This window comes from Limnobacter sp. UBA3528 (genome assembly GCF_002377005.1).
GTDB lineage: Bacteria > Pseudomonadota > Gammaproteobacteria > Burkholderiales > Burkholderiaceae_B > Limnobacter.
In genome coordinates, this window is the sequence record NZ_DFOZ01000031.1 from 1 (window position 1) to 57,671 (window position 57,671).

Consider the following 57,671-nt stretch of genomic DNA (forward strand, 5'->3'; position numbering starts at 1 on the left):
CACCTGATCCAGATCCGACACCTGCGCCTATACCAACACCGGTTGCATTGGAAGATTCGGGGTTATCCTCTGTCAGTGAGATTGTAAACGGTACTACTGCTGATGGTTCTACGGTTGCAATCAGCCAAGACGGTAATAGCTTGGTGTTTAGCCTAATTAGTACTGGCATGCTTTACCAGTTCCAAGTTCGTGGGCAAGCTATTGAAGAGACTGCTCCCGGGCAGCCTTCTTCTAGTTCGATTCAGGCATCTTCAAACCACGGGGATAAGTTGTACACCGTGACTGCCATGAAAGACTCAAGCGGAAACGTTACGGCATCTTCAACTGAGGTACAGCCAACATCTACTCCTGCGGCAGCGGCTGGTGGCGGTGGTGGCGGTGCGATAGGCCTTTATGGTTTGTTCGGTATGGCACTGTTGATGTTTGGCTTCCGTCGCAAAGTTAAGTGATTGAAAGTTACAAAAAGAAAAGCTGTCCTTTGGGCGGCTTTTCTACTGCTCCTCATTGGTGATAAGAAGGTTAATAACGGGATTTATAGTTTTTGTAAGATTGATGGCGGGCCGACCCTATGAACGATCTAGTAGAAGGTTTGTTTTAAGTAAGTTGATGCATTTATCACCTTTATTTGATTCGTCGTTGTCCCATCGATGTTCCCAAAAGAAATCATTCCCGCAAAAAATTATGGGCCCAGTATTCATGCGGGTTCTGGGGTATCGAAGAAATTGATTTTGCGGGAAATTTTTAGTATTAAGCTATTGATTTTAAGGCGTTTAGCCTCGGCCTGTTAATCCGCAGGTCCCTGGTTCGAGTCCAGGTCGGGGAGCCAAATACAAGAAGGCCCACAGCACTGTGGGCCTTTTTCGTTTCGCATCTGTTTCAATTCAATTGGTCGCCTCATGGGTTAGTCCTTTTGAAGGGACTCCATGAATTCAGCTTTGTAATATTCTCCAAATTTATCTGCCACGGTTCAAATCTTCGATATTGGCCATGGCAACGCTGTTGACTTCACTCGACACTGGAGAACAATAAGATGAAGCAAAGTACCAAAGCGACTCACTGTGCTTGCACGCCGATTCCGAAATGGCTGAAGTTTGTCACCTGCCTTTTTCTGACATGGGGATTAACAGCACCTGTTAAAGCCAGCGATGTACCGCCTGTAGGTGCCGGCCTGAAGCAGGTGCTCACCAGCCTGCCGATTGCCGGTATCAAGGACGAATTGCAGAGCATGGTGGGCACCTTGAAAAAAACCGGTTGCGGCCCCGGTTTCAAGGGCTGCTACATGACGCAATCGGGGCCTCTGCAGCTCTACTTCTTCACCAACGGCGAAATCGAGCAGACCCTGTTGCTGGTGGTCGACAAAAAAGTGGCCATGCCCCATTTGCTGGGCGAGAAAGTGCAAAAGGTGATGGGCGAGACCTCGTTGAATGCGCCCATCCTTTCCATATCCACGACCGACTTTGAACTCGACAACATACGCATGCCACCGGCGCTGCAGAAGATCGTGCGTGACAAGTATTTCAACATCAACACCCTGTCTTTTTCCAGCGGTGTTCAGATGGCCGCTCGGGTCAATCTGGGTGGGCGCATCAAGATGCAAATGGAATCTTTGGGCGTGGATGCCAGCAATATGATGATGCGGGCAGCTGTGGTCATGCCCATTCCTGCGGATCTTGCGAGCGCGGCAGGCGGTGGTGCTGCAGCGGTCGCACAAGCCAAGTCGCTGCGGGAAGCCGGGGCTGACGCAGTGAAGCCAGAATCATTTATCGAATTCCAGTTTCCGCCGAATGCGAACCTCCAGTTGATCATGCCGAAGGTACAGCTGGCGGACGCGGTTTTCTTCCTCAATAACGAACTGGTGTTTGGCTACAAGGGCAATGCGCGGTTCGAGGGGGCCGAGGACAAGAACATCATCCTGAATTTCCAGACGCCGCTGGGCCCGGAAGGCGCCATGGATCTGGCGGACTTCTCGTTTCGCATGGCGACGCCAGCCAGCCTTACCATGGAAGATCAGGTTCGAGTCATGGTGGCCATGGCTTCGCCCGACCCACGTTTGGCGAAATATGGTGGCGGCTTTATCCGCAATATTCAATCGTTCAAGGCCCCTTTGCTGGCAATGACCAAGCCGCTGTCTATGTTTCAGTTGAACAACCCGACACCGCCACCGCAATACCGATTTGGCGACAGCAGCAAGCCGTTCCCCACCGACAACAAATACTTCAATGTGGTTCTGCTCGGCCCGCTGGCCGAGGGTGGGCCGCTGCTGAAGGTGGCTGGTGACGTGACTATTTTTGGTCAGAAAATGGGCTGGTTGTATGCGTCGGCAGGCAAAGCGGGGTTGATCGGCGACGCTGGTGAGCAGGTCACCCTCAAGCTTGGCCCCTTGGGCAAGGTTCCGTTCAAGTTGCAGGCCACCACAGCCATCAATGAAAATACGCAGAACATCACCTTGGCGGGCAATGTTGCCGGCCAAAAGATTTCCATCGGGATGGATGCCAATTCCATGACGGTGGCAGTCAATGCCACTTGCGTCAATCCGTTCGAAATCAAAACGAAAGTGGAGATCAAGCCCAGCACCAACCTGGCTGACGTGTTCGAAGGGCAGGGCGGTGTCAATGTGGACCCCGGCAAAATCAGCGGTTGTATCGGCAAGGAGCTGGAGGCGGCTTACAACAAGATCGCAAGTGAGTACAAGCATTTGAGCGGCTACACCGCGAGCGCTGCCCAAGCGGAGCTGAACAAGATCAGCAATGCAGCAAATCAGGCCTATGAACAGACCAAAAAAGAGGCGCAGAGGGCCGCCCAAGCGTCGATTGATGGAGCTACCAAATTGTGGTCGGGTGGCACCAATGCAGTTGTCAGCGCAGTCGGCGGCTCTGTAGGCAAGCCGGCGGATACGTCGCACGTACATTACGATCGCAGCGTCTTTAACTGGGATTATTACTATGACAAACACCCTGAACTGGTCGCAAAGAAAGTTGACCTGGTGGCGCATTGGGGTCAGACCGGCTATCCAGCCAAGTGGCGGGGCTCGCTCGAGTTCGACATGGCGTTTTACGCGAAACATCCAGACGTCGTGAAGATGTGGGGCACCAATCCCGATGCCAAGGCTTTGGTTTTAGATTGGGTAACCTTTGGCATCGAACGTGGTCGCCAGGGCAGCGCGGACTTCGATGTCACCTCCTATCTCGCACGCTATCCGGATTTGCAGCGGGCGTTTGGCGCGAACAATTACGAGGCGGCATTCATCCACTGGCTGGACCACGGCAAGGCGGAGGGGCGCGACGGCAGTCCCGGTGCGTTTTCCCAGACACCCCCTGCGGGAAGCGTGCGGGTCGGCGGCGGCGGCGGCAGCGCCTGGTCGGACGATGTCGTGTGCAAGGGGCAGCACGTCACCGGCTGGCGTGTGTACAGCGGCAAGAAGGTGGACTTGTTGCAGTTCAAATACCCTGGCGGATGGGGGGAGGCACATGGCGCCAACAGGGCTTTCAAGGAAGAGGTGCTGCTGGCACCAGACGAATACGTGGTGCGCGTGAGCTACCGCGGCAGCGACGAGGTGGAAGGCGTCATCTTCTACACGAACACCGGCCGGACCCACGGCAACTATGGTTCCAGCAAGATGAACGGCGAGTACAAGGTGACTCCCGGCCAGAAGCTCGGGTGCATGTCGGGTCGCTCGGGCGACCGCACCGACCAGCTGATCTTCCGGTCGACGGATTATGCGACAAATCCGTCCCAAGTCTCTGTGGCAGTGCCTAAGAAGCCGAAGATAAAGGTGCCAAAGACGCCTAAGTAGCCGCAGTACCCGCCTTTTTGCCAGGTCTGAAAGGTGGTGCCTTGGGAAACTGGAAAACGCCCGAAGGAATTTCCACTTCGGGCGCTTTTTCACTGGTCCACACATGGGCCATCGGGTTGAATTCAAAAGGTGCTTCCAGCTTGTCAGCCGCCACACCCAACAGACCGGTTAACACATCCACCGTGGCATACAAAAAACCGCTGCACCGACTGCACCGCCGGTATTGCTTGGGCTTGCCGGAGCCGCCAGTCATTTCAATCGGGTCGAATTGCCCTTGGGCACATTGTTCTTCGGTCTTGAAGAAAGCGATGTTGGTATAAGGCAGGCCGCTGATGGCCTGGCAATCCCGGCAATGGCAGACCAGCTGTGCGACTGGCGCTTGGGTGAAGCTGACGGACAGTTGGCCGCATTGGCACTGTGCGCGGAAGGTGTTGTTCATTAAGCAATACCTACAATTGAACGATGGGTTGACAGTGCCGCTTCACAGAGTGGAGGATTTTTTGGGGTACTGCATCCGGATATCCTCACTGAAAAACAATTGACCGTCACGCGTTTTAAATCTTCGCGCGCTCGCAAAGTGAAAACTCATGCGTTCAGCCCACTGTGCATCATCAAGCAAACGAAGATCAGCATCGTCATATCCTTGCTCGCCCGGCTTTTTTAGAAAGCGGTCAAACCAGGCCAGCGTGTAGTGGGTGATCATGGGCTTGGCCCAACCACCCTCGCAGGCATTGTTGTCTGTTTTGGGGCACCAAGAGCTTGCCGGTAGGGCGGGGCCTGGTGAATAGTCAAGGTGTGTGCTACCCGCAATTGTGATGTTGTAAACAGGTACACCGGCGGCAACCCAGTCCTTAAAACCTGCCAAGTGTTCTTCTCGCGGCGTATTGCGTACAAATGGTGCGGGTGTGAATCCGTATTCTGAAGTGAACCCAAGTGCGGGCACACGCGGGCTGACCGGTGGCGCGCCTTCTGGATTGATTAGGGTACCCACGGGTAGTGTCCCGGTTACCGTTTGAGTTGAAAGCAGGCTGGTCAATGTTGCACTGGCCGGGGTGTTGCGGGACCCCAAAGCATCCCAAGCCACAATTGCTTTCAGCGGATTGGTTTTGCTGAGCAGGCCTGGCCACGGTTCACTGTCTTCTGCGCCATAGCTTTGTACCCAGGTCACACCAGCCGCGCCATAGGAGTGGCCAGCTGCGCCAATTCGCGTCTCATCCAGTTGCTGGTGAAATGGGTTGAATGCTTGTGTGACTGTGGGGTAGGTGCCTTTGCAACTCAGTTCATGCGGGTAAGGTTTGCTTGGAGAAGACATTAGAAAATCAATGTCGTTGACCAGCCCTTCGAAGAACACCGCCCCATTGATATTGCCACCCTGTTCGCCGGTTGGCGTTGCGAAATCAGACAAGCCCTGACCGCGTGGGTCGTTGGTCAGCACCATGTAGCCAGCCCGCACCAATTCCTGTGCTGCCCACCAGTAGAGTGCTTCGTTGGCTTGGACAGAACCGTTTTTGATGATGACAGCGGGCAATTTGCGATTGCCAGTGTTTCTTGGTTTCCAGACTTGTCCGGAAATGCGTGCACAGCCTTGGTCGTAATACACCACAGGTAACACTTCAGCTTGCTGGGTGTAAAAAATATCGCCGTCGGGGCCGCTCACACCTGGGTAGCGAAAAGGGTCGCCCACGCAAGGGCCAGCGCCACCTGCACACAGGGGCGTCAGTCCGGTGTTACCAAAAGCAGGCGGCAAGTTCCAGCTGGGGTCTTGCGCGCTGCGTTGCAACACGGCTTGAATGTTGGTGGCGCTTTGTTGCAATTCGCGAGACACAAAGGCGGGCATTAATTGCTCAATATTGGCTTCCAAGGTTCTGGCGACATTGCCCAGTTCACATTGTAGAAGTGCTGCTGAGGGGTAGGTGGCTGTGTCGCAACTTAGGTCAAGTTCTAGATTGGCGTTGTTGGCTGAGACCTGGCTTGCCGATATTCCCGTTGAAGAGTTTGCGACAGTGGTTTCTTCGGTGCCGCAGGCGGCAAGAAGAGCCGCAACGGTGAGTGATAGTAAACGGGCAACTAGGGTGGCGCTCACGGGCAGTCTCTGTACAGGTGTGGTTAGGTCTATTACCTCAAGGGGTAACCATTCAGATTCGACGATGGGTACTAAACAATCTTGTCTTGGAATTGTTTGATCGCATAAGTGGCAGCTGGCGACTGTGATCTGCTACTTAAGTGAACGATGGCAATATTGCTGAACAGCGGCGGAAAATCGATGATGTCCAGTTTCATCAAGCTACCTTTGTCCAGCCAAGGTTTGGCGGCAAGTTCTGTAGAGGCCACTATGGTGTTGGTGCTCAAGGCGATTTGATGCAGCAGGTTCACGTCGTCGCATTCCAGTGCAAGTTGCGGCAGGTTGCGGTTGTTTTGCCCCAACAATTGGCCCAGGCCGGCCTTCAGCATGTCTGGCAATTTAACTGACGCAATGCCGTATTGCCAGGCGGTTTCGAACCGATGACACTGGCCCACGAGTGGGTGCTGGCTGCGCGCATACAAATGGCCGTACTTCCGCATCAATGGTTGAATATTTAAATAGGGTGCGGCATTGACTTCGCCGGTGTCGGCCACGAAAAAATCGATTTCCTCTTTCAACAACAAGGTCAACAGGTTGGCCGGGTTGTCGATTTCAACACGCACTGAAACTCGAGGAAATTCGAGGCGAATTTTTTCAATCGCATGTCCAGCCAGTGTGGCTGCGGGAAAGGGCCCCACACCAAACACCAATTCTCCAACCTCGCCTTGTTGATACAAGCCAAGGTCGCGTTTCAGTGCTTTTGCTTCGAGGACCAGAGTGCGCGCACGTTGAATTAGAAACTGACCTGCGGGCGTGGGGCGTATTTCGCCGCCTTTGCGCTCGAAGAGCAGCAAGCCTGTTTGTTTTTCAAGCGATTGAATGCTGCGACTGAATGCAGGCTGACTTAGGTGAACCTTTTGCGCAGCTTTCGCAAAGTGGCGTTCTTCATCGAGTGCCAAGAGATGTTCAAGTTGATGAAGATTGGTCATTTTAATGCATTGATTGCATTGATAGTGCATTTATTATGCATTGGACGAATTGTGTAGACAAGCTTACATTGAATATATTGACCAATTTCCCGGGGCTGAACATGCAAATTTCGGAATTCCAGAACGTGCTTATCTTGATCGCCATTGCAGGTTTTGCATTGATGGAGTTTGTCACGCGCCGATACCAGACCACGGTAAATGCCACCGCCAATGACACCAAGCTGGAGTTGTTCATGTTCATCAGCCTGGTGGCACTCACCCAGCCACTTGTTATTCTGGCGACGCAGAACATGGGCGAAGCATGGTTTTCGCAATGGCAGGGCATATGGGCAGACTGGCCTTGGTGGGCCATGTTTGCCGTGTTGCTGCTGGGGGATGATTTAACGCAATACCTGTGGCACCGGGCTTCGCATTCGCCCTTGCTGTGGCCATTGCACCGCGCTCACCATTCTGCGCAGTACATGAGTGTACGAATGACCTTTCGCAACAACTTTTTTTACTACCTGATGATGCCTGGTCTGTGGATTGCCGGTGCCTTGCTTTTTCTGGGCTTCGGCGGTTGGGTGTACGCCGCTTATTTAACCCTGAAATTGACGATTATTCTTGGCGCGCATTGTTCGTGGCGGTGGGATGAGCCTTTGTACAAAATTCGCGCCTTGCACCCGCTGATGTGGCTTCTAGAGCGCACCATTTCAACACCGGCCACGCACTGGGCGCACCATGCACTCACGAACAAAGACGGAATTGGACACTACACCGGCAACTTCGGCAATATGCTTTTTTTGTGGGACATTATTTTCGGCACGGCCCACATCACCCGCAAGTACCCTGACCACATTGGTTTGATGGATGATCGCATTCACGGGCAGGAACATTGGGCACATCAAATGTTTTATCCGCTTGCCCATTCCAAACGGGCCGATTCTGCTTTGCGGTTCGGCGGCACCATTTACGATGAGAACAAGAATTCAAATTAGGCATTCAGGTAGCTCACCACCATTTCAACCAGTTCCTTTTCCAGCTCCGCGTCGGTGATAAAAGGGTTGGGTTCGCTGATGGCCCGAATCATGGTGAACACAATGGCGTTGGCAATAATGAAGCTGCGAATGTGAAGCCGTTCTGGATTGTTGGCCAGCGGATTTTTCAACAGGTACATGCGCATGAAATCCAACAGGGTGTCTTGCAGCAGGCGCACCACGTTTTGTGTAGGCAGGCGGTACCAGTTGCGCACCAGTTCAATGGCCAGGCCGTCGTCGGCACGCAAAAAGCCCATGCCAAAGTGAACCGACTTTTCGACCATGTCGCGCAGGTCGGTGGTTTTCAAAAGCACCAGCGTGTTCAAGCCTGTTCGCAAATTCCGGGTTACATCCTCCAGAAGTGCTTCAACCAGGTCTTCGCGTGAATCAAAGTACTGATAAAGCGAACCCACGCTAACCCCGGCCAGTTCAGCCACATGGTGGGTGGTGAACTTGTCCATGCCATGTTCTCGAACCGATTGCGCTGTAGCCTCAACCAGGCGCGCCACCAGTTCTTTCGAGCGCTGTTGTTGTGGAATTTTGCGCATGGTGTTCAGAATTTGCCGATGTAGAAGTCCCGTTGAATTTCATTTGCACGCGCGGGGTTGTTGGCATATTGGGTGAAATCGGAAATGCCTGTTTCGCGCAGAACTTCCTCATCCAGCCAACTGACCTTCGATGAAAAACGGTCGCGCTGGTTGATCAACTCAAAGGCCGCATCGGCCATTATCTCGGGTTTGCGAGACACATTCAAACCTTCTTCGCCGCTGAACATGCCCACCGCCGCAGTCGCAATCAAGGTGGCTGGCCACAGTGTTTTTACTGCAATACCTTTGGCTTTCACCTCTTGCTGAAACCCCATGCTGAGCAGTGTCATGGCGTACTTGGTGCTGGTGTAAGGGATGAAAGCACCTAGCCAGCCTTCGTCAAGATTCATGGGTGGGCAAAGGTTCAATACGGTGCCCTTGCTGGCTTGCAAGTGTGGCAAACATTCGCGCATCGTAATCAAGGGGGCACGGGTGTTCAAAGCATGCATCAGGTCGAATTTTTTGGTTTCAGTGATGCCCAGTTGGGTAATACCCAAGAAGCCAGCATTGTTGACCAACAAATCAATGCCCCCAAACTGTTGCACGGTGGCTTGTACTGCTCGCTTGATTTGCTCCTCATCCCGTACATCGGTCGCAACGGGCAGGGCGTTGCCCCCTGCTTCACGTACCTCTTGTGCCACAGAATGAATGGTGCCTGGCAGCTTGGGGTTCGGTTGGTCTGACTTTGCCGCAATGGTAATGTTGGCGCCTTCGCGGGCCAGTCGTAAAATGATTTCCCGACCAATACCACGACTGCCGCCGGTGATGAACACGGTTTTATTCGCCCAGCTTCCCATGGTGTCTCCCTTGTTTTTATTCAATCAAACGTTCAGTTTAATACGACTTATTGTTCGTATTCAATTCGCGTTGATAGAAATTGGGGCTATGGGTTGCTCGGCTTGTCGTTGTTGAAGTTCAGCCACGGCAATTTCTTGCGACTTGCGACCCAGCTTGCGGTGTCGGGCTGAAAGCCCAGGCACACAGCGGCTCAACAAGTGCAATAAGGCTCTGGCCGGTACAGCCAACAGGGCAATGAACGGGCCGAAAGGTGCGCGCAGCCCCAGCTTGTTAAACAGGCGTGGCCCCAACAAATACCAGGAGGAACTCAAGTGCTTTTGGTGTGCATAGTGCCTGCGCAGTGTTTGCAGCGAGGTGTAGTTGCGGCTTAACGGTTCACCGGCCAGCGCTGTGGCTAACCTGTGGGTTGACTCGTCGGGTGGGGAATGGGTGAATAAAAATTGTCGAAGTGCAATCAGTGCCTGTGTTTCGGTGTCCACAAGCCATTCTTCTTTCACGCCCATTTGCCAGCCAATCAGTTTCCACAATTGCATCACCGCTCTTGAATCGCGCGGTGTCACGACGATGCCCATTTTTCTCAAGCCAAGCAGCATGACCACGCTGAATCCCAAATAGGTGGCGGCCATGTCAACCTGGTTGATTGGCAAACCCCATTGGCTCGAATCCCAGTCGGAACTGTTTCGCAACTGGTGGCGAACCAAGGCATGCATCCACCGCACGCGAAGCGTGGCAATAGCTCCGGGGCCACCTGCATGGTTGGCACGTGGGTTGACCACTTTCAGCCACCATTGTGCAGTGCTGGCCAGCCGGGGCGCTGCACCTTTTTCAAGTTCACCTGTGAGAATCAAGGTTTTGTTGAACGCCACCATCAAGTAGCCGCCCATCAGCGCCATATCGCGCAACACATCGGTTGCAGCCCGCCCGGTGCTGTGAATAAACTGCACTCCTTCTTCAATCAATTTCCAGTCTACCCACACGGGGTTGATGCAGGTGGATTGAATCAAGGTGTGGAGCGCATCGCTGCCTTGAAAGGCCAGTGGATCGTCTGCGTGCAGTGCTTGGTGAAACTCTCTCCAATCGGCTTTGTGGGGCGATTGCTCAATGCGGGCTTGAATATAGCAATCCATTGCCGGGTCGCCTTCAAAAAGGCCGTGGTGCAGCCTTGCGTATTCCTCGGGCGTGGGGGCGAATGGCCGGCCCAAGAGTTTTCGAATGAGCCAGGGTGTTTTAATTTGCGTGAAATGGAATGGTCTAAGCCGTGCGGGGTGTGGATGATTTATGGTCGTCATGGGGCATAAACACACAATGTGAATGCCCCAGACTAAAGCGAATTTTTAGTCGCATTCAAGTCGCATTTTGAAACCATCGCCTGTCCATTGCGATCATGTCGAATTCATAGCGATAAAACACGTAGTCTTGAGCAAACAAGTCCTGCTCAAGTGCATGCATTTCGTCTGCGTTCAGGTTCACGATTTCAAGGTTGACAATGGTGGGTCTGAACTTCGAGAAATCGAGTTGTTTGAATACTTTGTAGTCGTATCCCTCGGTGTCGATCTGAAATACATCAATGTGAGGCAATGGGTTGCGCTCAATCAGTTTCATCAAGGGCATGCACTGTACTTCTTCCACTGTGACGTATTGTTGATAGTCTTTTAATTTGGTGTCACTGAATGTGGACATGCCTTTGAGCCAGTCAGGCAGCTTGTGTTTCACAATCACTTCAGGGGCAATGCGATACAGTGGTTTGGTTTCTACCTGCTCGGTAATCGCGACATTTTCAAACACAAGGCCAGAGCAGCCCTGGTAGTTGTTGCGTGTGCGCTCCAGCATGTCGGGTAGGGGTTCAACCAACACGCCGTGCCATCCAAAGTTGCGAATAAACGGATGAATAGGGTCGTAGCTGACCCCGTCCATGGCACCCACTTGAATAAACTGAACCGGTTTTTTTTGGTGGCTTATGGCCAGGAACGCATCGTTGGGGCTGGAGTAAGGCAGTTGTCCGTGGCGCTGTTGCAGGGCGCGTTTGTAATCGGCGTAGGCACCCGCTGCGTGTTTTTGGTTGGTCACTACCCAGGTCAGCGCATTCTCGCCATGGTTTACGTCCATCAACCTGTCTGGCGCAATGCTGGCGAATTGTATTCCCCATTGGTGTTTGTTCGCCTCGTGGTGGCAGGCCGACAGGGCAATTTGATCGAGAAACCAGAGTGATTTTCCTTTGCGCAAATTGTCTTCAATGAAGGCGACTACCTGTGCAATATAGCGTTGTGCTGCGGGGGTGTTGTTCAGGTACACCATACCAGCGGCCACATGCTCCCAGAAAGGTGCTGCCTTGGGTTGGCAAACGATGACATCGTTGTCACTGGCCAATTCACCGATGGTTTGCCTCCAGGGTTTACGCCACAGTGCATCGGCATCCAGCAAAATAATGGGTGCGTCGAAATGCGCAAGCAATGCCTGACAGGCAGCAAACCGGCGGGTTGCAAATTCAACCACCTTGGTCGGCGATTTCAAATCGATTGGCTCGGACGTCGCAGTTATTTCAAGCTGCGGGTATTTTGCGACCAATTGGTGCACGCCCTTTACCACGCTGGCATTGGGTGTATACAGGTGAAAGTGAATCAGCAAATCGGCCTGGTTGTGTTCAAGTACGGAGTACACCAAGGCCAAGGCGTGCTCGTAGAAATATTTGTCATCACAGGCAATCAGCAGTGTGGGTTTGCTGCGGTTTGCGCTACCGGGCGCAATCAGCCATTCGTATGGAAATGCAGAATGGAGGGGTTCCGGTGCATTGGCAAGGCTTGCGAAATCAACTGGTTCATCGGGCAGTGCCCCCAGCTTGTACATGCAAGCCATACTCATCAGCTTGATCAGTGAGTTGCTTTGATGCGCACCCGAATCAACAAGCTTTAACAGGTAGGGCAACGCGTCTTCATAGCGTTCTTCCATGGTGTAAACCATGGCCACAATTTGTTGCAGGTGTGGTGAGGTGTCGACTACTTTTTCATTTTTGCGAACCAAGGCCATGGCCTCGTCAATTTCACCAATGCGATACAAAATCTGAATGGCATTGATCAGGTATTTCACGCTGGGCACTTTTTGCAGCACGCGCATCAGCCCGTCGCGAATCCCTTTTTTGTAGGCTGCAGGCAGCGGGCTTTGAATGCCATTGCGATGTTTATCCATCGACAAATGAGATTGCGCAATCAGCATGACCATTTGTTTGAGTGCCAAGTCTTTTGCAGCGGGTAACCCAGACTGAAAGTTGTGTAGCGCTTCAGCGCAGGATATGGGGTCGCAGGCACTGGAGTCGATCAGGGCGATCAACTTGTCCTTGGGTATTTTTCCAAATTCATCAAAAAAGTAGGTTTTCACCAGAATGTCGCGATAATACTGGTGCATTTCCTGAGTGCGCTTGAATTCAGTCACGTGCTGGCTCCTGAGCCTGTTACTTGGGTGTTGTTCACCACAAGGATAAGCTCGGGGCCGGTCTGTTCAAAACCAGAGAAAAGGGGGAATGCCGGTTCAGTGCGTTAGTTCAGCAATTGGGCTGTAAGTCGCCTGGCAATTGGGGCCAACATGTAAATGGCAGGTACGGCAGCCAAATAGCCGATGACATAGGTTTTGCCCCAGGTGGCCAGAAAATTACTGCCGAAACCAAAATTGCTGGCAGTAGTAACGAAGGTGACAATGCCCACCATGAGAAATCCCATAATGAGAGCAAAGACCAGCTGGAATAGTTTTCCGGGTTGGGCTTGGGGTACGGCGTTCATGTTGTGTTGTGGAGGTTCTCGAACTTGGGCATTTTAGCGACAATTGTGGGCGGTCACCCTCAGGGTAAACACCCTCATTTTTATCAACAGATTGGCTTTTTTAATGGATGTAGTGTTCATGGTGTTTCGTGTGGCCGTGGAAAATCGAACGACAGCCGTGTTCGGCACAGGAAGGCATGTGCTGGTGGATGCCTCGGGCGCCGGACAGGGGCGTTACTGCATGGCAGCGGTGTGCCTGGAGAACGGCGAGGTTGTGCAACTGCACAGCAAGCCTTGTGAGGCGTTTAGTTCGGTGCTGGCCGAGCAGGAAAGCATTGAATGGGCTTTCACCTTATGGCCCCACGCCTTGGTATGGAACGACTGTATACCCGCCATTGAAGCAGTATTGGATCAGCAACCCGCGTTGGCTGGGCAATTGTATTGGCCCACTCCCCGCATGCGAAAGCCTTTTCACGACATGGTGCACAGTCTGTCGGTCAAGGCGCGGGGTGTGGCAATACCCGCTCAATGGAATTACGCTTTCACCACGCCTGGGTCGGCCCGCTCGATAATTGACTTCACATTCAAGCCTTTGGGTAATGCACCGTAGTTGTGGTGGCCCTGTGCCGCCAGGCGGCTTGCACAAAATGCCTCGCTGACCGCATCGGGCGCATGGCGCACCAGCAGCGATGCCTCAAAAGCCAATGCCATTTGATCCACCATGGTTCGGGCGCTGTATTGCAGGCCGTGCATGTCAGCAGGGTTCAATTGCATGAATTGGTCGTTCAATCTGTCCAGGTATTGGTCCAAAATTGAATTGCCGCCACGCGCCTTATTCAGTTCGGCATTGAAGGCCATGAGCACGGCTGGTGTTTTTCCAATGGCGCGAAGCACATCAAGGCATTGCACATTCCCGCTGCCTTCCCAAATCGGATTGATCACGCTTTCGCGGAACAGACGTGGATAAATCGAATTTTCCATCACGCCACTGCCACCAATGCACTCCATGATTTCGTAGCTGTGTTGCGGCGCGCGTTTGCAAATCCAGTACTTGCCCACGGCGGTGGCCAGCCGCGCCAGGTGTGCTTCGTGTTCGTCGCTGTCTTTCAAATCAAGTGCGCGGGCCATGCGCATTGAAAAAGCCATGGCACCTTCGTACTCCAGCTGTAAATCCGCCAGTACGTTTTGCATCAGCGGTTGATCAATCAGCTTGGCACCAAATGCCGCGCGCTGTTTGCAGTGGTGAATGGCGTTGGCCAAGCCAGCGCGCATCAGGCCTGCTGATGCACCCATGCAGTCAAAGCGGGTCAGGCTGACCATTTCAATAATTGTGGGTACGCCGCGCCCCTCATCGCCAATCAGCCAGCCCTGGGCACCGCGAAACTCCACTTCGCTGGAGGCATTGGATTTGTTACCCATTTTGTCTTTCAGGCGAATCACGTTCAATGCATTCTTGGTGCCATCGGGCAACCAGCGTGGCACTGCAAAGCACGATACCCCTGCAGTAGTTTGCGCCAGAATCAAAAACACATCGCACATGGGTGCCGACAAAAACCACTTGTGGCCCACCAGGGAATACATTTGCCCGGCACCGGGCTGGTTCACTGGTGTTGCCACTGTGCTGTTGGCCCGCACATCCGAGCCCCCCTGTTTTTCGGTCATACCCATGCCCACAGTAATAGACAGTTTTTCATCGACGGGCAGGTTGCGGGGATCGTAGCCGCGATGCAGTATTTTTGACTCGAAAATGGCAGCCACTTCAGGTTGCAGGCGGAAACTTGGAATGGAGGCAAAGGTCATGGTGACGGGGCACCCATGGCCGGCCTCCACCTGGCTTTGCATGAATGCCTTGGCGCCGCGCACCACATGGGCACCCTCGCGTGGGTTCGTCCATGGCTGGCTGTGCAGGCCTTCTTCCAGGGCCGATTTCATCAATTCATGGTAAGCACCGTGATAGCGCACGGAATCGACCCGGTTGCCGAACCTGTCGTGTGTGTCCAGTTCAGGGGGGTATTTATTCGCCAGAAAACCCAACTCAAGGTACTCGGGTTTGCCACATTTGTCGCCAAAGGCCGCGATTTCTGGAATTCCCCAGGCACCACCTTCGCGCTTCACGCCTTCAAGCAGCGCCGCATCGGTGGTGAACAGGTTGTAGCTGTGCAATTCGCTGGCCACATTCTGTACTTGATGGGTTTCGCCCACGATTGGGCTGGCTTGCAGTTCTTTGGCGGTTTTCATGGCGTTCATCCCTGTAATTTTTGGCTTATGTTCTAATAATTACTTAATTAAATCATAAATGCAAATATTTGTAATTATCTAATAGCCTATTTTAAGGTTGGTATCCCACCCATTTTGTGCTGGTTTTCTGTACAGCGCTATGGTAGAACGAAGGTGTGCTCACCACGGAGAAACACCATGGCAACAACGCATCAAGTAGAAATTGATTTGAACACCCTTGTGATGTTGGTCAATGAAGTTGCCAAGGAGGACCCACTTGATTACGGGGACCTGGCCGTGGATGAAATGGCGCTGCGCCATTCTTGTTGTCTGGGCGCGTTGAATATTCTTCAAAATGCCGCCATGTTCAAGGCAGAAGACCTTATCTATGTATTGCTGAGCTCTATGGCAAAACTGATTGAAGAAAATGTTTTGTTGCATACCCAGAATGTGGAACGGGGTGAGCAAATACGCAGCGAACTGGTGGTTCAAATACTGGACCGTGCCAAAAAGGGGCACTGAAATCCTGCACCCATCAAACACTCAAGTTTCAGCGCAAACTGCCGTTATCAGAATTACAGATACGGAGAGAATAAATGGATGTTTCCCCAGCAGCCATGGTGAATGCCACGGTACAAATGCAGCAAGCACAGTCGATTCAACAAGGCCAAATTGCGGTGTTCAAGAAAACCATGGACATCGCAGAGTCTTCCGTGGCACAGCTTATTCAGTCCATTCCCCAGCCCCCAGCATTGGCCACCAGTGGCAACTTGGGTACCCGCCTGAACGTTTACGCCTGAAGATTGGCTGCAAGGCCGGTCAGGCCTTCGTAGCCAACATCAAAAAGCTTTGCCTGGCAGCTTGTTCCAGTTGCTTTCGGCTAAGGCTTGGGTCGTTGTCTTGAGCCAGTTGTGAAACCAAGCCGTGAATTTGCACCACAATCATGGCAGCTCTCAACTTGTATTCCGCTTTGCTGATCTTTGGCTCCAAGCCGTAGATCAGTTTGAAGATTTCTTTTCTTTCCCGGGCGTACACCGCCTCGACCAAACGTGCTGCGAATGGCAAACGGTTTGACAAGGCATAAATTTCTGCCAGCACACCGAAAGTTTCGGGTCTGCGGATTTCAATCAGAATCAAGTCAATAATGGTTTTAAAACGCTCAAGCTGGCTTTTGTCACTCATTGCGTTCATTACTTGCGCAACAGCAGCCTGGTAGTTGTCCATCACATAGGTCAGCAAGGCTTCAATCAGTGCTTCCTTGTTTGTGTAGTAATGCTGCACCGTACTTAGCGAGATGCCCAATTGCGTGGCCACGCCGCGCATGCTCAGACCCGCATAACCCTCGGCGGCCAATATAGCTTGGGCGGTGCTAAGAATTTCCTGCGAACGAATTTGACCTTTGTCTGTGGTGGCGTGTGTGTTCATGGGCGTACTTTAACTCAAATTTTGTTTCAAACGTGGGCTTGATTGTTGACAAATAGGTCATGTGACCTATAATCATTTCACGACATTCGGTCATGTGACCTATAACTTTGAGAGTGTGAAGAGACAAATGAGATACCCCAAGCCCAGCTGGATGAATTCCGACCTCGAACTTTACCGTTCCAACGTTCGCCGTTTTGTAGAAACCGAGATCAAGCCCAACCAACACAAGTGGGCCAAGCAGCAGCATGTGGACCGTGAATTGTGGAACAAGGCCGGCGAAATGGGTTTGTTGTCGGCGGATATTCCTGAAGAATATGGTGGTGCTGGTGGTGATTTCACGCACATGGCTGTGTTGTTTGAGGAACTGGCCTACAGCGGTGATCGTTCCTTCGGTGTGCATGTACACGCCATTGCAGCCCAGTACATTTTGAATCACGGTACGGAAGAACAGAAACAATACTTCCTGCCCAAAATGGCAAGCGGTGAAATGATTGGTGCGATTGCCATGAGTGAGCCCGGTGCCGGTTCAGACCTGCAGGGTATTCGTACCAGTGCCGTGAAAGACGGCAATCACTACGTGGTGAATGGTTCGAAGATTTTTATCTCCAACGGTTACCTGGCCGATGTAATTATTCTGGTCACCAAAACCGACCCTTCCGCCGGTGCGAAAGGTACCACGTTGTTGTTGCTTGAAACCAAGAAAGCAGAGGGTTTTAAGGTAGGCCGTATTCTGGAGAAGCTTGGGCAGAAAGGGCAAGACACTTGCGAACTGTTCTTTGACAATGTGCGCATTCCAACCCAAAACGTATTGGGTGCAGAAGGCATGGGCTTCATGCAGCTGATGGTTGAATTGCCCTACGAGCGTTTGATGCTGGGCGTGGGTGCGATGGCTGCCATTGAGATGGCCATTGAAATTACCCTGGAATACACCAAAGAACGCAAGGCTTTTGGTAAATCGATTTTCGAGTTCCAGAACACGCGTTTTAAAATGGCCGAACTGAAGTCTCAAGCGGTGGTGGCTCGAGCTTTCATTGACAATTCGATTGAGAAACTGGTGGCTGGTAAGCTGGATGCGGCGACTGCATCGATTGCCAAATTGCATTTGAGCGAGCTGGAATGCAAGGTGATTGATGAATGCCTACAGTTCTTTGGCGGTTACGGTTACATGATGGAGTACCCGATTGCACAAATGTATGCAGATGCCCGGGTGCAGCGTATTTATGGTGGTTCAAGCGAGATCATGAAAGAGATCATTGCCCGTTCGCTTTGAGCAGAACCGGCTGAAAAAGAACCCGCCTTCTGGCGGGTTTTTTTATGCCCGTACTCCCCCGCAAGTAGGGGGGATCCCCTTTTTTCAGACACTATTTTTCGTCCTTTCTTGCCGACAATAAGTCATGGCTTTGGATTAACCCATCGGGTTGACCCAGCAATTCTTGCCTTGATCAAGCAGTTTGATTCCTGAATGACAAGCAGTTCCTCATCGGTTTCTAGATCACCTAAATAGACAAAGAAAGCCTTCCTGAAGTACGAACGACCCATTCATTCAATGGGCGATTCGTCACCGCCAAGCCATTGCAAAGAACACTTCTATTTGTGGGAACTCAAATGAAATTGACGCTGAAAAAATTACTACTGACCGCCTTTGTGGTCACCTCCATTCTTACGGCCGCAGTTGGCGGTCTCGGTTTGTATAACATGAACCAGATCAATGACGCGTCACGCGCAATTTATGATCGTGAGTTGATGGGCCTTTCTTACATCAAAGACGCCGGTATTCATCGCGCCGCGGCCGCGCGGGATTGGCGAACCATTCTGATTGCCAAAGATGAAGAAGCGCGCAAAAAGGCCCGTGCGGGTCTCGAAGGACGCTTTACCAAGCTGGAAGAGGTCATTGAAAAAGCGGATCCGCTTTTCATTTCTCCTGAGGGGCGTGAATTGATCAAACAGGTTCGCGAAAAACACAAAAACTGGTTAAGTGCGACCCGTGCTTTGGCAGACGCAGCAGAGAAAGAGCCATACATGGTATTGCCAGCCGAGTTTTTGGCCACTTGGAAAGTACAAGGCCAGCATGCAAAGGAAACGGATGCACTGTTTGAGCAATTGACTGCCAACAAGGAAGAAAATGCCTTGAAGACTGTCGGTTTTATTGAAAGTTTGTACGAATCATCCAAGTGGACATTGACGGTGTTTGTGCTGTTTGCTTTTGCAGCAGGCATTGCCTTGGGCTTCTTGATTACCCGAAGTGTGATGCGACAGATCGGTGGAGAGCCTTCCTATGCAGGTGATTTGGTGAAACGAATTGCTGATGGCGACATGACCGTCGATATTCAACTGGCCAAAGGTGACACCACCAGTTTGCTGTACGACATGAAAAAGATGACTGAACGACTGGCTGGTGTTGTAACCGAAGTACGCGCCAGTTGTGACAGCCTGGCCACGGCCAGCGAGCAGGTCAGTGCAACTTCCGGCAACCTGTCGAATGCAACAAGTGAGCAGGCTGCCAGCGTTGAAGAGACCACTGCGTCGATTGAACAAATCAGTTCATCCATCACCCAGAACTCGGACAATTCACGCGTTACATCGGACATTTCAACCAAGGCTGCTCGCGATGCAGAAGAGGGTGGCAAGGCGGTTGCAAGCACTGTAGAAGCCATGCGAAGCATTGCTGACAAAGTCATGATTATTGATGACATCGCCTATCAAACCAACTTGTTGGCATTGAATGCAGCCATTGAGGCAGCCCGTGCAGGCGAGCATGGCAAAGGGTTTGCGGTTGTGGCCACTGAGGTTCGCAAACTGGCTGAGCGCAGTCAGGAAGCGGCGCAGGAAATTGGCAAACTGGCAGAGTCCAGTGTGGATGTGGCCGAGAAAGCTGGCACTTTGTTAAACAAGATTGTGCCCGATATCAAGCGCACCAGCGATTTGGTACAGGAAATTACCGCAGCCAGTGACGAGCAAAAATCAGCGGGTCAACAAATCAGTTTGTCAATGACCCAGCTCAGTCAGATCACCCAGCAAAACGCCAGTGCAAGCGAAGAATTGGCGGCCACAGCCGAGGAAATGAATGACCACGCAGCCCAACTGCAGAACCTGGTGGCTTTTTTCAAGACCAGCAGCCAGCAAATGAGCCGCATGAGCAAACCAGCGCGTGGGAAAGTAAAGCAAGGCAATACAGTCGCGAAAACCGATGATGAATTTGGTGAATTCTAATCTGCATTCGCGTACTGGAGTCGATCATGAAATTCATGAAAAAATGGTTTACAGGTCGTGGCAAGGCGGGTGGTGCACAGTGTACTGAAGAAAGGCTTTCCGCCTTGGCTACTGAGCATGCGAAGGCAGAAGCCTTGATTGAAACAAGTCACTTGAACCTCAAGGATTTGGCTGAGCGATGGGCACCCACTTTGTGCTCGCAGTTAAACACTGCAAATGGGCAAATGGAACAAGGCGTTGTGAAACTGACCTCGGCTTTTTCATCCATCCATGAGCGCTTGAACGAAACCATGAGCCTGGCTACAGAGGCCGCTGGCATTATTGGTCAAGCGGGCGGGTCAGATCAAAGTTTGATCAACCAATCCCAGTCAAGCCTCGAGGCCATGCAGCACAAGATTCGCCGGGCCTTTCTGGAGAAAGCCGAGTTGATGGAAGAAGTGAAAGGTTTTATCGCTTCAACCGAAGAGCTCAGCAAAATGGCTTCAGCAGTGGAGGATCTTGCTGCCAAAACCAATTTGTTGGCCCTGAACGCTGCTATTGAAGCTGCGCGTGCCGGTGAAGAGGGACGCGGTTTTTCGGTGGTAGCCGATGAGGTCCGGAAACTTTCAAATCAGTCTGCACAAACCGGGCAGCAAATCCGTACCCGTATTCAGCAAATTGCAATTGCCGCGAGAAAAGCCAGTGAAGGCGCCATTCGCATGGAAGCCTCTGATCAGGACTTGCTATCTGATTCAGATCATACCTTCAAACAGGTGATTCAACAGTTTGAGGCGGTGACGCGCCCCTTGCAAAGTGCCAGCGATGGCATTGTGAAAAACACCGGTTATGTCAGCAATGAACTCAGTGCTGCCATTGTTCATTTTCAGTTTCAGGACCGTGTCAGCCAGATCATCGGCCATGTGGATCACAGTTTGAAACAGTTTGGTGAGCAATGCACAACCGGGCTGGAGGCGATCTCGGTGGGCGAATTGATGCACACCCTGGAGAGTGGATACACCATGGCTGAAGAGCGTCAGAACCACGGCAGTGGCGCTACAGAGAACAAAGCCGCGAAGTCCGGAAAAGCAGGCAGCGATGAGCTGACTTTTTTCTGAATCAGGAGAATTGAGCATGAGTAAAACAGTATTGGTAGTTGATGATTCCACCTCACTGCGTCAAGTGGTGGGCATGACTTTGAAGTCTCAGGGTTTTGAAGTGATAGAAGGTTGCGACGGCAAAGACGCATTGACCAAGCTGGACGGGCGCAAAGTACATTTGATCGTGAGCGACTTGAACATGCCAAATATGGATGGTTTGAGCTTTGTAAGGGAGGTTAAAAAGATGCCCGACTACAAGTTTGTACCCATCATCATGCTGACCACTGAAACCGACGACACATTGAAAGCACAGGGTCAGGCGGCAGGTTTGAAAGCCTGGATGGTCAAACCATTCAAGCCTGAGCAAATGCTGGCCGCTGTCAACAAGCTGGTGGCTTAACTGCTGCGCCACAGGAGGGTGAACCATGGAACATACTATCACCGGGCAAGCGCAGGTGTTGCGCTTCAATGCCTTGACGATTGCGCAGGCCAGCAACAACCTGAACCAAATTTCAGTTGCACTGGAAACCGCAGAAACCTTGCTGTTGGATCTTTCTGCATGCGACGACATTGACACCGCAGGTCTTCAACTGCTTGCAGCCATTCGACTCGATCCGATGTTTCAAAACAGGGTCGACTGGACTGGGGTTACACCCGAGTTTCTGGCCAAGGCAGAGCGACTCGGTTTGAGTGAATTGTTGGTACCTGGCAAGCGAGGTTCTGATGAGCACTGATATTGATCTGGACTCCATCAAGAGTGTGTTTTTCGCTGAGGCTTACCAGTTGTTGGCCGATGTGGAAAATCTGATTCTTCAACTGGAAAAAAATCCCGAAGACCTGGAATTGCTGAATGCAGCTTTCCGCGCCATCCACACCATCAAGGGCAGTGCGGGGGTGTTCGGTTTTGCAAACATTACTCACTTTGTTCACGATCTTGAAACCGTGTTGGATCGCGTGCGAAATCAGGAACTTCAATTTGATTCTGCGTTGGGTAATTTGGTGCTGGCTTGCTGCGATCAGGTTCACACCTTGGTTGAAAGTTTGGAGCATGGTGTTGATGCAGCTGATCTCGATCAACAGTGTGTGGCTAAGCAAGCCGGGCTGACTGGGCAGTTGAAGGCCTATTTGCTGGATGAGCCAGCGGGCGCCGTGTCAACAGGTACAAGCCAGTGGCAGATACAGGTTGAACTGGGCGTGGACACATTTCGCGATGGTTTTGATCCTTATTCGATTTTCAACTATCTGGCAAAGTCAGGAAAGTTCAAGTCGATGGAGCCTCAGTTACAACACATTCCAAAATTAGGCGAGTTTGATCCTGAATCTTGTTTTCTTGGGTTCAAAGCAATTTATGAAACAGAGCAATCGGAAGCAGAGATTCTTGATGCCTTTGAGTTCTTGCCCGACGAGTGCAAGGTGTCTGTGACTTCTGCTGCCGTGGCTGCTCCTGTGACCGAAGAGAAGAACACGGTCTCAGAGCAAGTACGCGAGTTGAAAACTGCGGCCAGAAAAGCGCCAGTCAAAGCAGCCACTTCCACCATTCGAGTGCAGTCCGACAAACTGGACGCGCTGATCAATTTGGTTGGTGAGCTGGTAATTGCCAACGCGGGTACCGTTGAGCAAGCGCGAAAGTCTCAAAGCTTTGCCCTGTTGGAAGCCACTTGTGCAGTAGGTGCCCTCATCGAAGAAATTCGTGATGGTGCTCTGGGTTTACGCATGGTTGAAATCGGTGAATGTTTTCAGCGTTTTCAACGTGTGGTGCGTGACACAGCACAATCCTTGGGCAAGGAGGTCGACTTGATCATTCAGGGCGAGGAAACCGAACTGGACAAGTCGGTGGTCGAGAAAATCAGCGACCCGCTGATGCATTTGGTTCGCAATGCCATGGACCACGGGCTTGAAACACCCGATGAACGTCTGGGCGCTGGCAAACAAGACAAAGCCAAGCTGACACTGAATGCCTATCACGATGGTGGTCATATTGTGATTGAAGTCAGCGACAACGGTCGGGGTTTGGTACATGAAAAGATTCGGACCAAGGCCATTGAGAAAGGCATTGTGTCGGCCACACAGTCATTGAGTGAGTCGGACATCAATATGCTGATTTTCGCTCCAGGTTTTTCAACGGCGGCAGCAGTCACTGACATCTCGGGACGTGGTGTAGGTATGGATGTGGTCAAGCGAAACATCGAGGCACTTCGCGGCACCGTGAATGTTCGCTCCAAAGAGGGTGTGGGCACTACATTTGAAATTCGCTTGCCCCTTACGCTTGCAATTATTGATGGTTTTCAAATTGCCGTTGGAAATAGCGTGTATGTCATTCCACTGGCCTACGTGCGCGAATGTGTAGAACTGACAGGCCAGGGCGGCGGCAGCGATGCAGTGGACTTAAGTTACGACCTGCGAGGCGAATACTTGCCTTGCATTCGTCTGCGTAAAGTGTTTGGTGAAACAAGTGACAAGCCCAAGCGCGAAAACATCATCGTGGTAAGCCATGGCGGGCTGAAGGTTGGCATTGTGGCTGATCGTTTGCTCGGTGAATCTCAAACCGTCATCAAACCCTTGGGTGGTTTGTTTGAAGGCAACCCCGCTGTCAGCGGCGGCACCATTATGGGCAACGGTGAAGTGGCTTTGATTGTGGATATTCCAAAACTGATCAGTGAAGTGGGGCAGTCCATCACTCGCAGTTTCATGGGAAAAAACTGAATCTAAAGGAATGGAAATGAACGCAGAAATCAAGCAGTACCTAACCTTTCAAGTGAATCAACAAAAACTGGGCGTAGAAATTTTACGCGTCAAAGAAATTATCGAACACGGCAACATCACATTGGTACCCATGATGCAGGCTTGCATCAGCGGTGTGATCAATCTGCGCGGCGCAGTGGTGCCGGTCATTGATTTATCGTCGCGATTCGGTCAAGGCAAAACTTCAGTGAATCGCCGCACCTGCATCGTGATACTTGAATCAAGCGTACAGGATGAGTCGCAGGTAATCGGCTTCATGGTAGATGCAGTCAACGCCGTGGTTGATGTGTCCAGCGACTCCGTGAACCCGCCACCCCAGTTTGGTGCTGGTGTGAATACCGATTTTCTGAAGGGCGTTGGGCGGGTAGGCGAGGAGTTTGTGCTACTTTTAAATGTAGAACGCCTGATGGATTTCAATATTGATCAGGACGCTTTAACACAGGCATCAGCCGGCATCGAAGAGGAAGCCATTGCGGGTGCCTGAACTTCTTTCAGGAAACTTTTTTTGATGCGATTCGCCGCCTGTGCCTTGTTGATGTTGGCCAATATTCAATCGGCACAAGCTGGCCGCCCCATTGAAACCGACGATGCGTCGGCTGCAGAATTCAGAACCTGCCAGCTTGATTTTTGGACCGAATCATCGCGAGAACTGCGACAAGACAATTTCAATGGTGGTTGTAACTTGTTGGGCCAGGGCGAGTTCAGTCTTGGGCTGGGTAGGGTTCATGGGAATCAGGAAGATCAATTCCTATCTTCGCTTGGTTACAAACATATTTTCAAGACTTTACGAGCGACTCTCCTGGGTTCGGCCTGGCGGCCAGCAGAGAGTGGGGGCGCCTGAAGTCTACCGATGAGTCTTCACAAGAAACACTGCTGACCACGATTGCATCTGTGCCTTTGAGGGGCGAGGATTTATTGCTTCACCTAAACCTTGGGTATTTGCAATACAGTGACCAAACCCAGAATGACAACAGTATTTTCAAGGCCGCGGCGCTCGATTATTCACTCAACGAGCGAATCGGGTTTTCGGTTGAAACTTATTCAGGTGTCGAAGACGCTTTGAGTTGGCGGATCGGTGCGCGCTACACTCTCATTCCTGATTTTTTGCAGATCGATGCCAGCTATGGCAGTGACTACGGCACCTTTCAAAATGCCAGGGCATTCACCTTGGGTTTCGGAATTACGCCTGGATTTTGACAGGCTTAAATATTCTTGATCACCATCAGAATTGCGACCACGACGCACATTGCACCAAATGCTTTTTTCAACTGGGTACTTGGCATTTTGTTTGAAACCAAGCGGCCAAACAACATGCCACACAGCGCAGCGGCTGCAAAGGTAATACCTATTTCATAGTTGAAGACACCAGCGCCAACGCTGTTCAATACCCCGAAAGTTGAAACAATCGCAATCACTGCCAAAGAGGTCACCGTGACTGATTGAACGCTTAAATTGGTGAAGCGTTGCAAGGCGGGCACCAACACAAATCCGCCACCCACACCCAATAAACCCGATAGAAAACCCGCCACGGCACCCGAGAAAACAAGTGCCCGTGCACATGGCCAGGTCCAGATGAAGCGACCGGTTTCCGGACTTCGAATGCAAGGGCATTTACTTTTTTCGGAATCGGGTGGTGCATCAATCACATTCATTTCCGAATTGGCGGCCCCCCGAAATGCATTGAAAGCAACCCACAGCAGAACCACTGAGAAGGCCAGCCCCAGTGCCTTGGTGTCTACTTGCTGGGCCACCCAAAAACCAACTGGCGATAGCAGCAAGCCAACAAACCCCATAAGGCCAGCCGCCTTGTAACGCACCTCGCCTGCCCGCAAACCCAAAAAAGCGCCGAGTGTGGCTGCCAGGCCCACTGCCAGCAAGCCGATTGCAGACACTTCTTGCACGGGCAGCCCGGTGGTGAAAACCAGCAAAGGTACCGCCAGCACTCCTCCACCAGCGCCAGTCAGCGCCATGACCAAGCCCACCAAAAGCCCCAAAGCCAAGGTACCAATCATGCGAATGCCTGTTTCAAAAGTTGTCTGGGGATGTGTTGAATGTCGTACATTTTGACAGTGTGTGCCCGGATACAGTATTGCAGGCGACAAAAAAGAAAGATGTGTCTATTATATGCGTAGTTGCGCATATATAGAGCATTGAGGTTAAAAGATGATTTTCAAACAGCTTTTTGAGCCCGTATCCAGCACCTACACCTATTTGGTGGGTTGCGAACAAACCGGGCAGGCCGTGTTGATTGATCCGGTAGTGTCTGTGATGGAACGAGACCTCGCCGTGTTGAGTGAACTCGGTTTAAAACTGGCCTACACCCTGGATACGCACATTCACGCTGATCACATTACTGCCGCGCTTGAGCTGAAAAGCAAGGTGGGCAGTAAAATTGCTGCGCCTGCTTTTGATCGTTTGCCTTGCACCGACCATGCGATCGAAGAGGGGCAGCCATTTGTGGTGGGCAGCGTGCAAATTGAACCGTTGCACACCCCTGGTCATACCGATGGCCACTTCTCTTATCGCTTGGGAGAACGCGTCTTCACCGGGGATGCCTTGTTGATTGATGGTTGTGGGCGAACTGATTTTCAGAATGGTGATGCACCCACTTTGTACAAAAGCGTGAAAGAGAAACTATTTTGCTTGCCTGAAGATACTTTGGTCTATCCTGGGCATGATTATCAAAATCGACGGGTTTCTTCGATTGGACAAGAGAAAAATCGAAATCCTCGCTTGGGTGATCAAAAAACGCTCGAAGAGTTTATCGAAATCATGGGCAATCTGAATTTGCCTTATCCCAAGTTTATTGATTATGCAGTTCCAGGCAATCGTCTTTGTGGAGTTTGTCCCAGCCATTTGCCGGAAGAGCTTGAAAAATATTGTCAGCAGATTACGGAAAGTAAACAAGGCTGATTCAATGATTGAGTTGTTCCATGGTTGGTGTTTTTGACATGAATTACCTTGTATGCTCTTGTTTTGCACTTTGGTTTTTCACATCGAATGTTATTGAACCACGAATCCAGTCAACTCGTTTTAATTGATTATCAAGAAAAACTGATGCCAGCCATACACCAGGCTGACGATGTTTACAAAAACGCCTTGATATTGGCCACGCTGGCCAAAAAGCTGCGCGTGCCTGTATATGGTACCGAGCATATGCCCGACAAAATAGGCCCTTTTGTGCCTGCTCTTGGTGCACTGTGCAAGGCCACTATGCGTAAAACTCATTTCAGCGCCTGCCCTGAAGGTTTGATTGATTTGTTGACCAGCAAAGCACCTGCTGGCAATGCACGCAGTTTACCCAAGCATTTGCAGAAAAATACTCAGGAATCAGAGCGTCCCAGTATTGTAGTTGCCGGTGTTGAAGCCCACGTGTGCCTGCTTCAAACAGCGCTTGATTTACTGAATGAAGAAATGGAAGTTTGGGTAGTCACCGATGCGTGTGGCTCGAGAACCGATAGAAATCGTGATGCAGCCTTTGATCGTTTGGTCGGTAATGGCGCAGAATTGGTGACCACAGAAATGGTCGTATTTGAATGGCTGGAAAGTGCAGAAAATGAGCATTTTAAATTTGCACTTGACCTCATTAAGTAATCAATTTAATTTCACGTTTGTGATTAACAATAAATTTAATTACAATCGGGCTTGTTAATAAACTTTTTTAAAAAGAAAAAATGAAAAAACTAAATCTATCCGCTTTAAGTGCTTCTGAGCTTCAGCAGTTGAAGTCAGGCATTGAAAAAGAATTGAATGACCGCAGCTCTAAACTGCAAGCCATTGAAGAAGTCAAAAAATTGGCAGCGTCGAAAGGGTTGAAGCTTGAAGAGCTTTTTGCTGAGTTGGGCGGATCCAAGCCCAAAGGCAAACGCGAATTGGGCCCAGCGCCTGTGCGTTTCCGCCATCCCCAAGACGCTTCACTCACTTGGTCGGGTCGCGGCAAACGCCCAAACTGGATGAAGGAAGCCATGGCGAAAGGCATGACTGAAGACCAAATGCGTGTTTGATTTTGTGGTGTTGATTTATTAAAAAAAGCCGCTGGTTTTAATCAGCGGCTTTTTTGTTGAGCGCTTGGCTTAATTACCCACCCAAGCCGCGTAGCAAATCTTTCTTCAAGTCAGCCACATCTTCCAGGCCAATCGCCAAACGAATCAAACCTTGCTTGATACCCGCGGCTTCACGCGCTTCAGGGCTAAGCCTTCCGTGCGTGGTGGTGCCCGGATGGGTAATGGTTGTTCGCGTGTCACCCAGGTTTGCAGTAATTGACATCAACTGGCTGCTGTCAATGACATGCCAGGCCTTGGCGCGTGCATCGTCCTCGTTGCTTGCCTTCACCTCAAACGACACAATGGCACCACCGGTTTTTTGCTGTTTCATGGCCAGCGCATGTTGCGGGTGGCTTTCCAGGCCGGGGTAGTACACCTTGCTGACAGCGGGATGCGCTTCCAGCCAGCCTGCAATTTCAAGCGCCGCAGCAGACTGCGCCAGCATGCGAATGTTCAGCGTTTCAAGGCCTTTGAACAGCACCCAGGCGTTGAACGCAGAAAGCGTTGGGCCTGCCGTGCGCAGCACTGGCAAAATTTTGTCTTTCAGCAAGTCTTTTGGGCCGCAAATGGCACCGCCCAGCACACGGCCTTGACCATCCAGGTATTTGGTGGCGGAGTGAATGATGATTTCCGTGCCAAAGTCGACTGGTTTTTGCAAAGCAGGGGTGCAGAAGCAGTTGTCCACCACGTTGTAAATACCATGTTTCTTGGCCAAGTCGCTCAGCGCGCGCATGTCCAGAATTTCGGTCAGCGGGTTCGAAGGCGTTTCGCTGTAGAACAACTTCGTGTTGGGTTTGATCGCCTTTTCCCAAGCTTCCATACTGGTGCCGTCAACGAATGTGGTCTCGATCCCGAAGCGGGAGAGGATATTCACAAACAACTGCACTGTGGCGCCAAACAAGGCTTTGGACGCAATAATGTGGTCACCCGCATTCAACAGGCCCATGCAGGTTGTTGTAATTGCCGCCATGCCGCTGGACGTAGCCAGGCAATACTCCATGTCTTCAAGCACAGCCAGGCGCTGCTCAAACATTTGCACGCTGGGGTTCGTAAAACGCGCGTACACATTGCCTTCTTCGGTGCCGGCAAAGCGGGCTGCGGCTTGCGCTGCATTGTCGAACACAAAGCTGGATGTTAAAAACATGGCCTCAGAGTGCTCGCCAAACTCTGTGCGGTGGCTGCCCGCACGAATCGCCTTGGTGGCAGTGGCCCAGTCTGCCGGGTTGGCCTTCGGTTTGTTGTTGCTCATGATTGCAGTCCTTGCGCAATTCGAGTTTGTACAGTGTGCTTGCCCAACAGGTTCATCACCTTGTCGATTGAAGGCGTTTGCGTAATGCCAGTCAACATCAAGCGCAGAGGCATTGCAAGCTTCGGCATTTTCAGGCCATGGTTTTTAATGGTGGTTTTAACCAAACCGCTCAGCGCTTCCACATTCCATTCCACACTGTTCAAGCCTTCATTGAATTCGGCCAAGGCTGCACGAACGCCAGCTTCTTCCAGCATGGGTTTCAATTCTTCAACATTTACACTTGGCACCTTGTAGAACAGGGCGGCTTCATCGCGCAATTGCACCAAAGTGGAAGCTCGCTCCAGCACCACGTCGAGCACGTCGGCCAGCTTGGGGCCTTCAAACGCATTCACACCCTCTTTCTCAAGGCGGGTTTGCAAATCCGACAGCAATACTTCCTTTGGCGCTTGCTTCATGTAATGGGCATTAACCCACTTCAGCTTTTCCGGATCGAATTGCGCGGCCGATTTCGACAGGTTGGTGGAGTCAAACCACTCAATAAGCTGTTCGCGGCTAAACAATTCATCGTCACCGTGGCTCCAGCCCAAACGGGCCAGATAGTTGATCATGGCATCGGGCAAAAAGCCTTCTTCGTGGTACTGAACCACGCTGACCGCACCGTGGCGTTTGGACAGCTTTTCACCGTCGGGTCCCAGAATCATCGGGATATGCCCATAAATGGGTTGATCGCCGCCCAACGCTTTCAGGATATTGATTTGGCGGGGCGTGTTGTTGATATGGTCATCACCGCGAATCACGTGGGTAATTTTCATCTCCCAGTCATCCACTACCACACAGAAGTTGTACGTGGGTGTGCCGTCCTGACGGGCAATGATCAGATCATCCATTTCTTCGTTGTTGATCGAAATGGGGCCTTTCACCAGGTCGTCCCAAGTCACCGCGCCGCTAAGCGGGTTCTTGAAACGCACCACGGGTTTTACATCTGCAGGTGGCGTGGGCAGTACCTTGCCGGCCTCTGGGCGCCATGTGCCGTCATATCGAATACGTTGACCATTTTCCCGTTGCTTTTCACGCATTTGATTCAATTCTTCTTGCGTACAGTAACAAAGGTAGGCATCGCCTTTTTCAAGCAGTTTGTCGATCATGGCCCGGTAACGGTCCATGCGTTGCATTTGAAAAAACGGGCCTTCGTCGTAATCCAGATTCAACCAAGCCATGCCATCCATAATGGCCTGAACGGCTTCTGGGGTGGATCGCTCTACGTCAGTGTCTTCTACGCGAAGAATGAACTGTCCCTTGTGGTGGCGGGCAAAAGCCCAGCTGTACAAGGCGGTTCTGGCGCCACCCAAATGCAAATAGCCTGTTGGGCTGGGTGCAAAACGGGTGCGAACTGTTTGATTTTGGTGATCTGTTGACATGGATTAGTGACTTTTTTTCAAAGAACTCATATTATAAGTTCAAGTAAATTCTTAGGTTTCGGCTACAAGCTATGGCAATGCACAATTTCGACCGGCGTTCATTCATCAAGGCAGTAAGTACTTTGGCTGTTATTGGCTCAGTCGATACCTTTTTGAATCGGGGAGTATTGGCAGCTGGTTCAGACTTGGTGCCACCACCCGATCTGTTCGATCCAGGCTTGGTAGATCTGACTTTCTGGCTTCAACCACGCACCCTTGAAATGGTACGCCCACAATCGGGCGAGCGCTTGAACATTACCTACTGGAAAGACGGACATCTTAACCCAATCGCCTATGAACAGATTTGTGGTTTGCTTCGAGACGTGCAGGCAAATCAAGTTTTCCGCATGGACACGCAAATTATCGACACACTGTGGGCTGCACAGGCTTTCGTGCGTCGTTATGGCTTTGTGGCACCGGTTGAAATTACTTCGGGTTACAGAAGCCCAAAAACAAATGCCCGTTTAATCGAGAAAGGCTTGCCCGCTGCCCGCAATTCCCTGCATCTGAAAGGTCAGGCTGTTGATTTCCGTTTGCCTGGCCTGCATCCCAGGGTTCTGGGCGAACTGGTAGAAGGCTTCCGCGCAGGCGGCGTGGGCTTCTATTTCCGTGTGGGCGCAAAAGGTGGCTGGATTCACGCTGACACTGGTCCGGAGCGTGTTTGGCGTGGTTAAATAAAGCCATCTAAAAAAACAACAGTGCGAGGGTGGTTTTTTGGCAGTTTTCGGTCGCATTACAGGCAGTTTCGCAGTGGCGGTGGCTTTGTGCCTGTCGCTCGCTGCATGTGGCAAGGCGCCCAACAATCCTTACGTTGAAACTGCGGAAGACAAAAAGCTCAACACCCTTTACACCGCCTTCACGGCACGCCCCAAGCATCTGGATCCAGCGCAGTCTTACACCTCCGACGAAGCGGAATTCACTTACCAAATTTACGAGCCGCTGTTTCAGTACCACTACCTGAAACGGCCCTATCAGCTAGAGCCCTTGGCTGCTGCGGCCATGCCTGTACCGGTTTACCTGGATGAGGCGGGCAACGAATTGCCCGATGACGCGCCGCTGAACGCGGTGAGGACCAGCGTTTATACCATTCAATTAAAGCCTGGCATTCAATATCAACCGCACCCGGCTTTTGCGAAAGATGCCCAGGGCAATTTTTTGTACCACCAGCTCGGCGATGAAGCCCGCAAATACAGCAGCCCCTTGCAGTTTGAGCAGCAGGGCACGCGCGAATTAACGGCGCACGACTATGTGTATGAAATCAAGCGGCTTGCAAGCTCACGAATCGTGTCTCCAATTCTGGGGCACATGGGCGATTACGTGGAAGGTTTGGGGGACTTGTCAAAAACCCTGCAAGAACACGACAAAGCGCTGAAAGAGAAAATCCAGAAAGAAACCGGCAGTGCCTTTCCGCCTGCCACAGCTGACTTGCCCTGGCTTGATCTGCGTGAATTTGATTTGCCTGGTGCCAAAGCGCTGGACGACCACACACTTGAAATTCGCGTGAACGGCAAATACCCCCAGTTTATTTACTGGCTGGCCATGCCTTTTTTTGCACCCATTCCCTGGGAAGCTGATGCGTTCTACAGTCAAAAAGGTTTTATAGAAAACAACCTGGTGCTGGATTGGTGGCCTGTGGGTACGGGTGCTTACATGTTGACTGAAAATGATCCGAATTCCCGCATGGTGTTGTCGCGCAACCCGAACCACCGCGGTGAGCCGTATCCATCAGAGGGTGAGCCCGGCGACGAGGCCAAAGGCCTGTTGGCCGATGCTGGCAAAACAATGCCCTTTATCGATCGAGTGGTGTTCACGCGCGAGAAAGAGGGCATTCCTTACTGGAACAAATTTCTGCAGGGCTATTACGACACCTCTGGGGTCAGTGCAGACACCTTTGACCAAGCCATTCGTGCCAGCGCCGATGGCGATGCAGCCCTAACCCCGGACATGGCGGAAAAGGGTATTCGGCTGGAAACATCATTGTCCACCAGCATGTTTTATCTGGGTTTCAATTGGCTGGATCCCGTGGTGGGACCGGGCAGCTCCGCCGAAGAGGCGCGCCGTGCCAAATTGCTTCGCCAAGCCATTGCAATTGCCATGGATTGGGAAGAGTTCTCGCAAATTTTCACCAACGGTCGAGCTGTACCCGCACACGGACCAGTGCCACCTGGCTTGTTTGGCTTCGAAGAAGGTGAGGCAGGCTATAACACGCAGGTGTACAACATTGTTGATGGCAAGCCAGTGCGTAAACCGGTTGAAGATGCTTTGGCCTTGTTAAAACAAGCAGGTTATGACAATGGAATTGACCCAAAAACAGGGCAACCTTTAACCTTGGCGCTCGATACAACAGGCGGTGGCCCGGGTGACAAAGCCCGCTTCGATTGGTACCGCAAGCAGTTCGCCAAGCTGAACATTCAATTGGATATTCGTGCCACCGACTGGAATCGATTTCAGGAAAAAATCCGAAAGGGCAATGCACAAATTTTCTTCCTTGGCTGGAATGCCGATTACCCCGATCCGGAAAACTTTTTATTCTTGCTTTATGGCCCCAACAGTCGTGCCAAAACTTCAGGTGAGAATGCCTCCAATTACTCGAATGCCCAGTACGACGCCATGTTTGAGCGCATGAAAACCATGCCCAACAATGAAGAGCGTGCCGCGATCATTTCGCAGATGACCGACCTGGTTCAAGACGATGTGCCTTGGTTGTTTGCCTTTGTGCCCCAACAGTTTGGCTTGATTCACGAATGGTATGGCAACGTGAAACCCAACGACCTGGCCCGCAACAGCATCAAATACAAAACAATTGACACTGCCAAACGCGATGCCGCCCGAAAGGAATGGAACCAGCCAGAGTGGTGGCCAATCCCGGTGTTGTTGTTAGCACTGGCCCTGTTCATATGGCCCGCTTGGGCCGCATGGAAGCGCCGTGAGCAGGCCATGGGTATTCGCGAAGATTTGGCCGCCACCGTGGCAAGCAGCACAGGGGGCAAGCGGTGATGGGCAATTATCTGCTACGCCGTGTGCTGTACGGCTTGTTGGTATTGTTGGGTGTGAACCTGATCACTTTCGTTTTGTTTTTTCAGGTGAACAGCCCCGACGACATGGCCCGTTTGGCCCTTGGCGGCAAGCGGGTTGCGCAAGAGTCGGTGGATCAATGGAAACGTGAAAAAGGATACGATTTGCCTTTGCTGATCAACAGCGAAGCGCCAGGCTCTGACAAACTCACTGAAACGATTTTCTTTCAAAAGTCGGTGCCCATGTTCGTGGGTGAATTTGGCAGTTCCGACGATGGTCGCAACATCGCCAATGAAATCGTAAAGCGTGCAGGGCCCAGCCTGGCTTTGGCTGTTCCCGTGTTTGTGCTGGGTCTGTTCCTGAACATTGTGCTGTCACTGCTGCTGACATTTTTCCGTGGTACTTACCTTGATTTGACTGGTGTGGTGTTGTGCGTGCTGGCCATGTCCATTTCAGGTTTGTTTTACATCATTGGCGGGCAGTACCTGTTTTCCAAAACGCTGGCGCTGGTGCCAATTTCCGGTTACGACTCGGGCGTGGATGCATGGCGCTTTTTGATACTGCCGGTCATCATCGGTGTGGTCAGCGGTTTGGGCGGTGGCACCCGCTGGTATCGCACCATTTTCCTGGAAGAAATCAACAAAGACTATGTACGCACTGCGCGTGCCAAGGGCTTGTCTGAAGTTCAGGTGCTTGGTCGCCATGTATTGCGCAATGGTCTAATTCCAATTCTGACTGGTTCGGTCACAGTCATTCCACTCCTGTTCATGGGTTCATTAATCTCTGAGTCTTTCTTCGGTATCCCGGGCTTGGGCAGCTACACCATCGAGGCCATTCAGTCGCAAGATTTTGCAATTGTGCGTGCCATGGTGTTCATTGGTTCGGTGCTTTATTTGGTGGGTTTGATTTTGACTGACATTGCTTACACCATCGCGGACCCTCGGGTTCGTTTGGCATAAGGAGCGCCAGCCACATGATGCCTACCTTATTGCTTACCGATGTGTTGATCTGGCTGCTGGTATTTGGCGTGTTGGCCTATGCCCGAAGCGTGATCAAGAACCCGCTGTCCCGCGCCTCATGGGGTTTGGTTTTTCAATCGAAAATTGCCAGTGCCAGTTTGGTGGTGTTGTTGTTGGCGGTGGTGATTACCCTGCTCGACAGTGTGCACCTTCGCCTGAATGCCGAGCAGCAAAGCCGTTATGCCAGCCCGATCATTTCCGTACTCGACGTTGCCCTGGGTCCTTTGGCCTATGAACGTGAAAAGTCTTATTCAGCGCCTTTGGCCACCCGCTCCCTGAGCAAGGAAACCATGGAAGTCGATAGCAAGCCGGTGCGTGATTACGCCCGTTTGCAGTTTGGCGGTGCGCATTTGAGCGATGAAAGCATGAAGGGGCAAGATCTGCTCAAGCGCGCTTACCAAGGCGCTTTGGGCGGTGCCGTGCTGTGGGCATTTTTCCTGGCAGCGTTGTGGGTGATCCGCCGGGCCATGGTGCCTGTGGATCATCAAAACAGCATCACCGTGTTTACAGGCAGTGGCGCCTACCAAGCCGTTGTGTGGACTTTATTTGTACTTTGTATTGTGGGTGGCGTTGTGTGGAAATGGGCCGAGGCCTACCACGTGCTGGGAACCGACAAAGTGGGCGTAGACGTGTTTTACATTGCCTTGAAAGGGCTGCGCACCGCCATGCTGATTGGTTTGCTGACCACCTTGCTTACGCTGCCGGTGGGCATTGCAATGGGGTTGGCGGCGGGTTATTTCCGCGGTTGGGTTGATGACATTATTCAGTACATCTACACCACGCTGAATTCAATTCCATCGGTGTTGTTGATTGCCGCCACGGTCTTGATGTTGCAGGTGGCCCTGGATGCCAATCCAGAGGCCTTTGCATCATCAATCGAAAAAGCAGACCTGCGCCTGTTTTTCCTGTGTGCAATTTTGGGGCTCACCAGCTGGACTGGATTGGCCAGGTTAATTCGCGGCGAAGTGTTGAAAATGCGCGAGCAAGATTACATTCTTGCTGCCCGGGCCAGTGGCGTATCCAGCGTGAAAATTCTGTTCTCGCATTTGTTGCCCAATTTGATGCACCTGATTTTGATTGCCATGGTGATGGATTTTTCTGGCCTGGTACTGGCCGAGGCAGTGCTGAGTTATGTGGGTGTGGGCGTAGACCCCAGCACCTTCAGTTACGGCACCATGATCAATGCGGCAAGGCTGGAGCTAAGCCGGGAACCTGTTGTGTGGTGGAGCTTGGTGGCCGCCTTCGTATTCATGCTGTTGTTGGTGCTGTCGGCCAACCTGTTTGCCGACGCCGTACGCGATGCGTTCGATCCGCGCGCGCGCCAGTTGAAACAATCTTTGGTAAGGGTGTAAGCGTATGAGTTTGCTCGACATCCATGGACTGACTACCCGATTGGCCAGCGAGGCCGGTTGGGTGCACGCGCTCGACGACATTTCACTGGCCATTGAAAAAGGCCAAACTTTCGCCCTGGTGGGTGAATCAGGTTGTGGCAAGTCAATGACCGCACTCAGCATAGCTCGCCTGTTACCCGACAGCGGCGCAATTGTTGCAGGGCAGGTGAAATTAAGCGAGGCCAGTCAAGCTGACACCGATGTGTTGCGTATCAGTGAAACCGCCATGCGCACCTTGCGCGGCAAGCGGATTGCCATGATTTTTCAGGAACCGGGCACCAGCTTGAACCCGGTGATGACGGTGGGCGATCAGCTCACTGAAATCATCTGTTTGCACACTGGTGCCAGCAAGTCGCAGGCTTTAGGTGAGGCTGAAGAGTGGCTGGGTCGGGTCGGTATTCCAGAACCCAAAAAGCGCTTGCAGCAGTATCCGTTCGAAATGTCGGGGGGGCAAAAGCAGCGTGTCATGATTGCCATGGCGCTGAGCGTAAAGCCCGATTTGCTGATTGCCGATGAACCCACCACTGCGCTGGACGTGTCCATTCAAGCGCAGGTACTCGATTTGCTGAAAACACTGCAGCGCGAGCAGGGCATGGCCATGCTGCTGATTACCCACGACCTGGCGATTGTGAAACAAATGGCCGACACAGTGGGGCTGATGTACGCTGGCCAACTGGTTGAAAAAGCCAGCACCGCTGAGTTTTTTGCTGCACCACGCCACCCCTATGCACATGCACTGGTGAAGTCGCTGCCCAGCCAAGCCCAACGTGGGCAGGCTTTGTACGCGCTTGAAGGGCGTGTTCCGTCGTTGGTAAATCCCAAACCTGGCTGTCGGTTTGCCGCACGCTGCATGCATGCGCAAGACCACTGCACCCAGAACACCCCCGAACTTGATCTGGCCACCACTACGCATGAAGTGCGTTGTTTTTATCACGCCGACCTGTCGTTTCACAAGCCGCAGTCGGGCTCGCAGCCGGGTGGTGATTCCACCCAGTCCGGTCAGGGCAAGGTGGTGTTGCAAACCGTGTCTTTGTCGGTCGCTTATCCCGAAAAGGGTGGGCTACTGCGCAAGCAATTCAAGCCCGTGTTGAATCGGCTTGATCTCACGTTGCAGCAAGGGCGTACGGTGGCCTTGGTGGGTGAATCGGGTTCAGGCAAAACAACTGCTGCTCGCGCATTGTTGGGTTTGCTCGGCAGCAATGGAAAAGTGGAAGGCGATGTGTTGATGGACAGCAGGCCGCTTCGCCAGTGGGCGGAGCGCGGCCCTGAGGGCTGGCGCTCGAAAATTCAATTTGTATTTCAGGACCCTTTTGCTTCTCTGAATCCTCGCCATCGAATTGCAGAAATTCTGGAAGAACCTTTGCTGAGCTTGCGCCCCGATCTTGATGTGGCAGCGCGCAAGGCCCGGGTGCTGAAAGTGATCGAGCAAGTCAGCATGCCCGAAGAAGCCCTGGCCCGATTCCCCCATGAATTTTCGGGTGGGCAGCGGCAGCGCATCGCAATTGCACGCGCCTTGGTTTCTGAACCCAAAATTTTGATTTGCGACGAACCGACTTCGGCGCTGGACGTATCAGTTCAGGCCCAAATACTGAATTTGCTGAAACGGTTGCAGAATGAAACCGGCGTGGCCATGCTGTTCATTACACACAATTTGGCTGTGGTTCAGTACCTGGCCGATGAAGTGGTGGTGTTAAGGCATGGCGATGTGGTTGAGCGCGGTTCGGCAGAACAGTTGTTTGCCAACCCGCAGCATGCATACACCCGTCAGCTAATCGATGCGGCGCCACTGCTGTAAAACGGTTCAAGATTCCCAACTGCCTGGTTTCGGGGTGTGTGGAATGCTTAATTTCATGCCGGGTTTGATCAACTTCTTCTTGCCCAAGCCATTGAGTTTCTGCAAGGCCTTCACGCTCACATCAAAGCGTTGGGCTATTTCTCCCAAGGTGTCGCCTTTCTTGACCGTGTAGCTGCGTTGGGCTTTGGGTGGTTTGTACTGTTTCAGGCTGGCCTGAATTTTCGCGCTGTATTCAACAGGCACCAGCAGCGTATTGCTGTGGGCCGCGTACAAAACCGGTTGGTTCAAACCGGGGTTCAGTTTGCGAATCAACTCCAGTTCCACGCCAGCCAGGCGAGCAATCTCCCGAAGGTCCACATCAGCGCTGCGTTTGATTTCAGCAAAGTAAGGTTTGTTCGGGAACTTGGGTAAACTCAGCCCAAAGCGTTCCGGGCTTTGAATCAGGTTTTTAAGCGCTTGTAGTTTCGGAATGTAATGTCTGGTTTCCAGAGGCAATTCAAGGTTGTCCAAGGTAGGCTCCAGGCCTGCCTCCTGTGCTTTTTTAACTGCCCGTAGCACTGAACCTTCTCCCCAGTTGTAAGACAGTAAAGCCAGGTGCCAGTCGCCATGCATATCGTAGAGGTACGTCAGGTAGTCTAGTGCCGCGCGAGTAGAGGCCACCAAGTCTCGCCGCTCATCAACCCACTTGTTTTGTTTCAAGTCAAACTGACGGCCCGTGCTCGGTATAAATTGCCACAAACCTTCGGCGGCTGAGGGGGAGCGGGCATGTGGGTTGAACTGGCTTTCAATGAAAGGCAGCAAAGCCAGCTCAGAGGGCATGCCACGTTTGGCACATTCTTGCGCAATGAAATAAATGTATGGTTCGGAGCGTTGCAACATATTGTTCACCATGCGCTTGTTTTTCAGCAACGCGCGTTCGCGAACATCGACTGCTTGTGTTTCCAGATCAGGTATCGAAAAGCCTTTGCGGATATCAGCCCACACATCTCCAGCTTCTTCAGCCAGGTCGAGGGTGATCAGGTCGAATGGCCCAGACATCTTCAGTTCAAGACCGGGGTTGGGGGCAACCAGGCCAAACAGTTGAACCTCCTCGCTGTCAGCATTCAGCGCAATCTCGGCCTGTTGCGCGTTGGCCCAGCTTAGGTTGGGCCCAGCGGCGATAAGTCCAGCCAAAATACCAAATACCGCCTTGAAACGACCGTTGGTGGCCGCTTTGGTATAAGGCTTGATTCCATTTTTGAACGAGTCAGATTTCAAAGGGCTTGGGTGCCGGACAGGGCAAAGAGCGAAATGAAAGTGCATCCTATGTTGAACTTTTGTGTAGGTCAATCGAGAGTTGACCCATGCCCCAGCCTGAGTGACACCCCTTGAATTATTTCAAATAAGTGATTTTGTAAAAAATTGTTAACTCGTTATTGCAATCAGAAATTGTCTTTTGCGTCGCGTATTTGTTTGAATTCAATGGGGTTTTCGGCATTGATAAACAAATTGCTGAGCCGCTCAATACCCAACGTTGTCGGAATAGTGCTTAAGCCTTGTTCCCGAATTCTGCGGACTTCATTTTCCCTGGCTTCAATATTTTTGGACTCGGGTGAATAGGCCCGTGCAAACCGCATATTCGATTCCGTGTATTCATGCGCGCAGTAGACGCGGGTGTTTGCCGGAAATTGATTGAGTTTTTGAAGGGATTCAAACATTTGTTGGGCGCTGCCCTCAAACAGGCGTCCACAGCCGCCCGAGAACAGGGTATCGCCTGGAAACATCCAGGTCTCTTCGCTGTTCATGGTGTCTTTCAGCTCAATCACGTAAGCCAAGTGGTCCACCGTGTGACCAGGTACTTCCAATACCTGGGCGACCAGGCAGTGCACATCTACGGTGTCACCTTCCCGCACCGGGCGGTTGATCTGTGCAATTCTTCCGCTGGCTGGGCCATACACCGGAAGGTCTTTACCCGCTTTATTCAACAGCGCGTCGATTCCACCCACGTGGTCCATGTGGTGATGGGTAACCAAAATACCGCTAAGATGGTAGCCATGAGAATCCAGAAATTCTTGAACTGACTTGCTGCAACCGGGGTCTACCACCATGCAGGCCTTACTCGGTTCATGAACAATCGCCCACAGGTAGTTGTCCTGAAAGGCCGGAATGCCATAGACCGACCAATTCGAAACTTGAGAAGACTTGAATGATTCCATCTGAACCCCTGAACGACTTGAGTACACAACAAGCCCAAATGTTAGCACTCGACGCCTGGTTGAACACACCGGCGGGGCGGTACTTCACAAGCCGTGAGCAGGCCTGGATTGATTCTGTTGTGCCCGATCTGTTCGGTTTCAGGGCTGTGCAACTGGGTACCAGGCTGGTCGATGGCTTGAAAGAAAGCCGCATTCCCCATAGGGCCTACGTGCAGCAGGGTTTGGTGGCCAGCAAGCCCGAGGGTGTCGAAGTGGTTACACCCGATTGCTTTGCCGAGTTTGAAGAACTGCCTTTCGAGAGCCAGTCGCTGGACATGATTGTGCTTCCTCACGTGCTCGAATTTTCAGAAGACCCGCACCAGCTGCTGCGTGAAGTGGAGCGTGTGCTGATGCCCGAAGGGCGGGTTGTGATCACTGGTTTTAACCCGATGTCGCTGTGGGGGCTTCGCCACGCAGCCCTGAAACGCTGGGCACCGGTGTGGCCCGAAGGGTGCGAGCCGATCCATTTGAGTCGCTTGAAAGATTGGCTGAAGCTCTTGTCTTGCGAACCCGAGTTTGGTCGTTTTGGTTGTTACCGTTTTCCGGCATTCACCGAAAAGGGGCTAAGCCGGATGGGTTTTATGGAGCACGCGGGCGACCGGTGGTGGCCGGTCTGTGGTGCCGTTTATTTTGTGTGCGCGGTAAAAAGGGTGCGTGGCATGCGCTTGATCGGGCCAGCCTTCAAAGACAAGAAAGTATCCGCACGCCAACTGAAACCTGTGGCCAATAAGGCGCTGAATAAAACACCTACAATAGGCGACCGTGGATAAGGCCAACAGGATTGAATTGTGACAGAACAAAGAATTGCCAGCGTCGTGATGTATGCCGACGGGGCTTGTAAAGGCAACCCAGGGCCTGGTGGCTGGGGTGTGTTTTTGCAATCGGGTGACCATGCCAAAGAATTGTGCGGTGGTGAATTGAACACCACCAACAACCGCATGGAATTGACCGCCGTGATCGAGGGTTTGAATGCGTTGAAGAAACGTTGCAGCATCGACGTGTACACCGATTCGCAGTACGTGCGTAAAGGAGTATTGGAGTGGATGCCAAAGTGGAAAATGAATGGCTGGAAAACCTCGGATAAAAAGCCGGTGAAAAATGCTGACTTGTGGCAAATACTCGATGAAGCCAGTGTTCGTCACTTGGTGCGCTGGCATTGGGTGAAGGGCCATTCCGGTAATCCCGGAAACGAAAAGGCCGATGCGTTGGCCAACTTGGGTGTAGAGAAGGCGATGAAACAATGAGATATGTAGTACTGGACACAGAAACAACAGGCCTGGAAGTTCGGCAAGGTCACCGCATCATCGAAATTGGATGCATTGAAGTGAACGGTCGGCAAGTGACTGACCACCACTTTCATCAATACATCAACCCCGAGCGTGAAGTGGATGAGGGCGCCTTTCAGGTGCACGGTATTTCCGACGAAATGCTCGCGGACAAGCCCAAATTCAAGCAAATCGCGAAAGATTTTCTCGATTTTGTGCAAGGCAGTACGCTGATTATTCACAACGCATCATTCGACATTGGCTTTCTGGACGGTGAACTAGAGCGCCTTGGTTTGGGGAAGATGGCCGACTATGTGGATGGCGTGATCGACTCCTTGGGTATGGCGCGCGAGATGTTTCCGGGCAAGCGCAACAATCTGGATGCACTGTGTGACCGACTTGGCGTGAACAATGCACACCGCCAGTTACACGGGGCGCTGCTGGACTCGCAAATTCTGGCAGAAGTCTATTTGGCCATGACCCGCGGGCAAGACAGTTTGGTAATTGACCTGAATGCGCAGCACGATGACGACGGTGTAGAGAGAATCAAACTTAGCGCACTGAATTTGCCCGAACCTGAGCCCACTGAAGAAGAGTTGGTCTTGCATCAGGCGTATTTGGCAGACATTGAAAAAGCGGCCAAAGGGCCAAGCGTGTGGAGCAAAATTAGCCAGGCGACTGAAGAACCCGCAGTTTAAGGAGGTTTGCCATGAAAAAGGCAATTGTATGGGGCATGGGCATTGTGGTTGGTGTGCCGCTTGTGTTGGCAGCCACCGCAGCTATCTTGGTGAATACGATTGACCAACAGGCTTTGTTGAACAAAGCCAGTGCCATCGTCAAGGAAAAGCAGCAGCGTGATTTGGCATTCACCGGCCCCGTGCAGTTAAAGTGGTTTCCCTCGATTGGTGCCGACCTGAATGGCGTAACACTCTCGGAATTTCAAAGTACCGATCAATTTCTGAAAGCTGACAAAGTCAGTATTTCATTGGCTTTGTTGCCTCTGTTAAGTTCAGCGGTGGTGGTTGACGCGATACAAGCCAGCGGCGTCACTGTCAATGTCGTAAAAAATGCGGATGGCAAGTTTAACTTTGATGATTTAAGCAAATCCGACAATCAAGATGAAGTTCAAAGTGAGTCTGAACCAAGTCCGGACACTGGTGAACAGGCACTTAATTTTTCAGTGGATTCAATTGCACTTGAAAATCTGAATGTAGCGTACATTGACAAGCAGACTGGCTTGGAAGCCTCGCTGAACAACTTTGCCATGCAAAGTGGTCGCATTGAGCCTGGTGTGCCCACCGACATTGAACTGAAAGGCAATGTGAAGGCCAACAAGCCGCAGGCCGATTTGAACATCGACCTGAACACCCGCCTTGAATTTGGTTTGGGTGAAAACCTGTATGCGAATTTTGAAAATTTGAAATTTGCGGTGTTGGGTCAACTGGATCAGCAACAAGCCGATGTGAATGTGCAGGCCAGCACCTTGAATGTGAATCCGAATACTTTGGAAATCAAGGCGCAGTCGCTGGATGCGAAAGCCAAAGGACAACTTCCCAATGTGGGTGCATTCGATGTCAGCTTGAGCTCACCCTCGCTGGAGCTCAGTGAAACTGTGGCGCGTGGTGAGGCCTTGAATTTCAAGGCCGACTTGAAGCAAGCCACACGCAGTATCAACGCCACGCTTGACTTGGCGGGCTTGCAGGGTAATTTGAAGCAGGCGGTGTCTGCTGCATTGAAAACTACAGTGAATTTGGTGGAAGGTGAGCGCACGGTGAATTTGCAGCTGGCCAGTCCCATGACCTTGAACATGAAAAGTCAATTGATCGAATTGGCAGCGCTGACTGGTCAACTCGATGTGAAAGATCCTGCTCTGCCTAAAAAGCAGGCCAGCATGCCCTTGGCTGGCCGGTTGGCAGTGAACAACACTGAAAAAACTGCCGAGCTGGATTTGAACTCGAAATTTGAGGCCACTAGTTTTGATTTGAAAGCGGCCGTTAAAAATTTTGCCAAACCAGCGATCACCGCAGTGCTGAATGCTGACAAGCTGGATATCGATGCCTTGTTGCCTCCCAAGAAAAACTCAGGCACCAAGACCACGTCAAGTTCGGCTGAAAAGCCCCAAGACACGCCTGTTGACCTAAGCCCGCTGCGCAACTTGAACCTGGATCTGACTGCCAATATAGGCGAACTGAAAGTGTCGAATATTCAAGCCCAGCAATTGAAAACAAAGGCAGTGGCGCGAGGGGGCAAGCTGACCATCTCGCCGCTGGATGCAAAGTTGTACGGTGGTTCAACCACGGGTGTGATTACTGCCGATGCGAATACTCAAACAGTGACCGTGAACCAGAACATGACCGGCGTGCAAATTCAGCCTGTGATCAAAGCGCTGCTCGACAAAGACATGGTCGAGGGCAAGGGCAATGTAGGTATCAATATTCGCACCATAGGCAACACGGTTAACCAGATGAAAGCTGCCTTGGATGGCAAGGTTTCGGTCAGTCTTCAAGACGGTGCCATTAAAGGTATTAATCTGGCTGAACGGTTCAGAAATGCAAAATCGCTGTTAAGCAGCGGCAGCAACTCCACCCAAAAAACAGACACTGCCCAGAAAACCGATTTCAGTTCATTGGCGATCAGTTTTGACATTACCAATGGCGTGGCCAGCTCCAATGACTTGAATGTGATGGCCCCCCTGTTTCGAATTGGCGGCGAAGGGCGGGTGAATTTGGTGAACAATTCTCTGGATTACCTGGCGAAGGCATCGGTGGTGGCCACCAGCACAGGGCAGGGTGGAAAAACCCTTGACTCGGGTTTGAATGGCGTGACTGTGCCGGTTCGCCTGTACGGTCCGTTCACGGGCGTTCAGTGGGAGTTGCAGTTCAAAGAGTTGGCCAAAGAAGCGGCCAAAGCCAAATTGCAACCCAAAATTGATGAGAAGAAAGAGGAACTGAAAAACAAGGCTGAGGAAAAAGTAAGGGATGCTTTGAAAGGTTTCCTGAAATAACCGCCCCGTGGGGGTTGGTGCTTTGGGGGGCAATAGTTTGCTAACATCAAGGCAAATTATTCTTAAAACGGTGCCCCTGTGTCCGAACCCGCTGACTTGCCAGTCATTGAGCTAAGTTATGCCATCGAGCTTTTGTCCAAAAAGCTTGAAATTCAGCCCGCTGAAGCTGAACAGTTAATTCGACTCGCAAAACTGGTCCACTTGCCTCGTGGCGCTACTTTGTTTGAACAAGGTCACCCCAGTCATCACTTTTATCTCTTGCTGCAGGGGCAGTTGAAAGGGCAGCGCTTTCGCCCAGATGGTTTGCAAGACCTGACTCTTTCTTTTTTCCCGGGGGAAATGATCGGCGAGCTCGGTTTTTTCGACCAGGCGCCGCGCACACTCACCATCTCTGCCCGCCGGGACAGCGTATTGCTTGAAATTGATCAAACCGCTCTGGAGCAGTTTGGCGAGTTCAGCCGCTCGGTCTATCACCACTTGATCCGAATGCTCGTTTCCCGGTTCAAGCGTGAACTGGGCTACAGCGGCCCTTTGAAACAACACCAATTCATTTTGTTTCAGTCTTTTGTTCGCCCGGAGGGTTTTAGCACTCAGGCGATCGAGGGATTTCAGTCTGCCATGGCTCGGCATTGTGAGTTGCGGCGCTGGAAGCAGCTTAGTGATGTAACGCCGCCAGTTTCGGCCCATATCAAAGACTGGGTGGTGGAAATGATCGAGACGGAGCCCTTGGAGGTTTTGGACGACCGCCTGATTGAAGAGCTTGATTGCATGGTGGTCATGCTGTGCGCAAGCACTTTGAATGATTCGCGCAGTTGTGAGTTGTTGAAAGCCCAGCTAAAGAGCGCAGACGACGATTTGCCCGTGTGGTTTGTACTGGTGCATGAAGCCGCGTGGGTTGAGCAGTCGGTGGTGGAACGCATACGCAGCAAATTTGGCACTGGATTCAAGCTGTTGCACGTGCGGCGCGGGCATCACTCTGACAATGCGCGTGTGGCACGGCACATTCTGGGACTGACCTTGGGTTTGGTACTGGGCGGTGGCGGTGCCCGCGGATTCGCGCATGCTGGTTTTTTTCAGGCACTCGAGGAGGCCGGCGTGGTGGTGGACACTGTGGGTGGAACGTCCATGGGTGCTTTGGTCGGTGCGCTCATTTCCTCTGGGCGCTCAGCCGTCGAGGTTAACAAGGCGCTTGCCATCAGTTTCAAGAAAGGTTTGCCGTTCAAACTGACAGACTACTGGATACCCAAGCATGGTTTTGTGAAAAGCAAGGCCGTTGACGAGGTGTACCGCAACGCATTTGGCGATCTGTTGATTGAAGACCAACCCATTCCGTTTTTCGCCATCAGTTGCAATTTGACCACGGGCAACCAGTATTTGTTTGAACAAGGCCCCTTGTGGAAAGCCGTGCGTGCCAGTACTTCTATTCCTGTTTTTTTTGAGCCGTTCATGGCCGGAAGGCATGTGATGGTGGATGGGGCACTGGTTAACAATGTGCCGGTAGATTGCATGCGTACCCGTGGCGCACGAAAAATTCTCACAGTGGATGTGGGTCTTGAGGAAGACATCACCGCGCACATGCTGGATGACAGCAGTGTACAAATGCCCACCATGATGAAATCGCTGATGCGGGTGATTGAACTGGGCGGTATTGAGAAGTCAAGACAGGCCAAAGTCATTAGCGACCTGTATGTTCAGCCTTCCATCGAAAAAATCGGTTTGATGGAGTTTGAGCGCAGAGAAGAGATCGTTGCCTTGGGTTACGAGGCTGGGCGTAAGGCAATTCCGGATATACTGGATTTGCTTCACAAAACTACATAACAACGCAGTCGTCATTCTTACGAGGCTTTGATGCAAAAACACTCTACGGTAGAGGTGTTGGGTTGCAGCGGCAGTATCGGTATTCCCGGACAAGGAACAACAAGCTTCCTGATTGACAGCGATATTTTGATCGATGCGGGCACAGGCCTGTGCGAACTCGATTTCGCCCGTCTTGAGCAAATCGAGCATGTTTTCATAACCCACTCCCACTTGGACCACATTTGTGGTTTGCCATTTTTGATCGACACGGTTGGCGTGGGCCGCAAAAGCCCTTTGCGTGTGTACGCCACCCTCCCCACAATCAGGGCCTTGCAGCAACATATTTTCAATGAGGAAATATGGCCTGATTTCTCAAAAATTCCTACAGCGGAAAACCCGGTTCTGGAGTATGTTGAGATAAAGCCTGAGCAGGAGCTGTTGTTTGGTGAACGTAAAATTACCACTGTAGAGGTGGATCACACGGTGCCCGCCGTGGGTGTTTTCTTGACTACTCCCACGGGTGGGTGGTGCTTCTCCGGAGATACGCACAAAACAGACCGGTTATTCACCCTTATCAACCAAGCAAAAAAGGTAGATTATTTCTTTATTGAAGCTGCTTTTCCTGACAAGGAGAAATGGCTGGCAGATTTGGCCAAGCATTTGTGCCCAAGTTTGTTGTTTGGTGAGCTTCAAAAATTAAACGCGGCATGTGAAATCTGGATTAGTCATCTAAAGCCCAGAGAGCACGACGAGATTCAAAAAGAGTTACAGCAGTATCCGGGAAGCCAGCCGCTGCGCATTTTATCGGCCGGAATGATTTTTAACATTTAACGGTTACACAACAATTCTATGAAATTCAAACTTTCCGCAGTCGCCTGTGCAGTGGTGCTGTTGGTCAATTCGCATTTGCAGCTTGCAAATGCGCAAACCCTGCCTGAAAGCACATCAGGTTCCCAGCCAAGCAGTGAAGAATACAAGGAACCCAGTTTCGCGGTGTCGGGTTTTGAGGTGTTGGGACCGGAATTAATTCCGCGGGACCAAGTCATGGCTGTGCTGAGTGGTTTTTCCGGTCGTGAAATCACTTTTTCCGATTTGCGAACTGCCACCGTGGCCGTTGAACAATTACATGCCGAGGCGGGTTATGAAGTAGTTCGTGTGTTGATTCCTGAGCAGGAAATCAAACCCGGTGAACAGCTTAAACTGCAAATTGTCGATGCGCGACTGGATGTAGTCACTGTTGCGGGTAACGACTACTTCACGGCGGAGTCCATTCAGGAAAGCTTGGTGGTGCTTCAACCAGGGGCCTTGATCAACACCGTGGACATGGATAAAAACCTGCGTTTGATCAATGACAACCCGGCGAAAATCGTCCGTGTACGCCTGGAGCCCAGCGACAAGCCAGGCTTGGTGGACGCGAAAGTGCAGGTTTCTGATCAAGAACCATTGGCTGCATATTTGACGCTGGACAACTCTGGTACCAATGCCACGGGTGACTTCCGCATGGGCTTGGCCTTGCAACACAACAATGCCTTTAACAAAGGTCACATGGCTACGTTTCAATACGTGACCTCGCCGGGGCGTTGGTCAGATGTCGAGGTATTTGGCCTGAATTACAAAGTACCGTTTTACAGCATTAGCTCCATGCTTGAATTGGCGTACAGCGATTCGAATGTGGACGCGGGTAACTTGAGCGTTGGAGCCAGTTCTGTGTCAGTGGCCGGTGCCGGTACCACTGCTGCAATTCGGTGGGTGAAGTTGCTGGATCGTTTGGCCGGGTTCGATGCTCGACTTACCTTTTCTCACGAAATCAAAGAGTTTGTCAGTCAGGTTCAATTGAACGGTTTTGGGCCAAGTTTGGTTCCAGAACTGGAAAGCAGACCTGTGGGCGTGTCTTATTCCCTTTCCGAGGCACTTGATTCGCGGCAACGGGCTTTTCAAATCGGGTACTTTAAAAACTATGTCACCGGTGGTAACAATTCAACCACCCAGTACCGCATGACCAACCCGGCCGCCGAGGCCAATTTTGATGTCATTCGAGCCAACGCCAGTTGGTCTGAACAGGTGATGCCTGGCTGGCGCCTGACCGCGCAGCTGGATGCACAACACACCGATTACTCTTTGATTCCCGGCGAGCAGTTTGGTGCAGGGGGTGTTTACTCCGTGCGTGGTTTTGAAGAACGGGTTATTTCCGCAGACCGCGGTACCCGCCAGTCGCTCGAGCTGATGGGCCCGAATGTCAGCAAAAATTTCGGCACTTTGTTTGAGCGTTTGCAGTTTGTTGGTTTCGTGGACGCCGCTCAGTTGAAGTTCAACAACCCAGTGTTCGGATCACCTGTCGAGCCGCATTTAATGTCCTATGGTGTGGGCGCGCGTTTCGCATTTTCCCCCAAACACCAATTCCGAGTCGACCTGGCCAAGGTGGTGTCAGGCGTGCCCATTCAACCGCATGGTGATGTGATGTTGCACGTCACTTTTGCCACTTCCCTGTAAGGAAAGACACCATGAAATCCAATCGTCTTTCAAGCCGCAGCTCAGTTCGCAGTTCAGGTACCCAGTTTCGACGCAAGGCCGTGGCTTTGGGTGTTGCCATGGCCATTGCCAGTTCAGCTTATGCAAACCCCACCGGGATGTCGGTGGTTGCTGGGCAGGCCACCGCGCAAACCATTGGCAACCTGATGCAGATTACCAATACGCCAGGTGCCATTCTGAATTGGCAACAGTTCAATATTGATGTTGGGCAAACCACGCAGTTTGTTCAACAAAATGCAGCCAGCCAAGTGTTTAACCGTGTTACCGGTGGCGATGTGTCCCAAATTCTTGGCACCTTGCAAAGCAATGGGCAAGTATTTTTGATCAATCCGGCGGGAGTGTTTTTTGGCCAAGGTGCCGTGGTTGACACCGCAGGCTTTTTGGCCAGCACCCTGGCAGCTTCCGATACAGATTTGCTGAACGGACATCTGCGTTTCAACGACTCCGCGGGTACGGCGGGCAACATCGTCAACCAGGGCTCACTGACTACGCACTCGGGTGGCTCCATTGTTCTGTTGGCCCCCAGCATTGAAAACAGCGGCATCATTCACGCCGATGGTGAGGTTTTGTTGGCCGCAGGTCACAGCGTTACCATTGTCGACATGAGGCATCCCACCATTGGCTTGACCGTTGCCTCCAAGGACGGCGACAAAGCAGTGAATCTGGGCCAAATCATCAGTAAAAATGCATCACTGTTTTCGCATTTGGTGAAAAACAGCGGCGTGGTTGAAGCCACTGGTGCGCAAGTGGGTGAAGGTGGCGTTATACGGTTCATCGCGCAAGGTGATGCATTGGTGGGCGGACAGGTGCTTGCCGAAAGTACCCAAGGCCAAGGTGGTGAAATTGACATCACCGGCCAACGCGTGGCTGTGCTGAGCGGAGCACGCATTTCTGCCGATGGTGGTACCGGTGGCGGCACAGTGCATGTGGGTGGGGGCTGGAAAGGGCTAGATGAAAGCCTGGCCAATGCGCAGCAAACCGTGGTGCAGGCCAACACCCAAATTTCTGCGAATGCCACGGCCAATGGCAATGGCGGAGAAGTGGTGGTATGGGCCGATGGCCACACTGCTGTGGATTCTGAAGTGCAAGCCAAGGGCGGTGCCCTGGGTGGCAATGGCGGTCGGGTAGAAACCTCGGGTAAGCAAAGCCTGGCAGTGAATGTGGCTGCGAATACTTCAGCAGCCCAGGGGGAAGCAGGGCAGTGGCTGATCGACCCGGCTAACTTGACGATTGTGGATCAAATTCCCCAAGGTGGTTTTAACCTTGAGCCTGCTCAGCAAGGTCCATTCTTTTCGACTGACGACATTAATTCAACATTTTCGCCAACGGAATCTTTTCTGTTGAACAGCACGGTAGTGGCTGGTTTGGAAAACAACGGTTTTGTACAAATTTACACCACTGGCACACAACCAGGCGACGGTAATTTGACCATTGCTGCACCCATTTTGATTGATCAAAACTCCTCTCAATCGACTGGTTTTAATCCAGAACTGTTTTTGGAAGCCAAGGGTGAAATCAATATTGATGCAGCCGTGGGTTTGATGCCTGGGCAGCAAGTTTTTGATGGCTTCGATCTGTTCTTGAGTTACGACATTGCAAAGCCTGTGTATGTCGATGCCCCGCTGTACTTGGGTAACACCGGTAATTTGATTTTGTCGCCGTACGATCTTGGTACGGCTTTACCCACCAACACGCAGGGTCAGTTGCCCCTGGATGGTGTGAATTTGTTGTCGGGTATGAACACCGGTATAAGTGGCCCATTGGCGTTAAATCGAATATACGTGACCAGTGCGGTGGCCACCGATCCAATGACCCAGCAAAGCTACATTGTCAGTCCCGAGAAAACGGTGAAATTGAATGTGCTTGGGGCCAACTTGATGGTGAATGATCTCAGCTTGTTTGGCATTGAAACTACCCCAGCTACTGATATTCGCGTTGGTGTAGACAATTTTGACTTGCCCGCACCCATTCAAGGCAATTTGCAATATAACTTCCTGGATGCGAATAGTCTGACTGTAGATGCAGGCAGTACCGTGTCTTCGTTCTCGGCAACGGTGCTGGACAGCAATCTGATGCCTTTCACCTTGACCCCGGTCACCTATTTAAACTCGCTCGTTTCAAGCGGCACGGTGAATTTCAACGGTGGCTTTAACGACGTTTTAGAGATCGACGCCAGTGCAGGCACATTGAATTTCTTAAGCAGCGATGGAATCAGCAGTTCACCATTTGGCATACACCAACTTGGCAACATCACTGCGGGTACGGCGAACACCATCAACCTGGTGGGCTCCACCATGTACTATCAAAAAGCGATTCTGAATGGCACGTTCAATATGATGTCCAATCAGTTTGGCTCGTCTTCTTTTCTCCGTGCAATTGATACCGATTTGAACGGTACCTTTAATATCGACTCTAGTTTTAATCGCACGAGTTTTCAGGCCTTAGGTATGGGGAGCAATTCCCGAATTACCCTGTCGGCGGGCTCGTTTCTTGAACTGGGGCGTGCATTCAACTCCTCTTCATCAGAGATGAGTGTGACCCCGATGGTTCCAGCCAAGCAGGAAGGCGCTTACATTTCAAGCACACAAGGGCAATTTGTGGCTCAACAGGGTGCGCGTATTGTGATGAACGGGGCGGCCACAGATGACATTATTCACTCGATGCCACCTTTGGAAACTGCCAGCTTTTCCGGTTCTCCCTCGGGCGGTGCAATTGTTGACATCACTGGTTTGGATGGGCGCCTTGACGCACCAGTTACGATTGAAGTCAATGGTTTCCTGAATTCCATCCAAACCGGCACTGAGAATATCGATGTTAACTCCAGCGAAAGTGTTGCGACCCCAATTACCACGATGGTGATTGACGCTGCAAATATTCAAGTCAATGCTGGGGGTGATGGCCGCTCACTCAGGATTGGTGAAGTTCAATTCTCGCAAATGCTAAACACTGATTTTGAACCCGTTGTGGATCTCGATTTCAATGGTTCTCTGACTGTGAACAGTGGGCGGGTACGCCTGGAGGGCAAGAACGTGTCGTCCATGGACGGTACCCTGAATGTAAACGGGATGAATTCTACCCTCGTGTTGTCAGGCAATTTTACGTCTGCAGATTTGTACAAGGTGAACCGCACCAGTGGTGGTCGCCTGGCAGCTGAAGGTTTGTGGGACAACAGCCTTGTAAACGCAAGCAACGCCGCAACTTCAGCCCCGCTGAGCAAGGGCAATATTCTGGTGGGTGACGATCTGGTGGTAACCGGTGGTTTGCTGACCAGCGCAGGTACTGCCAATTCAATCAATATTGCGCCAGACAGTTTTCTGGAGCTGCGCAACACCGAAGTAACTACAACCATCAATGTATCGCCAACCGGTGTGGTCTTGTTGGCCACCCAAGATGGAAATGGCGCACCAGTCACGCCCGCTGTATTGAGTGGAGCCACTATCAATATGGGCGGCGATGCATTCCTGATTGTGGAAACAGATGCTGCGGGTGTGGCCAACTTGAATGGCTCTGCAACGATCAGTTCAGGAACGCAAGGTAACTTGATTATTGCTGGCAGACGAGCTTATGACCCGATGGCCGCTGATTCCATTCCAGACTCAATGACCTTGAATGTGGGTAGTGGCATTCGATTGAATGTAACTGGCAATGCCACGAGTTTGCCCCCGGCGTTACAGTTGTTCTACGGTTCATCAACGCCCCCCGAGCGCCCTGTCTTCCTGGTGGGCCAACTTACCCCTGAAGCCGTGGCTTTGGCTGAGTATGAAGATTATGATGGACTTTCCACGCCAGTCACCACCGTGTTGAGCGGGTTTGCGAATCCTTCCTTTGTGATTGATGGCACCCCTGATGCATCGGCGGTCAATGGCTTGACCTGCTCGGTGTCAGATTTCTGCGTGAAATTCGATGTGGCCCAGGCTGGCACTTTTGCGGGCTCAGTGATTACCAATCTCAACTCAGCGGGCGTCACGGGAAGTGGGGTTGAATTTGCCCCCGATTTGACATTGAATTTTTCTCAGATTCAAACGCCTACCGACATTATGTTGATGGGGGGGCTCACAACGATTGCAGCCTCAGATCTGATGAGCGGAAGAAGGCTGCTTATCGGGAGTGATGCAATTGCCCGGTTTCTTAGTAACGCATCCAATGAAAATATTTCAAATAATCTGGAAAACAACGGTACGCTTGAGTTCCAGGGTAATTACACACTCAGTGGTTTGCTGACCGGCACGGGTATGTTGAACAACAGCGGTGTTTTGAACCTCAACAATAGCAGTGGAAGTGTTGTTCAAAATTCGATTGTAAACAGCGGCACGATTAACAACACTGGCACCTACACTTTTTCAAATTTGGTCTCCGGTACAGGTCTGTTTTCTAACGCAGGAACTTTGAACTTGACCGGTTCTGGCCTATTTGGAAATAGCTTTGTGAATGTGGGCACTGGCTCATTGAACTTCTCAGGTGGGTCGGTGCAGGACATTTACTTCGGTGGTTCTTTTCAGAATGCTGCGAATGTGTTCTTCAACGGCGGATTGTTTACTTTTGATACAGGTTACAGTCAATCCGCCGGTAACCTCACTGTCCAGCCAGGCACTCAATTGGTGGGTAACGTCAACATCAACGGTGGTGCCTTGCGTGGCTTTGCAAATATCACTGGCAATTTGAATGCACAGGGCGGTCGTATTGTGCCGGGCGCCTCTCCTGGCTTGATGACGGTGAGTGGTGATTTGAACCTGGATGCCAGCAGTATTATCGACATTGAAATTGCCAGCAACGGTGGGGTTCAGGGTACTGATTTCGATTGCATCGTGGTACAGGGCAACGCCAACCTGGCAGGCCAATTGAATTTGATTGATATTTCAGGCGGTACGCTGCTTGCAGGCAGTCAATATGCTTTCCTCGAGGCCAACACCATCAATGGAACATTTGGCAGCGTTTCCAGCTCGCCTGCAAGTTCTGCATACACATTCTCTTCACCAGTGATTGCGAACACCACGAATGGGCAGCAGTTGCCCATTCAGCAAATGAGCACCTCGACTGTAGCGCTGAGTTCACCTCCACCGGTGTCGCCTGAGCCGACTTCGCCAACAAGTCCAACCTCGTTGACGCAAAGCACCGGAACCGACAGTACTGCAGTGGGGCAAAACCTGAATCAGGCCTTTACGCCCACGTCCACTTCCACAAGCAGCACCGAGCCAAGCACGGGTACCACATCCACAAGCAGCACGCAGCAAACCCAGCAGGAAGAGGAGGCTGTCGAGGTGGCCAATCAAAGTACCGCAGGTACCACCATCTCACAGCAGTCCAATGATATCGAGTTGAAGACCACTCAAAGTGATCCACAACGGGCTTCGGCGGTGTGCAAATGAGGACCAACAACATGCAAAAATTATTGGCCTTCAGCTTGCTAGCCTTGAGTTTTTTTGGCAACAACACAGCGTTCGCCCAAAATATTCAACCCAAAGACCTCGCACCCACGGGTGGGCAATCGGCAAGTCAACCTGCCAAAGCAGTGGTAGGTACCATCAAAGTAGTGACAGGCTTGGTTAATCTGCAAACTTCGGAAGGCAAAAATAAATTTGCCAGTGCAGGTACCAAGTTGAATGTGGGCGATGTCATCAATACCCAGGCAAAAAGCACTACAGTGCTGGAGTTTGTGGATACCACGCAAGTGGCGTTGCGTCCAAATACGCGCTTCGTGGTTGAAAACTACGAGTATCAACCGGAGCATCCCATCGCCGACAAGGCAGAATTCAAGCTGGTGAAAGGTGGTTTGCGTACTCTCACTGGTTTGATCGGCAAGCGCGGCAGCGCAGATGCTTTTGCACTGAAAAGCGAAACAGCCACCATCGGCATTCGAGGAACCGACTTCACCGCCCGAATTTGCAAAGGCAATGAATGTACTCGCCTGGCCAAGGGCGAGTCTGACAAAGCCACAGCCACAAATACTTCTACTGCTGATGTGGCGGGGCGTATTTCCCAACTGACTGGCGAATTATTTGCAGTGTCGGTTGAAGGCAAGCGACGCGCTTTGCAAAAAGGCTCGGCAGTGTTTGCCGGAGAAACCATTGATGTATCGGAAGGCGGGTTTGCCGTGGTCAGCATGGCCGATTCTACTCGGCTCACTTTGCCGGGCGGCAGTTCCATGCAAGTGGCAGCCTATCGATATGCGCCCGCTTCGCCACAAACCTCTGTAGCGTCCTTCAAGTTGCTCAAAGGCGCAGTGCGCGCTGTCACTGGCGCAATTGCCAAAGCTGAACCCAACAACGTGAAGTTTTTTACTGAAACTGCGACGGTGGGTATTCGGGGCACGGCCATTGATATTTCATGTACGTCAGTGTCGGGCGGTTTGGTGGTGTGTTCGGGTGGAGCCAACCTGACGGTTGAACTTCGCAACGGGCAAATTATCGTCACATCGGCCAATTTGAATACAGTGATCAATGCAGGGCAATCGGCGGTGATTCCAGCGGGCAATACGAATATTCAGGTCATCAATTCCCTGGCCAATGTGTTGGGTAACGTACCCAATGCCGGCCCGCTGCCTGAAACAACACCTGCAAACTTTGAAACCTTGTCATCTACGCCGGTTCAGTCATTGACGCAGGGCAGTGGTTCTTCAGATGAGGGTTCGCAATTGTTCGTTGCCGTGAACGACGGCACCATCGTCATTACGAATTCCAATCAGGCGCCGCTTGAGGTGAACCGGGGTGAGGGTGCCTTTGTGCAAACCCTGAGTAATCTGCCCCCGCAATTGCTCACTGCACCGCCCGATGTGATTGTTCAAGACATCACCTTGTCGGCCCCGCCATTCTCGGCACCGCAGTGCGCGCCTTGATGGTAGTTGATGCATGAGCAAATTGATCAAGTCTTGGCGAAAAATTGCAGGCAAGGCGTTTCGCATCGGTGTGGGTTTTTCGTTCACGGCAGTGGCTTTGCTGCATGTGTTGGGTTTTGCTCCCAGCGAAGTGGTAAAGCGTCTGGATTACCTCATTTATGACGTGAGGCTGCGGGCTGAAGCACAACTGCCAGAGCTTGACCCGCGTATTGTGATTGTCGATATTGATGAACAAAGCCTGAGCGAAGTAGGGCGTTGGCCATGGTCTCGCGATGTGGTGGCCAAGCTGATTGTTGAGTTGACCGACAGATTGGGTGCTGCTTCCGTTGGCTTCGATATTGTGTTTGCCGAACCTCAGCAAAGTGATGCGCTTTTGGCTTTGGACAGCATCATCGAAAACAAGCCTGCACTGGGTAGCCAGCTCCAGGAATTGCGAACCGGAATTCAAGCGCAGTTCGATCGAGATGCACAGTTGGCCCAGGTTCTGGCCGACCGGCCTGTCGTGTTGGGGTACTATCTGAATCAGGACCCAACAGCTTTGTCTGGCGCGCTTCCGCCTGCATTGTTCAAGAGAAGCCAGTTGGGTGAGTTGACCTTGGACAGCACCAGCTGGCAGGGCTATGGCGGCAACATCCCTGTGCTGCAGAAAAATGCAGAGGGTGGCTATTTCAATCCGATTGTGGATGAGGACGGCACTGTTCGCTCCATTCCTCTGCTTGCTCAATTCAATGATGCTTATTACCAAAGTTTTGCTTTGGGCACATTGCGGCGAGCCTTGGGTAACCCACAGGTGATACCTGTGTTTCCTGAAGGTGTTCCCGATGACTATGGTGCAGTGGAGCTGATTGCCCTGAGGTCTCCCGAAGTTGAGTTGGACATTCCAGTTGAACGTGGCTTGTTGACCCGTGTTCATTTCCGGGCCAAGGGTGGTCCGAATGCTGGCGGCTATCGTTATGTGTCAGCGGCCGATGTGCTTGCGGGCACATTGAAGCCCGAGGACATTGAAGGTCGAATTGTATTGATCGGTACTACAGCGCCAGGCCTGCTTGATTTGCGAAGCACACCCGTGAACCCGGCCTACCCGGGGGTCGAAGTGCATGCCAATGTGATCAGTGGCATGCTCGACAGCATTTACAAACTTCGACCCGAGTATTCGCAGGGTTTGTTGTTCATTACGGTGTTGGCAGTGGGTTTCGTGCTGAGTGTGATGATGCCCATTCTGAGCGCCACCTGGTCTTTATTGGTTGCACTGGCGGTGTTGGTGGCCAGCGTGGCGATCAATTCCGTGCTGTATTTCCAGGCGGGCCTGGTCTTGCCAGTGGCGGTGGTGTTGTTGCTGGTGCTTGCCATATTCATGTTCGACGTTGCTTATGGATATTTGGCCGAGTCACGCAGCAAGCGGCAAATGGTGGATTTGTTCGGAGAGTATGTGGCCCCCGAATTGGTGTCTGAAATGGCCTCAGACCCCACGCGCTATTCCATGGAAGGTGAAAGCCGCGAACTCACGGTGCTGTTTTCGGATGTACGTGGTTTTACCACTATTTCCGAATCGCTTCAGCCCAATGAGTTGCGTGAGTACATCAATGAATACCTCACAGTGATGTCCGAGATTATTCGCTCCCACCGAGGCACGCTGGACAAATACATTGGTGACGCCATCATGGCCTTTTGGGGGGCACCCATTGCCGACGCTGAACATGCTGAATTGGCTACCAAAGCGGCCATGGCCATGCAGGAAGAAGCTGTACGTTTGAACGAGCGGCTGTTGGCGCGTAAATGGCCCACGCTGGCCATTGGGGTGGGTGTCAACACAGGGCAAATGCGGGTGGGCGACATGGGTTCAAAAATTCGCCGGGCTTACACCGTCATGGGCGATGCTGTGAATCTGGGTTCGAGGCTGGAGGGCATCACCAAAACCTACGGTGTGGGCGTTATTGTTGGTCCGCAAACCAAAGCCGCTGTGCCCGGTATGGTGTTTCAAGAGCTGGATGCGGTGAAGGTAAAGGGCAAGAACGAGCCTGTTTCAATTTATGCACCTTTGGGCGAGCACGCCACTTTGCCTGAAGCCAGCCTGGCCCACTTGGCGCAATGGGATGAGTTTTTGGCCGCGTTTCGTGCCCAGAAATGGCAGTTGGCGCGAGAACGGTTGAATGGATTACAGGGCAGTTTGGTGACGAATCCTACTTTGCATGCCCTCTACGAAAACCGTATTGAGTACTTTGAGTTGAATTCCCCACCTGAAAACTGGGATGGTGTAACCCAGTTCGACACGAAGTAAAACGAATCGACTTGATTGAATCTGGTCGACTTAGATCAATTCGTTTTGCTGGTTCAAATACACCTCGGGTGAAATTCGAAAGGCTGCGCCGGTAGGGCA

48 protein-coding genes and 1 pseudogene (1 of these 49 running past the window's edge) are annotated in these 57,671 nt (G+C 51.8%); 33 read left to right on the top strand and 16 right to left on the bottom strand.

Going from position 1 to position 57,671, the window contains the following annotated elements:
* Positions 1-449, top strand: a pseudogene (locus tag B4N58_RS08675) (hypothetical protein); the annotation flags it as partial.
* Between the two features lie 581 nt (positions 450-1,030).
* The gene (locus tag B4N58_RS08680; protein ID WP_291748231.1) at positions 1,031-3,793 is read left to right on the top strand and encodes a jacalin-like lectin; all 2,763 of its coding nucleotides are present in this window, start codon (positions 1,031-1,033) and stop codon (positions 3,791-3,793) included.
* On the opposite strand, the gene B4N58_RS08685 is transcribed toward B4N58_RS08680, so the two are convergent.
* The 3 genes from B4N58_RS08685 to B4N58_RS08695 form a co-directional block, all read right to left on the bottom strand.
* Positions 3,786-4,232 carry a GFA family protein gene (locus B4N58_RS08685; protein ID WP_291748234.1) on the bottom strand — a complete coding sequence of 149 codons (447 nt, stop codon included), beginning with the start codon at positions 4,230-4,232 and terminating at the stop codon, positions 3,786-3,788. The genes B4N58_RS08680 and B4N58_RS08685 overlap by 8 nt on opposite strands.
* A 42-nt stretch (positions 4,233-4,274) precedes the next feature.
* Positions 4,275-5,876: an alpha/beta hydrolase family protein gene (locus B4N58_RS08690; protein ID WP_291748237.1), complete on the bottom strand. Its 1,602-nt coding sequence runs from the start codon at positions 5,874-5,876 to the stop codon at positions 4,275-4,277.
* 71 nt (positions 5,877-5,947) lie between these two features.
* Complete coding sequence (locus tag B4N58_RS08695; RefSeq protein ID WP_291748239.1) at positions 5,948-6,844, bottom strand: LysR family transcriptional regulator; 897 nt, start codon at positions 6,842-6,844, stop codon at positions 5,948-5,950.
* Between the two features lie 101 nt (positions 6,845-6,945).
* On the opposite strand from B4N58_RS08695, the gene B4N58_RS08700 reads away from it, so the two are divergent.
* Positions 6,946-7,821, top strand: coding sequence for a sterol desaturase family protein (locus tag B4N58_RS08700; RefSeq protein ID WP_008253205.1), 876 nt, complete (start codon positions 6,946-6,948; stop codon positions 7,819-7,821).
* Here the strand turns inward: B4N58_RS08700 and B4N58_RS08705 are convergent.
* The 5 genes from B4N58_RS08705 to B4N58_RS08725 all read right to left on the bottom strand — a co-directional run bounded on the left by B4N58_RS08705 (position 7,818) and on the right by B4N58_RS08725 (position 13,015).
* Positions 7,818-8,408, bottom strand: a complete 591-nt coding sequence (locus B4N58_RS08705; protein WP_291748243.1) for a TetR/AcrR family transcriptional regulator — start codon at positions 8,406-8,408, stop codon at positions 7,818-7,820. The genes B4N58_RS08700 and B4N58_RS08705 overlap by 4 nt on opposite strands.
* A 5-nt stretch (positions 8,409-8,413) precedes the next feature.
* Positions 8,414-9,244: an SDR family oxidoreductase gene (locus B4N58_RS08710; RefSeq protein ID WP_291748245.1), complete on the bottom strand. Its 831-nt coding sequence runs from the start codon at positions 9,242-9,244 to the stop codon at positions 8,414-8,416.
* Between the two features lie 60 nt (positions 9,245-9,304).
* Positions 9,305-10,447: an oxygenase MpaB family protein gene (locus B4N58_RS08715; protein ID WP_291748248.1), complete on the bottom strand. Its 1,143-nt coding sequence runs from the start codon at positions 10,445-10,447 to the stop codon at positions 9,305-9,307.
* Positions 10,448-10,589: 142 nt separating this feature from the next.
* Positions 10,590-12,671, bottom strand: a complete 2,082-nt coding sequence (locus B4N58_RS08720) for an FkbM family methyltransferase (protein WP_291748250.1) — start codon at positions 12,669-12,671, stop codon at positions 10,590-10,592.
* Between the two features lie 104 nt (positions 12,672-12,775).
* Positions 12,776-13,015 (bottom strand): DUF2798 domain-containing protein, encoded by a 240-nt coding sequence (locus B4N58_RS08725; protein WP_291748252.1) that lies wholly within the window; start codon positions 13,013-13,015, stop codon positions 12,776-12,778.
* A 103-nt stretch (positions 13,016-13,118) separates the two neighbouring features.
* Between B4N58_RS08725 and B4N58_RS08730 the strand changes: the two genes are divergently transcribed.
* Positions 13,119-13,604: a hypothetical protein gene (locus tag B4N58_RS08730; RefSeq protein ID WP_291748255.1), complete on the top strand. Its 486-nt coding sequence runs from the start codon at positions 13,119-13,121 to the stop codon at positions 13,602-13,604.
* Here the strand turns inward: B4N58_RS08730 and B4N58_RS08735 are convergent.
* Entirely contained in the window at positions 13,529-15,232 is a 1,704-nt protein-coding gene (locus tag B4N58_RS08735; RefSeq protein WP_156799661.1) for an acyl-CoA dehydrogenase family protein, read from the bottom strand. The two genes, B4N58_RS08730 and B4N58_RS08735, sit on opposite strands and share 76 nt — an antisense overlap.
* A gap of 177 nt (positions 15,233-15,409) precedes the next feature.
* On the opposite strand from B4N58_RS08735, the gene B4N58_RS08740 reads away from it, so the two are divergent.
* Together B4N58_RS08740 and B4N58_RS08745 are read left to right on the top strand one after the other, a co-directional pair.
* Positions 15,410-15,733, top strand: coding sequence for a hypothetical protein (locus tag B4N58_RS08740; protein WP_156799662.1), 324 nt, complete (start codon positions 15,410-15,412; stop codon positions 15,731-15,733).
* 74 nt (positions 15,734-15,807) lie between these two features.
* The gene (locus tag B4N58_RS08745; RefSeq protein WP_008251056.1) at positions 15,808-16,011 is read left to right on the top strand and encodes a YjfB family protein; all 204 of its coding nucleotides are present in this window, start codon (positions 15,808-15,810) and stop codon (positions 16,009-16,011) included.
* Between the two features lie 19 nt (positions 16,012-16,030).
* Here B4N58_RS08745 and B4N58_RS08750 read toward each other — a convergent pair whose 3' ends face one another.
* Positions 16,031-16,636, bottom strand: a complete 606-nt coding sequence (locus tag B4N58_RS08750) for a TetR/AcrR family transcriptional regulator (protein WP_291748261.1) — start codon at positions 16,634-16,636, stop codon at positions 16,031-16,033.
* Between the two features lie 127 nt (positions 16,637-16,763).
* Here B4N58_RS08750 and B4N58_RS08755 point away from each other — a divergent pair, with 127 nt between their 5' ends.
* The 9 genes from B4N58_RS08755 to B4N58_RS08795 all read left to right on the top strand — a co-directional run bounded on the left by B4N58_RS08755 (position 16,764) and on the right by B4N58_RS08795 (position 24,861).
* Entirely contained in the window at positions 16,764-17,906 is a 1,143-nt protein-coding gene (locus tag B4N58_RS08755) for an acyl-CoA dehydrogenase family protein (RefSeq protein ID WP_040513244.1), read from the top strand.
* A gap of 335 nt (positions 17,907-18,241) precedes the next feature.
* Entirely contained in the window at positions 18,242-19,846 is a 1,605-nt protein-coding gene (locus tag B4N58_RS08760; RefSeq protein ID WP_291748265.1) for a methyl-accepting chemotaxis protein, read from the top strand.
* 26 nt (positions 19,847-19,872) lie between these two features.
* Entirely contained in the window at positions 19,873-20,940 is a 1,068-nt protein-coding gene (locus B4N58_RS08765; protein WP_291748268.1) for a methyl-accepting chemotaxis protein, read from the top strand.
* A gap of 16 nt (positions 20,941-20,956) precedes the next feature.
* Complete coding sequence (locus tag B4N58_RS08770) at positions 20,957-21,322, top strand: response regulator (RefSeq protein WP_008251063.1); 366 nt, start codon at positions 20,957-20,959, stop codon at positions 21,320-21,322.
* A 25-nt stretch (positions 21,323-21,347) separates the two neighbouring features.
* Positions 21,348-21,656 carry an STAS domain-containing protein gene (locus tag B4N58_RS08775; protein WP_291748273.1) on the top strand — a complete coding sequence of 103 codons (309 nt, stop codon included), beginning with the start codon at positions 21,348-21,350 and terminating at the stop codon, positions 21,654-21,656.
* Entirely contained in the window at positions 21,646-23,625 is a 1,980-nt protein-coding gene (locus tag B4N58_RS08780; RefSeq protein ID WP_291748276.1) for a chemotaxis protein CheA, read from the top strand. Before B4N58_RS08775 ends, B4N58_RS08780 begins: the two co-directional genes overlap by 11 nt.
* Before the next feature lie 16 nt (positions 23,626-23,641).
* Positions 23,642-24,148 carry a chemotaxis protein CheW gene (locus B4N58_RS08785; protein ID WP_291748279.1) on the top strand — a complete coding sequence of 169 codons (507 nt, stop codon included), beginning with the start codon at positions 23,642-23,644 and terminating at the stop codon, positions 24,146-24,148.
* Between the two features lie 24 nt (positions 24,149-24,172).
* Positions 24,173-24,505, top strand: a complete 333-nt coding sequence (locus tag B4N58_RS08790) for a hypothetical protein (protein WP_291748282.1) — start codon at positions 24,173-24,175, stop codon at positions 24,503-24,505.
* 74 nt (positions 24,506-24,579) lie between these two features.
* Positions 24,580-24,861: a hypothetical protein gene (locus B4N58_RS08795; RefSeq protein ID WP_291748286.1), complete on the top strand. Its 282-nt coding sequence runs from the start codon at positions 24,580-24,582 to the stop codon at positions 24,859-24,861.
* A gap of 5 nt (positions 24,862-24,866) precedes the next feature.
* Here B4N58_RS08795 and B4N58_RS08800 read toward each other — a convergent pair whose 3' ends face one another.
* Entirely contained in the window at positions 24,867-25,676 is an 810-nt protein-coding gene (locus B4N58_RS08800) for a sulfite exporter TauE/SafE family protein (RefSeq protein WP_008251069.1), read from the bottom strand.
* A 151-nt stretch (positions 25,677-25,827) separates the two neighbouring features.
* On the opposite strand from B4N58_RS08800, the gene B4N58_RS08805 reads away from it, so the two are divergent.
* The 3 genes from B4N58_RS08805 (at position 25,828) to B4N58_RS08815 (ending at position 27,668) form a co-directional block, all read left to right on the top strand.
* The gene (locus B4N58_RS08805; protein WP_008251072.1) at positions 25,828-26,577 is read left to right on the top strand and encodes an MBL fold metallo-hydrolase; all 750 of its coding nucleotides are present in this window, start codon (positions 25,828-25,830) and stop codon (positions 26,575-26,577) included.
* 87 nt (positions 26,578-26,664) lie between these two features.
* A complete protein-coding gene (locus B4N58_RS08810) occupies positions 26,665-27,258 on the top strand; it encodes an isochorismatase family protein (protein ID WP_291748291.1) in 594 nt (197 codons plus the stop codon).
* 80 nt (positions 27,259-27,338) lie between these two features.
* On the top strand, positions 27,339-27,668 hold the full coding sequence (locus B4N58_RS08815) for an H-NS histone family protein (RefSeq protein ID WP_291748294.1): 330 nt from the start codon (positions 27,339-27,341) through the stop codon (positions 27,666-27,668).
* A 73-nt stretch (positions 27,669-27,741) separates the two neighbouring features.
* On the opposite strand, the gene B4N58_RS08820 is transcribed toward B4N58_RS08815, so the two are convergent.
* Together B4N58_RS08820 and gltX are read right to left on the bottom strand one after the other, a co-directional pair.
* Positions 27,742-28,956, bottom strand: coding sequence for an O-succinylhomoserine sulfhydrylase (locus B4N58_RS08820; RefSeq protein ID WP_291748297.1), 1,215 nt, complete (start codon positions 28,954-28,956; stop codon positions 27,742-27,744).
* On the bottom strand, positions 28,953-30,374 hold the full coding sequence (gene gltX, locus B4N58_RS08825) for a glutamate--tRNA ligase (RefSeq protein ID WP_291748300.1): 1,422 nt from the start codon (positions 30,372-30,374) through the stop codon (positions 28,953-28,955). The genes B4N58_RS08820 and gltX overlap by 4 nt, the downstream gene beginning before the upstream one ends.
* A 71-nt stretch (positions 30,375-30,445) precedes the next feature.
* On the opposite strand from gltX, the gene B4N58_RS08830 reads away from it, so the two are divergent.
* From B4N58_RS08830 to B4N58_RS08850, 5 genes are read left to right on the top strand one after another with little or no spacing between them, the layout of a single operon-like run.
* Positions 30,446-31,087 carry a YcbK family protein gene (locus B4N58_RS08830; protein ID WP_008251077.1) on the top strand — a complete coding sequence of 214 codons (642 nt, stop codon included), beginning with the start codon at positions 30,446-30,448 and terminating at the stop codon, positions 31,085-31,087.
* A gap of 40 nt (positions 31,088-31,127) precedes the next feature.
* The gene (locus B4N58_RS08835) at positions 31,128-33,410 is read left to right on the top strand and encodes an ABC transporter substrate-binding protein (RefSeq protein WP_291748303.1); all 2,283 of its coding nucleotides are present in this window, start codon (positions 31,128-31,130) and stop codon (positions 33,408-33,410) included.
* Positions 33,410-34,387: an ABC transporter permease gene (locus tag B4N58_RS08840; RefSeq protein ID WP_291748306.1), complete on the top strand. Its 978-nt coding sequence runs from the start codon at positions 33,410-33,412 to the stop codon at positions 34,385-34,387. Before B4N58_RS08835 ends, B4N58_RS08840 begins: the two co-directional genes overlap by 1 nt.
* A gap of 14 nt (positions 34,388-34,401) precedes the next feature.
* Positions 34,402-35,799 (top strand): ABC transporter permease, encoded by a 1,398-nt coding sequence (locus tag B4N58_RS08845; RefSeq protein WP_373567572.1) that lies wholly within the window; start codon positions 34,402-34,404, stop codon positions 35,797-35,799.
* A 4-nt stretch (positions 35,800-35,803) separates the two neighbouring features.
* Positions 35,804-37,633 carry a dipeptide ABC transporter ATP-binding protein gene (locus B4N58_RS08850; RefSeq protein ID WP_291748308.1) on the top strand — a complete coding sequence of 610 codons (1,830 nt, stop codon included), beginning with the start codon at positions 35,804-35,806 and terminating at the stop codon, positions 37,631-37,633.
* 6 nt (positions 37,634-37,639) lie between these two features.
* Here B4N58_RS08850 and B4N58_RS08855 read toward each other — a convergent pair whose 3' ends face one another.
* Together B4N58_RS08855 and gloB are read right to left on the bottom strand one after the other, a co-directional pair.
* The gene (locus B4N58_RS08855; protein ID WP_291748311.1) at positions 37,640-38,890 is read right to left on the bottom strand and encodes a transglycosylase SLT domain-containing protein; all 1,251 of its coding nucleotides are present in this window, start codon (positions 38,888-38,890) and stop codon (positions 37,640-37,642) included.
* A 164-nt stretch (positions 38,891-39,054) separates the two neighbouring features.
* Complete coding sequence (gloB, locus tag B4N58_RS08860; protein WP_291748314.1) at positions 39,055-39,828, bottom strand: hydroxyacylglutathione hydrolase; 774 nt, start codon at positions 39,826-39,828, stop codon at positions 39,055-39,057.
* On the opposite strand from gloB, the gene B4N58_RS08865 reads away from it, so the two are divergent.
* The 10 genes from B4N58_RS08865 to B4N58_RS08910 all read left to right on the top strand — a co-directional run bounded on the left by B4N58_RS08865 (position 39,819) and on the right by B4N58_RS08910 (position 57,572).
* Positions 39,819-40,637, top strand: a complete 819-nt coding sequence (locus B4N58_RS08865) for a class I SAM-dependent methyltransferase (protein ID WP_008251086.1) — start codon at positions 39,819-39,821, stop codon at positions 40,635-40,637. The genes gloB and B4N58_RS08865 overlap by 10 nt on opposite strands.
* A 33-nt stretch (positions 40,638-40,670) precedes the next feature.
* Positions 40,671-41,111 (top strand): ribonuclease HI, encoded by a 441-nt coding sequence (gene rnhA / locus B4N58_RS08870; RefSeq protein ID WP_198006846.1) that lies wholly within the window; start codon positions 40,671-40,673, stop codon positions 41,109-41,111.
* Positions 41,108-41,830: a DNA polymerase III subunit epsilon gene (gene dnaQ, locus B4N58_RS08875; RefSeq protein ID WP_008251089.1), complete on the top strand. Its 723-nt coding sequence runs from the start codon at positions 41,108-41,110 to the stop codon at positions 41,828-41,830. The genes rnhA and dnaQ overlap by 4 nt, the downstream gene beginning before the upstream one ends.
* Positions 41,831-41,841: 11 nt before the next feature.
* On the top strand, positions 41,842-44,136 hold the full coding sequence (locus B4N58_RS08880; RefSeq protein ID WP_291748321.1) for an AsmA family protein: 2,295 nt from the start codon (positions 41,842-41,844) through the stop codon (positions 44,134-44,136).
* A 78-nt stretch (positions 44,137-44,214) separates the two neighbouring features.
* Positions 44,215-45,954: a patatin-like phospholipase family protein gene (locus B4N58_RS08885; protein WP_008251092.1), complete on the top strand. Its 1,740-nt coding sequence runs from the start codon at positions 44,215-44,217 to the stop codon at positions 45,952-45,954.
* Between the two features lie 30 nt (positions 45,955-45,984).
* Entirely contained in the window at positions 45,985-46,764 is a 780-nt protein-coding gene (locus B4N58_RS08890; protein ID WP_040513245.1) for a 3',5'-cyclic-nucleotide phosphodiesterase, read from the top strand.
* Positions 46,765-46,782: 18 nt separating this feature from the next.
* The gene (locus B4N58_RS08895) at positions 46,783-48,423 is read left to right on the top strand and encodes a ShlB/FhaC/HecB family hemolysin secretion/activation protein (protein ID WP_291748326.1); all 1,641 of its coding nucleotides are present in this window, start codon (positions 46,783-46,785) and stop codon (positions 48,421-48,423) included.
* Between the two features lie 11 nt (positions 48,424-48,434).
* Positions 48,435-53,828, top strand: a complete 5,394-nt coding sequence (locus tag B4N58_RS08900) for a filamentous hemagglutinin N-terminal domain-containing protein (RefSeq protein ID WP_291748329.1) — start codon at positions 48,435-48,437, stop codon at positions 53,826-53,828.
* 11 nt (positions 53,829-53,839) lie between these two features.
* The gene (locus B4N58_RS08905) at positions 53,840-55,294 is read left to right on the top strand and encodes a FecR family protein (RefSeq protein ID WP_291748332.1); all 1,455 of its coding nucleotides are present in this window, start codon (positions 53,840-53,842) and stop codon (positions 55,292-55,294) included.
* 13 nt (positions 55,295-55,307) lie between these two features.
* Entirely contained in the window at positions 55,308-57,572 is a 2,265-nt protein-coding gene (locus tag B4N58_RS08910) for a CHASE2 domain-containing protein (RefSeq protein ID WP_291748336.1), read from the top strand.
* Positions 57,573-57,602: 30 nt separating this feature from the next.
* Here the strand turns inward: B4N58_RS08910 and B4N58_RS08915 are convergent, their stop codons facing one another.
* On the bottom strand, positions 57,603-57,671 hold the 3' portion of the coding sequence (locus B4N58_RS08915) for a cyclic nucleotide-binding domain-containing protein (protein WP_008251107.1). It continues 2,394 nt past the right edge of the window; only the last 69 of its 2,463 coding nucleotides appear in the window; its start codon lies beyond the right edge, outside the window — the gene reads right to left on this strand; the stop codon is at positions 57,603-57,605.

What these genes read in the sequence shown, in the direction of transcription:
- B4N58_RS08680 (WP_291748231.1), top strand. Translation starts at nt 1,031, where the DNA reads ATGAAGCAAAGTACCAAAGCGACTCACTGTGCTTGCACGCCGATTCCG.
- B4N58_RS08685 (WP_291748234.1), bottom strand. Translation starts at nt 4,232, where the DNA reads ATGAACAACACCTTCCGCGCACAGTGCCAATGCGGCCAACTGTCCGTC.
- B4N58_RS08695 (WP_291748239.1), bottom strand. Translation starts at nt 6,844, where the DNA reads ATGACCAATCTTCATCAACTTGAACATCTCTTGGCACTCGATGAAGAA.
- B4N58_RS08700 (WP_008253205.1), top strand. Translation starts at nt 6,946, where the DNA reads ATGCAAATTTCGGAATTCCAGAACGTGCTTATCTTGATCGCCATTGCA.
- B4N58_RS08705 (WP_291748243.1), bottom strand. Translation starts at nt 8,408, where the DNA reads ATGCGCAAAATTCCACAACAACAGCGCTCGAAAGAACTGGTGGCGCGC.
- B4N58_RS08710 (WP_291748245.1), bottom strand. Translation starts at nt 9,244, where the DNA reads ATGGGAAGCTGGGCGAATAAAACCGTGTTCATCACCGGCGGCAGTCGT.
- B4N58_RS08725 (WP_291748252.1), bottom strand. Translation starts at nt 13,015, where the DNA reads ATGAACGCCGTACCCCAAGCCCAACCCGGAAAACTATTCCAGCTGGTC.
- B4N58_RS08730 (WP_291748255.1), top strand. Translation starts at nt 13,119, where the DNA reads ATGGATGTAGTGTTCATGGTGTTTCGTGTGGCCGTGGAAAATCGAACG.
- B4N58_RS08735 (WP_156799661.1), bottom strand. Translation starts at nt 15,232, where the DNA reads ATGAAAACCGCCAAAGAACTGCAAGCCAGCCCAATCGTGGGCGAAACC.
- B4N58_RS08740 (WP_156799662.1), top strand. Translation starts at nt 15,410, where the DNA reads ATGGCAACAACGCATCAAGTAGAAATTGATTTGAACACCCTTGTGATG.
- B4N58_RS08745 (WP_008251056.1), top strand. Translation starts at nt 15,808, where the DNA reads ATGGATGTTTCCCCAGCAGCCATGGTGAATGCCACGGTACAAATGCAG.
- B4N58_RS08750 (WP_291748261.1), bottom strand. Translation starts at nt 16,636, where the DNA reads ATGAACACACACGCCACCACAGACAAAGGTCAAATTCGTTCGCAGGAA.
- B4N58_RS08755 (WP_040513244.1), top strand. Translation starts at nt 16,764, where the DNA reads ATGAGATACCCCAAGCCCAGCTGGATGAATTCCGACCTCGAACTTTAC.
- B4N58_RS08760 (WP_291748265.1), top strand. Translation starts at nt 18,242, where the DNA reads ATGAAATTGACGCTGAAAAAATTACTACTGACCGCCTTTGTGGTCACC.
- B4N58_RS08765 (WP_291748268.1), top strand. Translation starts at nt 19,873, where the DNA reads ATGAAATTCATGAAAAAATGGTTTACAGGTCGTGGCAAGGCGGGTGGT.
- B4N58_RS08770 (WP_008251063.1), top strand. Translation starts at nt 20,957, where the DNA reads ATGAGTAAAACAGTATTGGTAGTTGATGATTCCACCTCACTGCGTCAA.
- B4N58_RS08775 (WP_291748273.1), top strand. Translation starts at nt 21,348, where the DNA reads ATGGAACATACTATCACCGGGCAAGCGCAGGTGTTGCGCTTCAATGCC.
- B4N58_RS08780 (WP_291748276.1), top strand. Translation starts at nt 21,646, where the DNA reads ATGAGCACTGATATTGATCTGGACTCCATCAAGAGTGTGTTTTTCGCT.
- B4N58_RS08785 (WP_291748279.1), top strand. Translation starts at nt 23,642, where the DNA reads ATGAACGCAGAAATCAAGCAGTACCTAACCTTTCAAGTGAATCAACAA.
- B4N58_RS08790 (WP_291748282.1), top strand. Translation starts at nt 24,173, where the DNA reads ATGCGATTCGCCGCCTGTGCCTTGTTGATGTTGGCCAATATTCAATCG.
- B4N58_RS08800 (WP_008251069.1), bottom strand. Translation starts at nt 25,676, where the DNA reads ATGATTGGTACCTTGGCTTTGGGGCTTTTGGTGGGCTTGGTCATGGCG.
- B4N58_RS08805 (WP_008251072.1), top strand. Translation starts at nt 25,828, where the DNA reads ATGATTTTCAAACAGCTTTTTGAGCCCGTATCCAGCACCTACACCTAT.
- B4N58_RS08810 (WP_291748291.1), top strand. Translation starts at nt 26,665, where the DNA reads ATGTTATTGAACCACGAATCCAGTCAACTCGTTTTAATTGATTATCAA.
- B4N58_RS08815 (WP_291748294.1), top strand. Translation starts at nt 27,339, where the DNA reads ATGAAAAAACTAAATCTATCCGCTTTAAGTGCTTCTGAGCTTCAGCAG.
- B4N58_RS08820 (WP_291748297.1), bottom strand. Translation starts at nt 28,956, where the DNA reads ATGAGCAACAACAAACCGAAGGCCAACCCGGCAGACTGGGCCACTGCC.
- gltX (WP_291748300.1), bottom strand. Translation starts at nt 30,374, where the DNA reads ATGTCAACAGATCACCAAAATCAAACAGTTCGCACCCGTTTTGCACCC.
- B4N58_RS08830 (WP_008251077.1), top strand. Translation starts at nt 30,446, where the DNA reads ATGGCAATGCACAATTTCGACCGGCGTTCATTCATCAAGGCAGTAAGT.
- B4N58_RS08840 (WP_291748306.1), top strand. Translation starts at nt 33,410, where the DNA reads ATGGGCAATTATCTGCTACGCCGTGTGCTGTACGGCTTGTTGGTATTG.
- B4N58_RS08845 (WP_373567572.1), top strand. Translation starts at nt 34,402, where the DNA reads ATGATGCCTACCTTATTGCTTACCGATGTGTTGATCTGGCTGCTGGTA.
- B4N58_RS08850 (WP_291748308.1), top strand. Translation starts at nt 35,804, where the DNA reads ATGAGTTTGCTCGACATCCATGGACTGACTACCCGATTGGCCAGCGAG.
- B4N58_RS08865 (WP_008251086.1), top strand. Translation starts at nt 39,819, where the DNA reads ATGATTCCATCTGAACCCCTGAACGACTTGAGTACACAACAAGCCCAA.
- gloB (WP_291748314.1), bottom strand. Translation starts at nt 39,828, where the DNA reads ATGGAATCATTCAAGTCTTCTCAAGTTTCGAATTGGTCGGTCTATGGC.
- dnaQ (WP_008251089.1), top strand. Translation starts at nt 41,108, where the DNA reads ATGAGATATGTAGTACTGGACACAGAAACAACAGGCCTGGAAGTTCGG.
- B4N58_RS08880 (WP_291748321.1), top strand. Translation starts at nt 41,842, where the DNA reads ATGAAAAAGGCAATTGTATGGGGCATGGGCATTGTGGTTGGTGTGCCG.
- B4N58_RS08890 (WP_040513245.1), top strand. Translation starts at nt 45,985, where the DNA reads ATGCAAAAACACTCTACGGTAGAGGTGTTGGGTTGCAGCGGCAGTATC.
- B4N58_RS08895 (WP_291748326.1), top strand. Translation starts at nt 46,783, where the DNA reads ATGAAATTCAAACTTTCCGCAGTCGCCTGTGCAGTGGTGCTGTTGGTC.
- B4N58_RS08900 (WP_291748329.1), top strand. Translation starts at nt 48,435, where the DNA reads ATGAAATCCAATCGTCTTTCAAGCCGCAGCTCAGTTCGCAGTTCAGGT.
- B4N58_RS08905 (WP_291748332.1), top strand. Translation starts at nt 53,840, where the DNA reads ATGCAAAAATTATTGGCCTTCAGCTTGCTAGCCTTGAGTTTTTTTGGC.
- B4N58_RS08910 (WP_291748336.1), top strand. Translation starts at nt 55,308, where the DNA reads ATGAGCAAATTGATCAAGTCTTGGCGAAAAATTGCAGGCAAGGCGTTT.